This is a genomic window from Neobacillus sp. K501 (assembly GCF_053749995.1).
In genome coordinates this window covers 401,319-458,989 of the sequence record NZ_JBSLYA010000002.1, presented here as the reverse complement: position 1 = coordinate 458,989, position 57,671 = coordinate 401,319, and the positions used below count along the sequence as shown (strand labels likewise).

The following is a 57,671-nucleotide window of genomic DNA, read 5'->3' as shown; positions in this document are numbered from 1 at the left end:
TTTCCACTATTTCATTACATCCCATCAATATTATCAATACAAATAGGAAATTAGTAATAATAAATGTTGGAAAGAATGATAAAAATTTTGTAAGTTAATCCAATTAATATAGAAAACTAGCAAAAATGTACTTTCGACAAATAAAATTAGTAAGAAAATCATTTAATATTTCTTTTGTCATCTTTCAAATTACCTAGGTTTATTATACAATAATTTTAAAGTCGAAAATGGGGTTTTTCCATCGAAAAATATCAATTGTTGTAAAATTTTGAAAGAATAGAGTTAATAAGGTAATTTTTCTGTAAAAGAACCATTTAAATTGAGGTGAAGAAATGCAGAGTTTCCTTTGGGCAATTGGGTCTCTCCTCATCCTGGTCCCGATTATTTATTTTTTACCTCTTGGTATAACCCTGCGAGGGAAGTGGCTTGTCATCATTATTTCGTTTATTTTAGGTTTGACGGGGTTACTAGCAAAGACTATTTTCCCATTATGGAAGACCATCCTCATGCTGTTACTGCTGATGGGAATTGTTGTTTATTTCATTGAAAAGAAATTGGGAACGGTATTGTTTCTTTCTGAAACTCATATTCCTGGAAATGAAAAAGAATTCGATTCTTATGAGGAAGAAATAGAGGATTGGGAAATTAGCGAAAAACAGGTTGAGAAATCTTCAACAAAAGAGGAATTAGAAGTTTTACCAGAAAATGATTTGGAAATTGACAAAGATGAATCTTTTATTGAACCAATTTTTGAACCTGCTTTACCAGTTGCCTCAACTTCCGTAGAAAAAGAAAATGAACAATTGGTTGATTGGGATGAGGATATTTCCTTTATCCAAGATAGAAATCAACTTTTGGAGGATCAAGTTAATTCTTTCGAAGAAATTGATTTAACGCCGAAAGAAGATTCGGAAATGGCAGAGTTTGAGGAACTAATGGAGCAACCTCTAGTAATTGTGAGCGAGGATGAACCTGATGGTGATCAAACAGATACAGATGTTGAATCGATTTCTGAATACTTTAACAGTTTAGTTGAAGAAGATAATCTTGATAAAGAAAATTTAGCTGAAACTGAGTTGGATAAAGTATTTATAAATCTAAAGAAAGAAAGTTTCGAGACAGTAGTTGCTGAGAATGAATCAGCAAATGAATTGGAAGAACAGCTGGCAGAGGAAAACTTTGATCTCAATAGCTCAGCTGAACCCAACTTTAAGAAAACTTCTGTTGAGACCCAAGTCAATCAAGAATCGTCAGCATCTGAGATAAGCATGGAAGTTGATGATGAAGAGTTATTGCTAGAGGAACTTTTAGAAGGTATGTCAACCGCTCCGGCTGTTATCAATAAAGTTGAAGAGAAAGAAGACGTAGTTATTAATCAAGTATCATTCGACGAAGAGCCTTTCATGCTTGATTTTGAAAGCGAAACGGAAGAAGTAGCATTGGAAGAAACTTCAGAATTAGGTATAAGTGTTCCTGAAGTACAAAAAGATACTAATAAGAATATTGAACAAGCTATCATCCGCAAGGAACTGCTAAATACGATGGTTTCACAATTGGAACTAATCAGTAAAAAAGTAGATTCCCTGGAATATGAAGAGTTAATTAAAGAGCATATGCATGAACAACTTCCTGTTCACGACTACTATACTTTTGCGAGTCTTTTAATTAGCCATTATATCAGGATGAAAAAGTTCAAGGAACTTGAAATTTTTATATCGTCAATCTGTAATAAGGTAAAGGGATATGCAATCTTAGAACAAGAATTAGAATATATTTACAATCGTTATTGTGAAAAAAACTGATAAATTAATCAGATGGATTCAAACAATTAGATTGTCACAAATGATTAGGTGTGGTGAATGGAATGAAAAAAAGTACACAAATTAGCGGTTTACCAATTATTAATATTTCAGAGGGAAATCAAGTAGGTAAAGTAAAATCACTTGTTATTAATCCTGATAAGGGTTCAGTTGATTTTTTAACGATTGAGCATGAAGACTGGCAAGTTAGTGTCAAGGCGATCCCATTTAAAAAGGTTGTCGGGATTGGCGAATACGCAGTGACGATTGAAAGTGAAAATGCGATTATTGATTTAAATGAAATTCCTATTGCCAATCAATTGGTTAATAAAAAAATTAAAATAACCAATACAAAAATCATGACGCGTAAAGGCGAATTAATTGGCGAGGTACAAGAATACTTTGTGGATCAAGATTCAGGACATATTCTTGGCATGCAGCTAAATGCTGGAAATAACCAAGTAGCTCTTTCTTCAGATTCCGTTGTAACCTTTGGAAAAGATATTATTATCGTTAAAGAAGATGCAGCGTCAAACTTCCTTGACAACGTGGAGCAATTAGAAGCGAGTGACGACGTCATTGAAGTTGCTCATCTCGATCAAGATGTTACGCCTGTCTTTGAAGAAGTGAAGCACGAAGCAACCGAAGACTTAGAAATGCAAGACTTAAAACAAAAACAGATTGAACTTTTAAATGGAAAAAAACTAGTTAATGATGTTTTCGATAAAAATGGAGATGTCCTTTTTCCTGCAGGGACGATTCTAAATCAAGAGGATGTAGAAAAAGCTCAAGAAAAGGGGCCAGGAATTGTCATTGATTTATCAATGAATGTTGAAGTTTAAGAATAGGGAGTTGAATCTATGTGAGAAATATGCATCACAGCATAAAATTGTTCCTTGTCCTTATTCTAAGTTCTACCTTTGTGTTTAGTTTCTCACAATTGGGTGTAAAGGCTGTTGATCTATTTGGTTCAAAAAATAGCCAATTCTCATCCGGTACTTCGATTGCAGCCGTGAATATAAGTGGAAAAAGTGAGAATGAGGCCTACGAGCTTTTAAATACGAAGATTTCTGAGTGGTTAAAAAGCACAACGATTACCCTTCAATTGGCTGAAAACACGGCTCAACTTGATTTGAGTCAGCTTCAATTTAAACTTGAAGAAACCATCAAGCAGGCAGGCAATGGTCAAAATCAGTTAATAGTTACACTTGATCAAAAAGCATTAGAAGCAGCTTTACTGTCGATTAATCCCACGATGACCATTGAGGATGAAGTGATCCAAGCACTGGTAAGTGAGATAACAACGATAGCATCGTCCTTAAAAACAGGGGAATATATCCTAAAGCTTGAAGATTATTTGTTTGCTACAGATTCGAATGAACATGTTGTTTTAAGTGAAGCGACGATTAAGCTACAAAGCGCACCAGAAGATTTACAACAGGCTATATACAAAATAAGTACAATTCAAATTGCTGCGAATGCAAATTTTTCAGTCCTTGATTATCTTGAAAAACAAGGATTAAAAACGATTTCTTCATCAGCGAAGAGCATCATTGCTTCGGGAATCTATCAAGCAATTCTGCCAACTAATTTTATCATTATTGAGAAAAACACAAGCCGGGAACTTCCTGTTAACATTCCATTAGGATATGAAGCAAACATTGATGTTGATAAAAACATTGATTTTGTTTTCAATAATCCAAATGGTAATAACTATACGATGAATATCGTTTGGGAAGCTAATTCGGTGAAGGTAACTTTAACAGGTAATAAGTTGCCCAACAGTTATAAAATCAAAGCAGATGAAATTGAGTATTTCTCACCTAAAACCATTAAACAATATAGCCCATTATTGAAAACGGGTGAGAAAAAAGTTGACCAGGCAGGGAAAAAGGGTGTATTGATCAAGGTTTATCGTGAAGAGTATGCCAATAATCAATTGGTACGTAAGGAGCTTATTTCCGAAGACTTTTATCCTCCACAACATAAAGTCGAAATACATCCTTTAGCCGAAGGAACAACAACGGAACAAATCACGGTTCCTAATGGTACTTTGGTTCCTAGTGACCCAAATACTCAAATTGATCCAACCAGTCCAAGTAATCCTGCCCAAGACACAGAAAATGCAAATAATGGGAATCAAGCAAACCAAGATGAAAGTGATCTCTTTGGGAAACCAGATGAAACCTCAAAATAGATTCACAACAAAGGGGTGCTTAATATGAAACAACCCCGTAAGAGACTAGGGGACTTACTTGTAGAAGCTGATCTTATTACAGAAGATCAGCTTCAATCTACATTAGCCGAAAAAAAACAAACTCAAAAACTTGGCGAAGCCTTAATTCAAAGAGGACATATTACCGAGCAGCAATTAATCGAAGTGCTCGAGTACCAGCTTGGGATACCACATATTAGCTTATTTCACTATCCATTTGATACAAAGCTTTTTACCCTTATACCCAAGGATCAGGCTAGAAGGAATTTAATTATTCCTCTAAAAAAAGATGGAAACAAGCTTTATGTAGCAATGGCAAATCCTATGGATTTTATTGTAATTGATGATCTTCGTCTTGCTACAGGATTCCAAATTGAAACGGCCATAGCGACGAAGGATGAAATCCTACGTGCGATTAATAACTACTATAATGCTGATGAGGGCTTAGAAGAATTATTCGATGAACGTCCGCAAAATGAAAAAGGGCGGTCTGATGATGCAACAGATCTTGATTCACCAATTGTGCGGTTAGTAAATCAGCTCCTGACGAATGCAGTGATTCAAAAAGCAAGTGACATCCATATAGATCCACAAGAATCAAAGGTCATTATTCGCTATCGGGTTGATGGAGTATTGCGAGTAGAACGTGTATTACCTCGCCATATGCAGGGGGTTTTGACGGCAAGAATCAAAATTATGTCCAATCTAGATATTACAGAACACAGGGTACCGCAGGATGGTCGGATTAAATTGAATTTAGAATTCCATCCTGTCGATTTGCGTGTCTCTACATTGCCGACTGTATATGGTGAAAAAATTGTTATGCGTCTCCTCGATATGGGGTCGAATTTGAATGACATCCATAAACTTGGATTTAACTCCCTGAATTTGAAACGTTTTAATGAGTTAATAGATAAACCGACAGGCATTGTTCTAATTACAGGACCTACTGGGTCAGGGAAATCTTCCACCCTTTATGCAGCTCTCAATAAATTAAATAGTGAGCAAGTAAATATTATTACGATTGAAGACCCAGTTGAATACCAATTAGAAGGAATTAATCAAATTCAGGTGAATCAAAATGTCGGGATGACCTTTGCAGCAGGACTACGCTCAATCCTACGGCAAGATCCCAACATCATCATGGTTGGGGAAATTCGTGATAAGGAAACGGCCGAGATTGCTATTCGAGCTTCATTAACCGGGCATTTGGTCCTAAGTACGCTGCACACCAATGATTCGTTAAGTACGGTAACAAGGTTGATTGACATGGGCGTTGAACCTTTTCTAATTGCTTCATCCTTAAGTGGAGTGGTGTCTCAGCGCCTTGTTCGTAAGGTTTGCCGTGATTGTACCGTAACAGAAGAAGCATCGAAACGGGAAATCGAAATTTTTGCCCGTCGCGGCATGAAAATTGAAAAAGTCTCACGCGGTAAAGGCTGTCCATCCTGTAATATGACGGGATACAAAGGGAGAATTGCGGTTCATGAAGTGCTCGTGATCAATGATGATATGCGCCGAGTCATTATGAATGATGATTCCTTTTCGAAAATGAAGGAACATGCAATAAGAAATAAAACAATCTTTTTAATAGATGATGGTTTACTGAAAGTAAAACAAGGCTTAACGACAACCGAAGAAGTGCTACGAGTAGCTGTTTTAGAGTAGGGGTAGTGGTAATGAAAGAGAAAATTGATAATATACTGCGAGCATCAGTTGAAGTTAAGGCATCCGATATCCATCTCACTGTGGGTGTTCCCCCAGTGATGCGGATTAATGGTGAATTAAAAAGGTATGGTCAAGAGCCTTTAAAGCCGGTAGATACAGAAGAAATGGCGAAGGCGATAATCCCCGAAAATATGTGGGAGCAATTTAGTGAAAAGGGTGAACTCGATTTTTCTTATGGGGTAGCGGGCAGCTCGCGTTTCCGTGTTAATACATATTATCAACGGAAAAGTGTGGCAATGGCGCTCCGGGTCATTTCCTCCAAAGTCCCAACCATCGATGAATTGAGTTTACCTGCAATTATTCCGCAGCTAGTTGAAAAACCACACGGACTAATCTTAGTCACTGGACCTACTGGTAGCGGGAAATCGACAACACTTGCATCAATGATCAATTATATGAATCAGACAATGCGCAAGCACATCATTACCTTAGAGGATCCGATTGAATACCTTCATAGGCATGGGAATTCGATTATTGACCAGCGTGAGGTAGGCTTTGATACTTTAAATTATGCCAATGGTCTTAGAGCAGCACTTCGTCAAGATCCTGATGTTATCTTAGTCGGTGAGATGCGTGACCTTGAAACGATTTCAACAGCGATAACGGCGGCAGAAACTGGACATCTTGTGTTCGCAACACTTCATACCTCAAGTGCTCCAGCAACGATCAACAGAATCATTGATGTCTTTCCTTCGGCACAACAGGCACAAATACGAATCCAATTAGCTACTGTGCTTGTAGGTATCATTTCACAAAGGCTGTTCCCAACCGTGGATAAAAAAGGCCGAAGAGCGGCAACAGAAATATTGGTAAATAATCCGGCTATAGCTAATTTAATTCGTAATGAAAAAATCCATCAGATTCCAAGTGTTATGCAAACTTCACGTGCCCAGGGAATGCATACACTTGAGATGAGTATCAAAGACTTAATAGACAGGGGCCAGATTCAAAAGGACTCAGCTCAGAAATATTTGCAGGAGAAGATGATGAGTAATGGCTAGATATAAATATACAGGCCGCGATAGGCGCGGAAAACGGCAGGGCACCGTATATGCTGCATCAAAACGGGAAGCCATGACAAAACTAAAGGAAGACGAAATTCGCATCATTGAGTTAACTGAAATTCCTGAAACGTTATTAACAAAAGATATAACGATTGGAAACCCAGTTAAGCTTCAGCATTTCGTCATCTATTTACGTCAATTTGCCACGCTTTTAAAGGCGGGAGTAACGGTTGTTGATGCAACGGGGATCCTAGCCTATCAAACCGAAAGTAAAGCGTTAAAGAAGGCATTGTTTCATGTTGAACAGGAATTGCGTGAAGGGAATCCCTTGTCAGAGGCAGTTGGAAAGCATCCTAAAATTTTCACACCAATGTTTATTAATATGGTGAGAGCAGGGGAAGTCAGCGGTAATCTCGATGAAACGCTTGAGCGATTAGCTGAACATTTTGAAAAACAGCATTACACCAGACAGAAAATTGTTGGTGCTTTAACTTATCCAGCTGTTATTGGCGTGGTCGCAATAGCTGTAGTTATTTTCCTTTTAGTTAGTGTGGTTCCTACATTTGTTACGATGTTTGCCGACATGGGTGGAGAACTTCCAGCTATTACCAGATTTGTTTTGTCTGCTAGTGAATTTATGAAATCATTTTGGTGGCTAATAGCACTGATTGTAATCATGATAATAGTTCTAATTACCTATATTAGAAAAAACAAGGAAACAAAATATTATTTGGATTTGTTACTATTACGAATGCCTTTAATTGGAAAAATGTTACAAAAGGCTGTTCTTGCACGAATGATGCGGACCCTTAGTTCCTTGTTTACAAGCTCGGTTCCAATCCTTCAAGCAATGCAAATTGTTGAAAAAGTAGTTGAAAACGAAGTGATCGCAAAAGTAATTAGGGAGTCTCGTTCCTCGCTAGAAAAAGGTCGGTCAATGACTGAACCGATGAAAGCTCACTGGGCTTTTCCACCACTAGTGACACAAATGATTTCGATTGGGGAAAGCAGTGGGGCACTTGATTCGATGTTGACGAAAATTGCCGAATTTTATGAAAAGGAAGTTGAAACAGTCACCGATCAATTGAAATCATTGATTGAGCCATTAATGATTGTTGTTCTAGCTGGACTTGTTGGTACAATTGTACTGGCGATTATGGTGCCTATGTTTGAGATGTTTAATCAATTTTAGTAGATGTAATAATATTACAAAAAATACAATAATGTACAAAAAAACAAGTAAAATTCCAAATTACCCCTCTTTTCAACAGCATTTTTATTAAGTATAATACAAGAGACCTAGTTGATAGGTTAATAGAACTATTTAAGGAGAGAATTAAATGAGACAACTATTAAAAAATAAATTAAAAGAACAAAAAGGTTTAACACTAATTGAATTACTAGCAGTAATCGTTATTTTAGGGATTATTGCAGCAATTGCTATACCAAGTATTAACAATGTCATAAATAATTCTAAAGAGAAAGCAAAAATAGCTGAAGCAATCCAAGTAATTGATGCAGCTAGATTAGCATATACTGATAACAATTCAATCACTTCATGGGTATATAATCCAAGTGCTGCAACTGGTGTAGATAAAGAACCTCTTTCTAAATATATTTCAAAGTTAAAGGATAAAGAATTTAGAGTAGATTATAATACCACCGATAATACATTTACAATTACTGGTCATGATGCTGCAACAACTGCAAAGATTAGTAAAAATGCTACAACTGCTGTAACAGAAGATGAATTAGCAACAGCCTCTAGATAAAATGTTGTTTATACTATTATTAGTATATGGCCTTGTTTTTGGTTCATTCTACAATGTAGTTGGCCTTAGGGTCCCTTTGAAAAAATCAATAGTAGCCCCACGTTCAGCGTGTCCAACCTGCGGGCATCAATTAAAAGCCTATGAACTAATTCCAATACTATCTTATATGATCCAAAAGGGGAAATGCCGCGGCTGTCAGTCGCGGATTTCTCCTATTTATCCATTTATGGAATTACTTACAGGGATTTTGTTTGTGACCGCCCCTTACTTTATTGGCTGGTCTGGAGAGCTTGTAGTTGCTTTGACAATAATTTCAATGTTTATCATCATCATTGTTTCAGATATTAACTATATGCTCATCCCTGATAAAATTTTACTTTGGTTTGCAGGGATTTTTTTAATGGAGCGCATTATTTTGCCTTTAACTCCTTGGTGGGACAGCCTTCTTGGTGCTTTAGTTGGATTTGTACTTCTTCTCATTATCGCTCTTGTCAGCAAAGGCGGAATGGGTGGAGGCGATATTAAGCTCTATGCCTTACTCGGATTTGTCTTAGGAACAAAACTAGTGCTTTTGTCCTTCTTTTTATCAACATTGTTTGGTGCCGTTATTGGCGGTGTTGCACTTTTGTTGAAAATTGTAAAAAGAAAGCAGCCAATACCTTTTGGTCCATTTATTGCAGCCGGAACATTGACCGCCTATTATTGGGGATCAGAACTAATCGATCTTTACTTGAATTTTTTATATAACGGATTATAAATTAAGGGGTATATTCAAATGGCATTTTCCCTCTTTACAGCTAAAAACCGAATGATTAACCTAGTATTAAATGACCACTCCATTCGCTATGTCGAATTAAAACAAGCCAATCCTCCGACAGCTCATAAATGGAATGAACGTTTCCTCCCCCCTGGGATTATTAGTAACGGGAAGATTATAGATATCGAATCCCTTTCAAGTATTCTCGAAGAATGCATCGAAGAATGGAAAATTCAGCGGCGGCAGGTTCGCTTCATCGTCCCAGATCCACTCGTGATTATTCGAAAAATTACTGTTCCTGGAGATATTAAAGAGGACGAAATGAAGGGATATCTATATTTGGAGCTTGGCTCAAGTATTCATTTACCGTTTGAAGAACCAGTATTTGATTATCATCAAATTGCTGACAACGACAAGACAAAGGACCTCCTCTTATTTGCCGCTCCAGAGGAGTATGTCATGCAATATTCTGAGTTATTTTCCAAACTTAAGCTAAATCCAGTGGCGGCAGATATTTCGCCACTTTCGTTGTATCGTTTATATTATCATCTGGACCAAACAAGTCCAAATGAGGTCTTGTTTACCGTTCAGTTTGATGTAACAAGTACAACACTTAGCATTATTGAAGAAGGTGTACCGCTCGTCATGCGCCATTTTCCTATTCCCTTTGATATCAGCCAATGGGATATTAAATATGGCTTCCAAGAATCGATGGATATTAATTATACTGGCGACCGTGAAGAATTGGCACTTCAGTTGGATGATATTATTAAAGAAATTAGTATGCTATTGGATTTCTACCGCTATTCATTAAGGAATAATAAAAGGGATGTAACTAAATTCATGTTAACGGGGGATCATCCAAGTTTAGATGGGATTTATCAAGAATTGAAAGAACGATACGATGCACCAGTGGAACTTCTGTCACAGGCAATGAATTTTATCGATAAAACAGCAAGCGTACCAGTTAATCACTTACTGCCATTAGGTCTCGCTTTAAAAGAGGTGAAATAATGCTAGTAGAAATTAACCTGCTACCCCAAAAAGAACGAACAAAAAAAGCCTTTGTCATAGCGCTATCAAGTTTGCTGGGATTACTAATTTTCATTAGTGGTGCATACATATGGCAGATCTCTACCATTAAAAGTGATTTGAAAGCCATTGACAACCAGTTAACGCTGCTAGAAAAAGCGACTGAACTTGCTGGACAAAATAGTGCACAAGCACCAGTATCTTCTGAATCCGTTAGCCTGCTAAAAAATGCAGTTGAATGGGCTGATAGTTACCCCTTACAGACTGTCCCTGTTATGCAGCATTTAACGTCCTTATTGCCTGAACGTGGCTTCATTCAGACATTTGGCTATACTGAGTCTGGAGCTATCACGCTTACGGTTCAATTTGATAGTGCCCGTGAAGCCGCCTACTTTTTAGATAGCTTAAATGCCTCAGAATGGTTAGAAGAGGCAAGTATGACTTCTTTAAATGCAGAAGAAAAGGAAACAGAAGATAAACAAACTAGTTCAACCCCAGCAACAGAAAATACAGTACAAAATGAGTATCTTCCAAGATATGTCGGCCAATTTGAGGTTAAATTTGATGTAGTAACGATCAAGAAATTAATGACAGCAGCCGATGATAATGAGGAAGGAGCGAAGAGTTCATGAAGCTTCACTTCTCAAAAAAAGAAAAAATGATCTTATTACTTGTCTCACTATTGTTAGTGCTTGCTGTTGCCTTTGCTCAACTTGTAATGCTTTTTCCATTACAATCCGATCTTGAGCAGAAGGAACAACGTGTGGCAACTCAACAAAAACTTTTAGATGCTTTGAATAATAAAAAATCTGCTAATGCAGAGACCGTTACGGCAGAAGAAACAAGAGAAATCCAGAAAAAGGTTCCTGTCAAACCAATGCAAGAGCAATTTATTTTAGATTTAGAAAAGGCAGAAACCATTTCTGATAGTAAGATTGTCTCGATGACTTTTTCTGCTGCTGGTGATACGACAACCGAGGCGGGTACCGATCAGACTCCAACTACAGAAGCTACGCCCGAAGCTGGAACAGACACAGCAACAGAAGATGGCTCAGAGCAACAAACTGCTGAAAATCCAGCTGCTAATGCCTTGAAAAAACTCACTGTCAATTTAAGTGTGGAATCTCCAAGTTATAAAGAACTGGAAAAGTTTATTCAATCACTAGAATCGTTAAAGCGAATTGTTATTGTTGAAGCCATTAACTATTCGAGTGCTGAAGAAATCACAACGGTTGACCAGCAAATGGATCCGTTAACCTATACATTAACCATTTCAGCTTACTATTTACCAGAGTTAGATGATCTAATTGCGGAGTTGCCAAAAATCGATGCTCCACCACCAGCAAATAAAGATAACCCATTAAGTTCTTTTTCTGATACGACAAAAGCGAATTAACACCCTCGCAAACATATAAATAATTTGGCGAAAGCATTCGATAACAAGACGACAAAAGTCTTGTTATTTTTTTTTGTCTATATGTTAGGATGGTAGAAATTAGCTGTCGGAAAAGAGAGGAGTACAAGTATTGGACAAGCCTAATCGTGAGCAAACGGTCAAAATAAAAATAAATGGTGAAAATCAGGAGTTTAAAGAGGAATTAACAGAAAAAGAAAAAAACACGTATACAAAAGTGATTCAAATTGACCCAGATTATATTGATCAAGATTATATCGATCATGATAGTTTAATGGAGACTGCCGCTGCTCAGGAATCTGCTGAAGAAAGCTTTGACTGGATCATTCCCGAATCATCGGAAAATGAGGTGGTAGAATATAAAATAGCCAATCAAAAAAAGACAAAAGGTAATTCGAAGAAAAAACAATCTTCGTTTTCTGCGATTTCACTGAAGCGGAATGGTGGAGTATTCAAATCGATTATTATTACCGTGGCTTTTGCGATTCTAATTGGAATTAGCTTAGGAGTTCTCATGCTTAAACTATTCATTACCGATGGCAGTAAACCGGTTGTAAATGATCCGGTTGTGGAAGATAAGGGTGCGGGAAACACTTCAGGAGATAAGACCAACGGACAAACCACATCAGCTGTTATAGCAGCACAGACTATGTTTGTAGTACAAGGCGGAGTATTTTCTTCTGAGGATGCCGCGAAGGATGGTACCAATCAAGCAAAGGCTGAGGGAGTTCCTGCACAAACGGTAGAAATAAGCAACAAGGATTATCTTTTTTTAGGTGTAACGGATTCAATTGAAACGGCGAAACAGCTTAGCAACCATTATAAAGCGAATGGTGTTGCTGATGCTTTTGCCAAACAAATCCCGATTGGGGAGAAGTCAGTATCTGATATCAGTGAAGCGGATAAAAGCTTCTTGGAAGCTGCGATAACTGTTTTTCCGGAACTCTCCAAAGTGACAACCAATACGATGGTGACATCCAATATTTCAGAGGAATCGCTTAAATCCATTTCAGCAATAGAAGAAAAAATTAACCAAAAGGTTGAAAATGAAAAGGTAAAGAACCTACAGGGAGAATTAACTAGTGCGGTTGAAAAGGCGAAATTGAAAGATAAGAAAAGTCTTGTAGAAGCCCAGCAGCATTTATTAAATTTCCTATCCGTCTACTATTCTTTGTAATCGACATTTCTTGATATTTTCCGGGAAATCATTTCCCGAAAAAAGTCTGTTCCTTGTGGGGCAGGCTTTTTTCCTTGTACCTAGGCTTTCATAGAGTAGCTAGAATTAGTCCTCTTGCATAATTTGACATGTTTTTTGAAACTTTAAGCATATAAAAATTGTTTGCTTCAACAAATTCTGATACGATTAACATGTATCTCCCTAATTGATGCAAAAAGGTAAGGTGATTAAATGCAGAACCTCATTTTAGCCTCTTCTTCTCCACGGCGAAAAGAACTTCTAGAAAACCTCCGAATAACGTTCACAATCTCAAGCAGTGAAGTAGATGAAAGCTTTGATCCACAGCTTTCTCCAGAGGATGTTGTGATGGATCTTGCCGAGCGAAAGGCACAGGCAATTTTTCAAGAAAATCCTAATGCTTTTGTTCTTGGCTCTGACACGATTGTTGTTGTTGATGGGCAAGTATTAGGAAAACCAACCGGTGCAACAGAAGCAGTCAGCATGTTAAAGATGCTTTCAGGCAGACAGCATGATGTATACACAGGAGTAGCAATCATATCCGCACATGGTTCAACACGTTTCTACGAAAAAACAGAAGTATGGTTTTGGGAGTTAACGGACGAAGAGATCCACTCATATGTGCAAACTGGTGAACCGCTTGATAAAGCAGGGGCATATGGTATTCAAGGTCATGGAAGTATGCTTGTACAAAAAATAAATGGAGACTATTATGCGGTCGTAGGCCTGCCAGTTGCAAGAACGTACCGTGAATTAAAAAGGTTAGGTTTCCAGTTGCCGTAACTGACAACATGTTTCATTAACTCCCGAATATAAGGGAGGAAACTTAAGTGAGTTCAAATTCATTAATGATTCGTGATTTCCCGCAAGATGAAAGACCGAGAGAACGGTTTATCAAAAATGGCCCGCAAAGCTTATCCAATCATGAATTACTGGCAATATTACTGCGAACAGGGACAAAGGATGAATCTGTTCTTCAATTATCCAATCGCTTACTGACAAATTTTGAAGGGCTGAGGCTTTTAAAAGCAGCGACTTTAGAAGAAATTACCGAGATTAAAGGTATTGGTCAAGCGAAGGCGATTCAAATTCTCGCTGCCGTTGAAATCGGGAGAAGGATAGCCAACTTAAACTATACTGAGCGCTATGTGATTCGTTCCCCGGAAGACGGAGCAAATTATGTTATGAATGACATGCGTTTTCTCTCACAGGAGCACTTCGTTTGTTTGTACCTCAACACGAAAAATCAAGTTCTCCACAAGCAGACCATTTTTATCGGAAGCCTAAACGCCTCGATCGTACATCCGCGCGAGGTGTTTCGTGAAGCTTTAAAACGGTCTGCCGCTTCCATAATTTGCCTCCATAACCATCCTTCCGGAGACCCCGCTCCAAGCCGTGAAGATATCGAGGTAACCAAGAGGCTTGTAGAGTGCGGGAAAATGCTTGGCATCGAGCTCCTTGACCATTTGATCATCGGCGAAAATAAATTTGTCAGTCTGAAAGAAAAAGGATACGTATGATACTATGATTTTAATTGACGTTAGGATATAATAATGGTTATGATTTTTTAGGACTTCTTTCATTTAAAAATAAAAATCACTAGAAAATTGACAATATATAAGGTAAAAAGACTTACCTTTAGGAATTTTCGTATCAGAAAGGGAGATACATATGTTTGGAATTGGGACAAGAGACCTTGGGATTGACTTGGGAACAGCAAATACCCTGGTCTTTGTAAAGGGTAAAGGAATCGTTTTAAGAGAGCCATCAGTAGTGGCAATACAGACTGACACAAAGAGTATTGTTGCGGTTGGTAATGATGCAAAGAACATGATAGGCCGTACGCCAGGAAATGTAGTTGCAACAAGACCGATGAAGGACGGGGTAATCGCTGATTTTGAAACTACAGCAGCGATGATGAAGTATCATATCCGCCAAGCTCAGAAAACAAAGAATATTTTTTCAGGAAAGCCGTATGTCATGGTTTGTGTGCCGTCTGGAATTACAGCAGTAGAAGAAAGAGCTGTTATTGATGCAACGCGTCAGGCGGGAGCGAAGGATGCGTATACGATTGAAGAACCGTTCGCTGCTGCGATTGGTGCAAATCTGCCAGTTTGGGAGCCAACGGGCAGCATGGTCGTTGATATTGGCGGTGGTACTACTGAGGTGGCGATTATTTCCTTAGGTGGTATTGTAACGAGCCAATCGATTCGTGTGGCTGGGGATGAAATGGATGAGTCGATTATTTCTTTTATCCGTAAAAACTATAATTTAATGATCGGTGATCGTACGGCAGAAACGATTAAGATGGAAATAGGCTCTGCTGGCGATCATGAAGGAATTGAAAATATGGAAATTCGCGGTCGCGACCTTTTGACGGGTCTTCCTAAAACGATTGAGATTACTCCGAAGGAAATTGCGGTTGCTTTAAAAGATACCGTTTATGCGATTGTAGAAGCTGTAAAGAATACATTGGAAAAAACACCTCCTGAGCTGGCAGCGGATATTATGGACCGCGGGATCGTTTTAACTGGCGGAGGTGCATTGCTTCGTAACCTGGACAAGGTAATTAGCGAAGAAACCAATATGCCCGTCCTCATTGCTGAAAATCCACTTGATTGTGTGGCAATCGGTACAGGTAAAGCATTAGATCATATTCAATTATTTAAAAACAAAGCGAAGGATTCTCGCTAAGTAAACAACAGAAGTGCCTAAAATAAGGCACACATTATAGATAGAGGTGTATAATCATGCCACAGTTCTTCTTGAATAAACGTCTGATCATTTTGCTAGTCAGCATTATTGTTCTCGTGGCATTGATTGGGTTTTCGATAAGGGAGAGAGAGAAATTAACTTGGCCGGAGCAATTCATTAAGGATACTTCGGGCTGGGTTCAATCCCTGGTTTCAAAGCCTGCACATTTCGTAGCAGGATTCTTTGAAAATCTTCAGGACTTGCAAAATACTTATGATGAGAATAAAGAATTAAAATCGCGGATGGAAAAACTCGTCAGCCTTGAAGCACAGGTGCAAGAGCTGGAAAAGGACAATAAAGAGCTGCGTGATATTCTCGGAGAAGAAGAGACCTTGAGAGATTTTGAACCTTTACAAGCAACTGTAATTGGTAGAAACCCTGATCGCTGGCATGAAATGATTATTATTAATAAAGGGAAAAAACATGGAATTAAAAAGAATATGGCGGTTGCCACAGCGCATGGACTCATTGGTAAAGTAAAAACCGTCAATCAATTTAGCTCAACCGTTCAATTATTGAGCGCGATGGACCCGAAAAATCGAATCTCTGCCATTATTCAAGGTGACACGAATATTTTCGGCTTTGTTCAAGGATATGATGAAGAGAAAAAGGCATTACTGATCAAATCGATTCCAGCAGGAGTGGAAATTAAAAAAGACCAAAATGTCATTACTTCTGGCATGGGCGGTGTCTTTCCTCAAGGGTTACCAATCGGTAAAGTGATTGAAGTAATGCCCGACCAGTATGGCTTAAATCAAACGGCACTCGTAAAACCAGGTGCGGACTTTTATGATTTAGAAAATATTATCGTGATTAAGAGGCAGATGACACAACCAAATGGTGATGAAATGGTAGATGGGGAGGAGGAAGATCTGTGAGAAAGTTCCTTCTTCCTCTTTTGTTCCTATTTCTATTTCTCCTAGAAAGCATTTTTGCTCAATATCTACCTCCAAGTACGTTTGGAAAAAATAACATTTTGGTCCCACATTTTCTATTTACAGGCATTTTATTTTTAACGATCTATGCTGGGAGAAAGTATGGGATTATTTATGCGGCCATTTTTGGTCTCTTATTTGATATTGTTTGGATCGAAATCATCGGAATTTACTTTTTTCTGTTTCCTTTTATTGCTTATTTGGTATCGAAAATTATGCATGTATTGCAAACGAATATTATCGTTTCCTTTTTCGTTTCTCTTATTGGCATAACCTTACTGGAAATCGGCGTATATGAAATGGATTTTTTGATTCATAAAACCAATTTAGAATTTATGAAATTTATTGAATTACGTTTGTATCCCTCCCTCATTTTAAATGGAGTCTTTTTAATTATTGCAGCCTATCCATTAAAACGTCATTTTGAAAAGTTTGCGGAAAGTTTAAGGGATGAATGACAGGTTTTTAACCAAATTTGCCGGAAGCCGCTGGGTTTGCAAATTGAATTGATTAATTTAAATTCTATTGATAGAAAAAAGGAGAATAGACAAAGCGTGTCGAATTGTATATAAAAAGTATGCTTTGGGGCTAGGAGTATGTCTATTTCCATAGTCCTATGTGTTTCCTATTATTTTGAGGTGAGTTTTCTTCATGAAAAAACGACAAAATGTAACGATAAAAGGGACGAAGGATGGTATTGTCCTTTTACTTGATGATAACTGTTCCTATCAGGAACTGATAAAAGAGCTCGATGAAAAACTATCAGCAAATCAAAGAACTCAAGATGAACGTCATGTTATTCCGGTAAAGGTTGAAATCGGCAACAGATATTTAACGGATGAGCAGCGTGAAGAAATAAAAGAATTGATCCGCCAAAAAAAGAATTTAGTTGTCGATGAAATTGAATCAAGAGTCGTCACAAAGGAAGAAGCAGAACGACTAAAGGCAGAAAATGAAGTGGTTACAGTTGCCCGGATTATCCGCTCCGGCCAAGTGTTAGAAGTCCCAGGAGATCTTCTGCTCGTTGGCGATGTGAATCCTGGCGGTACGGTAATGGCTGGAGGCAATATACATATCATGGGTGCTTTAAAGGGCATTGCTCATGCTGGTATTTCTGGTAATGAACAAGCTGTGATTACGGCATCCAGTATGCAGCCGCAGCAATTAAGGATCAGTGAATTTATTAATCGGGCACCTGATCAAGCCCCAACAAAAGAAAAACGTGAAATGGAATGTGCTTACATCGATGAAAACCAGCAAATCATTGTAGATAGATTGCAAGTTTTAATCCAATTAAGGCCTAATTTAACGAGATTAGAAGGGGGACATTAATGTGGGAGAAGCAATAGTAATAACATCCGGTAAGGGTGGCGTAGGTAAAACAACAACTTCTGCTAATATTGGAACAGCATTGGCCCTTCAAGGCAAAAAAGTATGCTTAGTGGATACAGATATTGGTCTTCGGAATTTAGATGTCGTCATGGGGCTGGAAAATCGAATCATTTATGATCTAGTTGACGTAGTCGAAGGACGATGCAAAATTCACCAAGCCCTCGTTAAAGACAAACGATTCGATGACTTATTATACTTACTGCCAGCGGCGCAAACAGTAGATAAATCTGCTGTAACGCCAGAACAAATGCACAAGCTTATCAATGAATTAAAACAAGACTATGATTATATAATTATTGATTGTCCTGCAGGAATTGAACAAGGCTATAAGAACGCGATTGCTGGAGCTGACCGGGCAATTGTCGTGACAACTCCTGAAGTATCCGCTGTTCGTGATGCGGATCGAATCATTGGCTTATTAGAAAAAGAAAAAAACATTGAATCACCGAAATTGGTGATTAACCGGATTCGCAATCATATGATGAAAAGCGGCGACATGCTCGACGTCGATGAAATTACCACACATTTATCGATTGAGTTAATTGGAATCGTCGGCGATGATGATGAAGTGATTCGTGCTTCTAATCACGGTGAGCCGATTGCTCTTAACCCTAACAATAAAGCATCGATTGCCTATCGCAATATCGCAAGACGGATTCTCGGAGAATCCATTCCTTTGCAGCCACTAGAAGATGCTGATAAAGGTATGTTTTCTAAACTTAAGAAGTTCTTTGGCGTTCGCTAATGAAAAAAACCTGTTCACTTAAAATGTGGACAGGTTTTTTAATTACTAGACATAATAAAATGGACCTATTTTTAAAATATTTATAATTATCCTACTTTAAATTTGTAGTAGTAAACAAGTGTATCTGCGATAATAATTACAGTTATTTATTGTCGGGAAGAAAATAGTATTGTACTCGGTCTGGAAAGAGATGCGACCGAGAAAAGCAACTTATACAACAAAAATAATTACAAAGGAAGGGTGAAAATGTTCAATCTCGGAACATTAATGCTCGAAAAGGTTGGAATCATCGTGATTGTAGCGTTTTTACTTTCGCAGATGAGATCATTTCGCCATATTATTCAAACGGAGCAAAAAAGAAATGAGAAAATAATGCTAATTTTCTTATTTGGCTGCTTCGGTATTATTAGTAATTACACCGGAATAGAAGTTCACAATAATACGATTGGAAGACCGGAGTGGTTATCCGATTTAGACCAAGAAAGTGCACTGGCAAATACAAGAGTTATGGGAATTGTGATTGGTGGTTTATTGGGAGGACCGGTGGTGGGTATCGGAGCTGGCCTGGTTGCAGGTGTTCACCGTCTTACTCTTGGTGGATTCACGGCCGTGTCTTGTGGAATTTCTACTATTCTAGCAGGAATCATTGCGGGATACGTTGGGAAAAAACGTAAACAAAACGGTAAACAAATCACCCCGCTATTTGCGGTTCTAATGGGGATGTTGCTTGAAGCGTTACAGATGGTTATCATTCTTGTGGCAGCAAAGCCTTTTGACCTGGCGTGGAATCTTGTAGAACTCATCAGTTTTCCTATGATACTAGGAAATGGGTTGGGAACACTGCTGTTTATGTTTATTATTAGAGCCATTAAACGGGATCATGAAATGACCCGTGCAAATCAAACAAATCAAGCATTACTGATTGCTGGTCAAACCCTTCCCCATTTTCGCCAAGGCTTAACGATTTATTCATGTAAGGAAGTTGCAGAAATCATGCTTAAATTGACCGATGCTGATGCCGTTTCTGTAACGGACAACCTTCAGGTGCTTGCTCATGTCGGCGCAGCTTCAGACCACCATCTGCCAAAAGGGAATCTTATTACGGGTTTAACAAGAATGGTGCTAGAAAACGGCCAAATATCAGTTGCAAGATCAAAAGAGGAAATATACTGTGTGCATCATGACTGTCCTTTACAGGCCGCGATTGTTCTGCCTTTAAAAGTGAAAACCAATATTGTTGGCACTTTAAAAATGTATTATACAAGGCCAGAAAAGCTCGATAAAGTCCAGCAGGAATTAGCGGAGGGACTGGCTAATCTTTTTTCTACACAGCTCGAGCTTGCAGAAGCAGAGATGCAAACAAAGCTTTTGAAGGATGCAGAGATCAAAGCTTTACAGGTACAAATCCACCCGCATTTTTTATTTAATAGTATCAATACCATTTCAGCACTTTGCCGAACGGATGCCAACAAGGCCAGGAAATTACTTTTGGAACTAAGCTCATTTTTTAGAGGAAATCTACAAGGTGCGAGGCAAATGCTGATTCCTTTGGAGAAAGAATTAGAAAATGTTAAAGTCTACCTATCATTAGAGCAAGCCCGCTTCCCAGGTAAATTTGATATCGATTTTCAAATTCAATCTGGTCTAGAAAAGATTAATATTCCGCCATTTATTCTACAGCCTTTAGTAGAAAATGCGATAAACTACGGCTTCCCCAAAAGTAAATCAAAGGGGAATATTACCATCCGGATTTTTACAAAAATGAATCAATTACACTTTATTATCGCAGATAATGGAAAAGGGATTTCGGAGGACCGGTTAAACATACTTGGTAAGCAAACGGTTAATTCAATAAAAGGAAATGGAACAGCCATTTTTAATATTAGCGAGCGCCTAAAAGGCATTTATAGTGGTGAAGCTCACTTTTCTATAACAAGTGACGTGAATGATGGAACAACCATTATGATCACTATACCGCTAGCGTCGAGAGGAGTGTATGAACAAAATGCTGAAAGCCTACATAGTGGATGATGAGCCATTAGCCAGAGATGAATTAAAATACTTGCTTATACGAAGTAAGCAAGTAATGGTATTAGGTGAATCGGATTGCTTTGATAAAGCGATTGAAGAAATATCTTTAATGAAACCGGATATCGTGTTTTTAGATATTGAACTATCTGAAGAAAATGGATTGAAATTAGCTGGACAATTAGCAAGCCTTGAATCACCGCCCGTCATCATTTTTGCAACAGCATATGACGAATATGCTTTGCAGGCTTTTGAGCTAAACGCATTTGACTATATTTTAAAACCCTATGATGAAGAACGAATTCAAAAAACACTGGAAAAAATAAATAGGATGCAGAAAATCGGTGGAAAGGTTTTTTCTGTTAAACCCTCCTTATCAAACGATAGTAATGGTAAATTTGCGATTCTAGTTGATGAAAGAATCATTCTGTTAACTTTTGATGAAATTGTTTATATGGAATCTAGTGAGGGTAAGTGTACGATTGGAACGCTGGCACAAAAATACACCGTTTCTGAGGCTCTTGTTGTTTTGGAGAAAAAATTAAATCCAACCAAATTTCTTCGGGTTCATCGCAGCTTTATTGTGAATGTGGACCATATCATAGAAATAGAGCCATGGTTTAACTCAACCTATAATTTATACATGAAAAATGGCTCTAAGATTCCGGTAAGCCGGACGTATATAAAAGACCTAAAATTAATGATCGGTATCTGAATATTTTGTATTTCATCTTCCTGCTTTTGCGGTTCATCTCTCCATTTTTGTAAGATATTTTGAAAATGAAAATTTAGCGTTTTCATTTTGTAAAATGATGATAGAAAATATGAAGCGCGGAGGGTGAATAGAAAAATGAATGCGATTACAATTGTTATTGGATCCATATGTATACTCCTAATTGCTTACAGATTATATGGAACCTTTATGGCAGCGAAGATTTTAAAGTTGGATGATACAAAGGAGACACCTGCTAAGAAGCTTGAGGATGGACAGGATTATGTCCCTACGAATAAATGGGTGGTGTTTGGTCACCATTTTGCAGCGATTGCCGCTGCAGGGCCGTTAGTTGGACCAATCTTGGCTGCGCAATTTGGTTATCTACCAGGATTGTTATGGCTCTTAATTGGAGCTGTCATTGGCGGCGCTGTTCATGATATGGTAGTTCTTTTTGCATCGATGCGCCGGGATGGAAAATCGCTATCAGAAGTTGCCAAAGAAGAGCTTGGTCCAGTGGCGGGATTCTGTGCTGGTTTAGCGATGCTATTCATTATTACCATTACAATGGCAGGTCTTTCCATGGTGGTGTTAGGTGCATTGGAGCGAAACCCGTGGGGAACATTTGCAGTAGGCATTACAATTCCAATCGCTATGGCAGTCGGAATCTATCATAAAAGGACAGGTAATTTAAAGCTGGCTACGACGGTTGGTTTTCTCTTAATCATGTTAGCGATTGTATTAGGTCCAAACATCCAAGGCACATGGTTAGGCGATTTATTAACTTTAGAGAAAAGCACTCTAGCACTTATTCTTCCAATCTATGCATTTTTTGCTGCGGCATTACCAGTCTGGTTATTGCTGGCACCACGTGATTACTTAAGTACGTTTATGAAAATTGGGGTTTTTGCTGCTTTAATTGTAGGTGTCTTTATTGTAAACCCAGATGTTCATTTCCCGGCATTTACGGAATTTATTAACGGTGGCGGCCCAGTTATTGCAGGTCCAGTTTGGCCGTTTATCTCCATAACCATCGCTTGTGGAGCGATTTCTGGCTTCCACGCATTTGTTGGTTCCGGTACGACTCCGAAAATGGTTAATCGTTGGAAGGATATTAAAGGTGTTGCTTTCGGAGCGATGTTAGTAGAATGTTTAGTAGCGATTATGGCGTTAATTGCCGCAGTTTCACTACAGCCAGGCGATTATTTTGCCATTAACTCAACACCTGAGAAATTTGCAACTTTAGGAATGGAAACTGTTCATTTAGCTGAATTAAGTAAAGAAGTTGGGATGGATCTTGAAGGAAGAACTGGTGGAGCTGTTACTCTTGCAGTTGGGATGACGTACATATTTACCGCTGTTCCTATTTTTGCAAAACTAGCCTCCTACTTCTATCAATTTGTCATTCTATTTGAGGCCGTTTTTATTTTAACCGCGATTGATTCTGGAACCAGGGTTGCCCGTTACCTCATTCAAGATTTCTTTGGCAGCTTCATTAAACCTTTAAAACGGATGGATTCACTTGGAGCAAATATTTTTGCCAGTGCATTGGCCTGCTTTGTCTGGGGTTATCTTCTTTACTCCGGGGACATTAGCTCCGTTTGGGCATTATTTGGGGTATCCAATCAGCTAATGGCTTCGATTGGGCTCATTGTTGGGGCGACAGTGATTCTCAAGATAGCTGATAAACGTTGGTACATGCTGACATGTTTGGTCCCGCTTGCCTACCTTTATGTAACCGTAAACACAGCCGGTTACTGGATGGTTAAAAATGTATATTTCAATGCGGATAACCCTGGATTTAATGTATTAAATGGTGTTCTTTCGATTATCATGTTAGTGCTCGGTCTCGTCATTCTGATCACGTCTATTAACAAATGGATGCAGCTTTGGAAGATTCCTCAACATCTATTAGTGGAACAGTCAAATAAGGAAGTTGCTTAAAAAAATGCCTGTCCAGGTTGTTCTGGACAGGCATTTATCATGAATTCATACTTGGTTTTTCAACATTTCCTACAGAAAGCGCCTTGTATTTCCATAAAATTTTGTTAACCATTTCGATTTTGTCTCTTGTACATTCAATAATCACAGTAACCTCACATTTATTTTTCCTTCGCTTGGAGTGTGCCATTAGTTTTTTTACTAAAAAGTAGCTGCCTATTCCGACAAAAAATCCACTAAATGCCCCGATAAGTCCCCAGAGGATCGGTCCCAAGGTTAGTACAAACCCAGCACTCGCTCCAATGACTGCTGCTCCAGTCCCAACAGAAATCCCAATTTCAAATGCATGGGGACTATGTTCTCCGTATATGTTAGCGTTCTCGTCTTTATCCATAAAAACCACAAGGATATTTTCCTTTTTTAAGATTTTCTCTAACTCAGCAAGTGCTTGCTCTAATTCAATTGATTGTTCAAATATACTTATAATCAACATTTTGAAGCACCTGCTTAGGGGAAAATTTGAAGTTTTGGGTTTTTGTATCGATTCTTCAGCTGCTGTCGCTGTTGTGTCCGGAACAAGTGGTTGTGTTCAACCGTGGTTCGATAGGCATGATAGACTGATCCACCCATAACGGATGGCATAAATAGCAGCCAATGGGGATGAAGAATGGAAATCGAGTGATAAAGGTTTCCATGTAATAACATTAGGAATGATTCATGCATTCTTGATAATGTGAGGTAAATCCACCACCAAAATATCGCATAAAATGCTAATCCGAATCGGTGATTATACATTTGCCCTAAGCCAGGAAAGAAAAACGAGTATACCGAGCCAATAATCGGACTTTTCTTTTCGAGATACTGTATTTCAGAAGTAGAATTTTTGAGAGAGGGCATCTGCTCATCCTCTAAAACTGATAAATGATGCAGTTTATTTTGATAGATGGCGGATCGAAAACAATCCCCAATCGCAACTAAATAGATGGCTAAGTAGCCGAAAGCCCATCTAGGCTCGATTACGGATTTAGCGAGTTCAAACTGACCGCAAAAGGAATAAACCATTGCTTCGTTTATATGTGCTAATGTATTAGATATCACTTCAGACAAGGTTAACAAAGTTGCTCTTATGTATTGGTTTAGTAAATAATGGCCGAAACCAGGAAAAACAGCCGACCACCACGCCACCATGTAGGGATTGTGCTGATTTAAATGGGTAATGCCGAACATACTGATTTTTGAAAGTGATCTGTGAAGTGGTTTATCCATAAAAAAACTACCTTTTTAGATTTTTTTTCTCCCCTAGTATGGATTTAATGGGGGTTTTCCATTCATTGTGTCTTTTAAGTATAACGACAAAGTCATACTAGTCATACTCTTAGAGACAACCTCATAAACTTGTACAAAAAGCAGTATAAAGGTTGGTGGGGTAATGCGGAATACACCGGATGAAATACGGCGACGGATCGCGAAGCGGAAAAAGGGAAAAGGTTCGTCAGGAAATGGTCCTGAGCGGCTAATTACTTGGCCTGGTGATGATGAAAAATATGGATTTGATCCAGTTTCGTCATTTGACAGAGGAGATGAAGAAGGAGGGCATCCTTTATTCAAAAAGGAAGTATTCATTTTCAAGATATTAGCCTCGGTACTATTATTCTTAGCGATTGCCATTATTTTTCGGGAAAATATTAAAGTATTATCACCAGTCAGAGATTTTGTTTCAAAAAATATGGAACAAGATTTCCAGTTTGCTATGGTGTCCAAATGGTACGAAGATAATTTTGGTAAACCGTTAGCCATTCTTCCATTTAACAATAACAAATCAAATGATGAGAAAAACGTTGTAGAAAAAGAACATGATATACCGGTCTTTTCCGGCAAGGTTCTTGAAAATTTTGAAAAAAATGGACAGGGTATCATGATAGAAACGGGTGTAGGAGCCTTAGTTGAAGCAATGAATGAAGGCTGGGTTGAATTCGCGGGGGTAAAGGAGGGGTTTGGAAAAACGGTGATTATTCAACACCCTGATCAAACCGAATCCTGGTATGCGAACCTTGACGAAATTAAAGTAAAACTATATGACTTAGTTGAATCGGAAACAGTCGTCGGTACTGCGTCTGAATCAACAGCTGATGACAAAACAAAAGGCAAATATTATTTTGCTATCAAAAAAGGCGATGATTTCATCGACCCCATCCAGGTGATTCGCTTTGAATAGAGTGATTAATTTAATCCAACATGTACACATTCATCCTTTGTTATGGATTATCATTGCGATCTCGATTGCTACAGCACATTTCCTCGAGCTCTGCCTGTTAATTTTGATCATTTTCATCCATGAAATGGGGCATGCTGCTGCGGCTTCTTTTTTTTCCTGGAGAATAAAAAAGATCAGCCTATTGCCATTTGGTGGAGTTGCAGAAATGGAGGAACATGGGAATCGTCCGCTAAAAGAAGAGGCGATTGTCGTCCTCGCAGGTCCTTTGCAGCATGTTTGGATGGTAGGGATCGCGTACTTACTAGCTTCCATGTCACTTATTTCTGATGAGCTGTTTCAATTATTCTTTCAGTACAATTTAATGATCCTAATCTTTAATCTCTTTCCAGTTTGGCCGCTGGATGGAGGGAAGTTGATTTTTATGTTCCTTTCATTAAAAAAGTCGTTCCCGACAGCACACAATCTAACCCTAATGATTTCCTTTGTATTTCTTGGAATATTTTCCCTGTTGACTCTTCTAATGGCTCCAACCAGCTTAAATGTTTGGATTATTATCGGTTTTTTAATCTTCTCGCTTTACCATGAATGGAAACAGCGCCGCTTTATTTTTATGAGATTTTTACTGGAACGCTATTATGGTAAAAAAAGCGACCTGCATATGTTAAAGCCGATTCAGGCAAATGAACAGGACCTGCTTATCCATGTTCTTGAAAAATTTCAACGCGGCTGTAAGCATCCGATTATTGTTGAGAGCAACGGCAGGGAAAAAGGGATGCTGGATGAAAATGAGCTGCTGCACGCTTATTTCTCCGAAAAACGTCTGACGGATAAAATCAGCGACCTTCTTTTTTCTTACTGAAACGGTATAATAAAGGTAAGGACAAAAAAAAGTGAGGAAGCATAGTTTGGAAAAATTAATTATCAATTTCAACGCAACGGAAAAGAGATTTGCCCTCGTAAGAAATAATCGAGTTGAAAAAATTATTTTTGACCGACCAGAGCAGCGATCTTTGGTCGGTAATATTTATTTTGGGACCGTAACCAAGGTCCTGCCAGGGATGAATGCTGCTTTCATTGATATCGGTGAAGAGAAGAATGCTTATTTGCATCGGGACGTACTGCCTTCCTATGTCCTATCAACAGAAATGGGGAAAGAAGATAAAAACGTTTCATCCTTTGTTCATCAAGGTGAGAAACTTTTTGTCCAAGTAGATAAAGATGCAACCGGTCCAAAAGGTCCGAGAGTAACGGGGATTATTGAAGTCGCCGGAGAAAATCTTATTTACATGCCTCATGGGCGTTATGTGGCTGTTTCGAAGAAAATTGCTGATAAAAATACCTCCCTTCGTACACTAGGAAATCGTCTTAAATATGAGGAAGAGGGTTTGATTTTTCGCACCTCCAGCATTTCGGCATCAGAAGCAGAAATACTAGAGGAATTAACAGGCTTACGTAAACAATACGCTGAATGGTCTGTAATGACATCCTCCCTTAAAAAACCGGGATTAATTTTTCAAAAAGATTCTTTTCTTGAAATGATCGTTGAGGCTGTATCCTATATGTCGGATGGCGAAGTAATTGTCGACGATCTGTCAGTAAAGCAGCTCCTTGCGAGAAGTAAAGTTACGGTCACCTACTATAGTGGTAAAGAGAATATTTTCGCGGTTAACCGGATTGAGCATGAAATTGACAAGGCATTAAAGCGAATTGTTTGGTTAGATAAAGGTGCTTATCTTATCTTTGACGAAACTGAGGCATTAACGATTATCGATGTTAATACTGGAAAATTTTCTGGAAAAATCGATTACCAGGAAACCGTGTTAAAAACCAATCAGCTCGCAGCAAAGGAAATTGTCCGCCAGCTGCGCCTTCGTGACATCGGCGGGATTGTCCTGATTGACTTTATTGATATGAAAAACGAAAAGGACAAGCAAGCCATTCTGAAAACGATTGAAACCGAATTAAGTAAGGATGCCAAAAGGACAAAAATGATTGGCTTTACCCCGCTTGGAATCCTTCAGCTGACAAGGAAAAAAACAAAGGTCACCATTTCAGAGGCCCTGCAGGTGAAATGTCCAGTTTGCGATGGTACGGGACGAATTTTAAGTGCGGAAACCGTGGCATTCAGACTCGAACGTGAATTGTTAGAACACCGCTATGCTGAATTTGAGGCTGTACTAATCGAAACGACAAAAGATGTAAAAATGGCCTTGCTGGGTCATATGGAGCTTTTAGAAGAATTCCTTCCTTTTAAAGTATATTTTTTAACAGTAACCGCTTCTCAACATCACTATGTTTTAAAGCAGTTTGGAACAACAGAGGAGATATCCCAAAAAGCTGTCGATTTATATTGACACTTTCGCCTAATACGTGATAATATTTTACTGTTATGTTTGTAGCACCCGTGCTACAACCGCACATTGCAGGTACTAAGATTTTGCTAATTTAGCAAAGCGCCTGTCATTGGCGAGTCTGAGTTTATAAGGAGGTGCAGTTCATGTACGCAATTATCGAAACAGGTGGTAAGCAAATTAAAGTAGAAGCTGGTCAAGCTATTTACATTGAAAAGCTTAACGCTGAAGCAGGCGAAACAGTTACATTTGATAAGGTTCTTTTCGTTGGCGGTGAAAATGTAAAAGTAGGAAGCCCATTAGTTGAAGGTGCTACTGTTACAGCTAAAGTTGAAAAACAAGGCCGTGCCAAGAAAATCATCGTTTTCAAGTACAAAGCGAAGAAAAACAACCGTAAAAAGCAAGGTCATCGTCAACCATACACTAAAGTTGTGATCGAAGCGATCAACGCGTAAGGTGTTGGAATATAGATGATTTCCATTACGATTAATCGTACGGAGTCCGGAACAATTCATTCGTTTACAATAAGTGGCCATGCATTTTTTGCAAATAGGGGCAATGATATTGTCTGTGCAGGCGTTTCAGCTGTCTCTATCGGTGCAATTAACGCAATTCACGAAATTACGGGTGTCACTCCCAAGACCGAGATTGATTATGAAGAAGGCTTGCTCTGCTGTGTCATTCCGGAAAACCTTCCGGCGCCAGAACAAGATAAAATTCAGGTTCTTCTTGAGGGAATGTACTTCTCGTTAAAAACGATTGAAGAAGAATACGGAAAGCACATAAAAATTACCTTCAAAAAGCAGGAGGTGGAATAAATGTTATTAAAATTAGATCTTCAGTTGTTCGCATCTAAAAAGGGAGTAGGTTCTACAAAGAACGGACGTGACTCTATCGCAAAGCGCCTTGGTGCTAAGCGTGCAGATGGTCAATTCGTAACTGGTGGTTCAATCCTTTACCGTCAACGCGGTACAAAGATTTACCCAGGTGAAAACGTAGGCCGTGGCGGAGACGATACTCTATTTGCGAAAATCGACGGCGTTGTTAAATTCGAACGTTTAGGTCGTGACCGTAAAAAAGTGAGCGTTTATCCAGTAGCTCAAGAAGCGTAAGCTTTTGACCTGAAAACTCTAACCTGTTTGGTTAGAGTTTTCTTTTTGAAAAGGAAGTAAAAATTTTCCATTTCATTAATACTCCAGAGGGAACTTCTTAAAAAAAGCCTCTTTTTTTACCCCAATTGGCATTCATTCATTTAAAAATGCTTACTCACGTGAACTTTTTTGATATACTATCAGCAAACAGTTAAGCTAGGAGTGCGTCTATGGAGAAGGATTGGGATATTGTCGAAGTGCTTAGGCACTCACGACATGATTGGCTTAATAGGCTGCAGTTAATAAAAGGAAACTTAGATTTAAATAGGATTGACCGGGCAAAAGCATACATAAATGAAATTGTTATTGAAGCACAGCATGAGACGAAGCTTTGCAATTTATCGATGCCATTATTTGCTTCATTGCTTTTAAAAACGAACTGGGAAAGTAATTCTTTCTTGCTTGAATATGAGGTTCTTAGCGACTCAGAATCTGTAAAAATTAATGATACAGTAATAGCAAATTGGACATCATCCTTTTTTTTCTGCTTGAATCAAGCCATTGAGCCGTTCCAGGAGAACCATTTATCAATAACAATAGAGCCGCAGGCAGACGGTGTTCGTTTCTTTTTTGATTTTAGCGGAATAATAAATAACAATAAACGGATTGAACAATTCCTTTCAGCATCAGAAATCAAAGTGGATGTGAAGGAATTCATAGAAAACGAACTCGCATTAGAAGTTTTTCTCCCTAAGCAATAAAAGGCCGGGGAAGCGGGTTTCGTCGTAGGAGGAATCACAATGTTTGTCGATCAAACGAAGATTTATGTAAAAGGCGGAGATGGCGGTAATGGAATGGTTGCATTCCGCCGTGAAAAATATGTACCGAAAGGCGGTCCTGCTGGTGGGGACGGCGGTAAAGGTGCAGATGTAGTTTTTGAAGTGAATGAAGGGCTGCGGACATTAATGGATTTCCGTTACCAGCGTCATTTCAAAGCTCCACGCGGTGAGCATGGCATGTCTAAAAACCAGCATGGGAAAAACTCAAAGGATATGATTGTTAAGGTGCCACCGGGAACGGTTGTGATTGATGACGAAACAAAGGAAGTCATTGCCGACCTTGTTGAGCACGGACAAAGAGCGGTTATTGCCAAAGGCGGACGCGGCGGCCGAGGAAATTCTCGATTTGCCACACCAGCCAATCCTGCTCCAGAGCTTGCAGAGAATGGTGAGCCAGGTCAAGAGCGCGATGTAATCTTAGAATTAAAATTACTTGCTGATGTTGGACTTGTTGGTTTTCCAAGCGTAGGTAAATCCACGCTGTTGTCGGTTGTTTCTTCAGCCAAGCCAAAAATTGCTGAATATCACTTTACCACGATTGTACCGAATTTAGGGATGGTTGAAACCGAGGATAACAGAAGCTTTGTTATGGCTGACCTTCCTGGATTGATTGAAGGCGCCTCTGAAGGTGTCGGCTTAGGGCATCAATTTTTAAGGCATATTGAACGGACACGAGTCATTGTTCATGTCATTGATATGGCAGCGATGGAGGGCAGGGATCCCTATGAGGATTACCTGACCATCAATAAAGAACTGGAAGAGTATAATCTTCGCTTGACAGAGCGCCCACAAATTATTGTTGCCAATAAAATGGACATGCCAGATGCCGCTGAAAATTTAGAAAAGTTTAAGGAACAGCTGAAAGAGGATTATCCAATTTTCCCGATATCTGCTGTGACTCGCAAAGGTTTACGTGAGCTATTATTTGCGATTGCTGATAAAATAGAGGAAACACCAGAATTCCCGCTTGACCATGAAGAAGAAGATACTGGCGTACATCGGGTTCTTTACAAGCATGAAGCAGACCCAGATGCATTCTATATCACGAGGGAATCAGACGGAACATTTGTTTTATCAGGGGAAAAGCTTGAAAAGTTATTTAAAATGACCAATTTCCAAACGGAAGAATCGATCCGCCGTTTTGCAAGACAGCTGCGTGGTCTTGGGGTTGATGAGGCTTTAAGACAAAAAGGAGCAAAAGACGGGGATATTGTGAAGCTGTTTGAATTTGAATTTGAATTTGTTGATTAGTATTTTTCAGGGGTAGAGAGATGAAAAATGAAAAGTTTGATAAGAAATTTTACTTAGTACGTGAAGATGTTTTGCCTGAGGCGATGAAGAAGACCCTTGATGTCAAGGAGATGCTTGAGCGAGGAAAGGCTGAATCGATTTGGGATGCGGTTCAAGCGGTTGATTTAAGTAGAAGTGCTTATTACAAGTATCGAGATACGGTATTTCCTTTCTCGACTGTAGTAAAAGAACGGATCATATCACTCTTTTTTCATCTCGAGGACCGTTCAGGCACACTTTCTAAGCTGCTTAGTGTTGTCGCATCTGCTGGCTGCAATGTTTTAACTATCCACCAGACGATTCCCTTGCAGGGAAGAGCGAACGTAACACTTTCACTGAACACCACAGAGATCTCCATTGACTTGGACGAACTGCTGACAGAATTGCAGAAGCTTGAATTTGTAGAAAAAGTAGAAGTGCTTGGAACAGGCGCATAGTTACTAACTTTGCGCCTTTCTGCTATAAAGAGAGATCTTTGTTAGGGAGTGTGAGCAAACATGAAAGTTGGGTTTTTAGGACCAAAAGCAACATTCACTGAACTGGCGGTGAAGAAGGTTTTTCCTGGATTTGAACTTGAGCCGTATCGAACGATTCCTGAAAGCATGGACGCTGTTGTCGCTGAAAAAGTTGACCTAGCGGTAGTTCCAGTTGAAAATGCCCTTGAAGGTTCCGTTAATATTACTTTAGATTATTTAACGCATGTTGTTCAGCTGCCGATTGTTGGGGAAATCACGATTCCTATTAAGCAGCATTTGATGGTTCATCCTGCAAATGCAGAGAATTGGCGGGGAGTAACGAAGATATTCAGTCATTCTCATGCGATCGCCCAATGCCATAAGTTTTTACATAATCAATTTAAGGATATCCCCTTTGAAAGTGTCAACTCGACGGCAGCCGCAGCAAAAATGGTCATGGACCAGCCGGAACTAAACGCAGCGGCGATTGCCAATGAACTGGCTGCAAAGGAATATGGCCTGGCGATTGTTCAGCGGAATATTCATGATTTTGATTACAACCACACGAGGTTCGTAGTCCTTTCTGAACGAGCGCTCGATTTTGAGGCGATTAGCGGGTCTTCGCACTACAAAACAACCTTGATGGTCACCCTGCCAACGGATAAGGCGGGAACCCTTCACATGGTTTTGTCAGCCTTTGCTTGGCGAAAAATTAACTTGTCGAAAATTGAATCAAGACCAATGAAAACAGGAATCGGCAATTATTTTTTCATTATCGATTTAGAAATGAAGCTTGATGAAGTACTAATCCCTGGCGCCATGGCAGAACTCGAAGCCTTGGGCTGCGGGGTCACATTATTAGGCAGCTACCCATCGATTATGGTCGATTTAAACTAAAAGTACCTTTTTTGTGGGTGCTTTTTTTTGTTTGGTAGCTGTTTTGCAATTTTGAAAGGTACTTTAACAAAAAAGTGGTTTGCTTTTACAAATTCCAAGTGAACTTTTACAATTCCGTGGACACCTTTTACAATACCGTGGACACCTTTTACAATTCCGTGATCACCTTTTACAATTCCGTGATCACCTTTTACAATACCGTGGACACCTTTTACAATTCCGTGGACACCTTTTACAATTCCGTGATCACCTTTTACAATTCCGTGATCACCTTTTACAATTCCGTGGACACCTTTTATAATTCCATGAACCACTTTTACAAAATCTTAATCAGCTTTTACAAAGTCCACAAATGCGTCACATGTAGTCCAATCAAACCACATAAAAAAACCCGGTCCACCTAACCGAGTCCTCTCATTCAATTAAAAATCCTTCAGCCTTGAGAGCGGCTTCTGCTTTATCTAGTACTTGGGTGCTGGATGCGGAGATGGTGTGAATATGGATTCCACCTGTTAACTCTGACAACAACGAGGCCTTTGTCTCCTTAATATTTTCTAAGAACTGCTTAACCTCTTGGCGATTGGAAACCATGATGGAAGCCGTTAAATCACCATAAACCGCATGCTCGATTTTTACATCCTTCACTAAAACCCCATGATCAACGAGCAAATTAAGCTCTTTTTCTGTGTCATCAGGTTTATGTCTGCAGGCGATGGTCCGTTCGAAAGAAGTATTGGCATTACTTTGATTTAAGTATAAATAGCCTTGACTCGTTGCGATGATCGGTTCATTTTTTGCTTTCAATAGCGTAATATCCCCAACGATTACTTGCCTGCTAACATTCGTCTGCGCAGCCAGCTCGCTCCCAGTCAGTGGTGTAAGGCTGTCCTTCAGCTTTTGTAAAATCAAAGCTCTCCTTTCCTCGCCTAATATTTTTTTTTGCTCAGCCATAGATTGCCTGCCTCCTCAAATTTCTATTAATCCATTTTATCATAATATCCCCTGATTAAACTCGTTCACGATTATATTAATCGTTTGCCCAAGCTGAACCACATCCTCCGTAGTCGTCGATTGGCCAAAGGAAATGCGGATAAATTCTTTCGCTGCTTTTCCCTCCAATCCTAATGCCTGCATCACCTTTGCAGGAGATTGCATACCGATATGACAGGCGCTACCGGTGGAAATAGCAAAACCTAGGCGGTTGCATTCCAGCATCATCCATTGACCCTCGATTCCCTTAACCCTAAGACCAATAATGGAAGGGAGCTGTGAGCCAAATTCTCCTTGATAAATTTGAACCAAATGCTTAATCGGTTCAAGCGACTCCATAAACACTTTGCGTAACGACCAAAACCTTTCATGATTTTCAGCAAGTCGATCTGTCAATTTTTGTGCAGCCATCGTCATAGCGGCAATCGCTGGAACATTCAATGTCCCTGGCCTGAAGCCATTTTCATGTGAACCTCCTGGAAAAAATGGTCTCCAAGTAATGTTTGGATTCATATAGACGCCCCCGACCCCTTTTGGACCATAAATTTTATGGCCAGAAAAGGAAAAGCTGCTTACAAGGGGAGCAAGATGTTTCAAATCGATTTTTCCAAAGGATTGGACAAAATCACTATGGAAATGAATATGATTCGCTTGGCATATACCTGCAATCTGCTCTAGTGGTTGGATAGTACCAATTTCCGAATTTACATGTTGGATGGTGATTAACACGGTTTCAGGAGTAATCGAAGCCGTTAACAAATCAAGATCGATTATTCCCGATGGATCTAAAGGTAAATAGGTAATCGTGTAATCAGTCAATCGATTGAGAACCCCATGGATGGATGAATGTTCAGCGATACCAGCAATAATATGATTGCCTTGACGTTTAGGCGCAGATAAGAGTGCTTCAATCGCCAAAAAATTTCCTTCTGACCCGCCGCTTGTTAAGAACAAACCTTTTTTATCCACGTTTAACAGGTTTGCCAGTTCTTCCCGGCAATTTTCAAGTAACCCGGCAGCTTGGCCGCCGATATCATGCAGGCTGCTGGAGTTTCCAAAGAATTCAGTTGCTGCTTGAATATATACTTCAGCCGCTTCAGAATCTAGCGGTGTTGTCGCTGCATAATCAAAATAGATCATTAGGATTCTCCAATCTATTATTTTTAAAAACTACTTGTAAATAGTTTAATTCTATGTAAATATAGATGTCAAGACACCTGTTTACTCAGGAGGTTATAGGAATGCCAAATAATGATGTTGTAATAATTGGAAGTGGGATAGCAGCGTTACAGTTAGCTACCCTGTTAAATAAGGATTTAAATGTGAGGATAATCACAAAGGACAAAATCAGAACTGCTAATTCCTACCTAGCGCAGGGGGGGATAGCTGCTGCCATTGGTGCACATGACCATCCAGCAAAACATATTGCTGACACGCTTGTTGCAGGAAGTTTTCATAATAACCAAGAAGCGGTGGAACAAATGGTTGGAGCGGCACCTGAACTGATTAAGCGTATTTCTGAACAAAGTGCTGTTTTTGACCAAGATGCGAATGGTCAGTTGCAACTTGGTATGGAAGGTGCACATAGTGAAAAACGGATTGTGCATGGCGGCGGTGATGCTACCGGTAAAAATGTTATCGAATTTTTGATAGGTAATCTGGGTGAAAATGTCACCATTGAAGAGCATGTTTATGCCTTTGAATTAATGCTAAATGCTGAGAACCAATGTATCGGGGTGAAAGCAAAAGCAGAGGATGGAACGACACGCCACTACTTTGGCAGGCAGACTATCATTTCTACCGGTGGCTGCGGTCAGCTTTTCACCTATACAACGAATGCCCAAACCGTCAGCGGTGATGGCATCGCGATGGCCTATTTGGCTGGTGCTGAGATTGTTGATATGGAATTTATTCAGTTTCATCCAACGCTTTTATACCTTAATGGTGATACAAAGGGGTTAATCTCTGAAGCGGTACGTGGTGAAGGTGCGATTCTCGTTACTGCTGATGGCACACCGATTATGGAAGGTATCCATCCGCTGAAAGACCTTGGACCAAGACATATTGTTTCGCAAAGAATCTATGAATATTTGAAAAAAGGTAAGAATGTATATTTGGATATAAGTAAAATACAAAATTTTGAACAGCGATTTCCGACGATCACTACCATTTGTAAGGAAAATGGAGTTCTATTATCCGAAGGGAAAATCCCAGTAGCGCCAGGCAGTCATTTCTTGATGGGTGGGATTAAAACCGATTTAATTGGACGGACTTCGATTGAGGGATTATTTGCAATTGGCGAAGCTGCCTGTACAGGACTGCATGGTGCGAACCGATTGGCGAGCAATTCTTTATTGGAAGGATTATATCAAGGTAATGAGCTGGCAAATTGGATAAATAAATCAAGGAAAAGTCCACTTAATATCGAGCCGGTACATCGAACTAACCATCTACAGAAAGTGATTTTACCGGATAGACATAAAATACAGGATTCTATGATGGAGCGGGTTGGAATTGTTCGAAATGAAGTCAATCTTAAAAAGCAAAAAGCATGGTTAAGCCAGTATAAATCCGTTGAAATGACGGAATTAGAAGCATATTCATGGGAAGATCTGACGAAGATTTTTATGCTGATTACCGCGAATTTGATTACAGAGGCTGCTTTGAAACGAACCGAAAGCCGCGGGGGGCACTTTAGAAGTGATTATCCGCATGAAGTCGATGATCATTGGTTAAAAGTATCTATCATTCATAAAATCAATCGGGGAATGGAGAAGGATCATGAACAAAATAAAGCTGCGCTCGCTACTTGAGCAATTTTTTATAGAAGATATAGGGGAACAGGATATCACAACCGATTTAATTTTTTCTGATCATACAAATGGAGAAATTGTGTTTCTCTCAAAGGATAACGGGATCTTTTGTGGTGAGGAAATCATTAAAACTGGATTTCAGATATTAAATGAAGAAATTTCAACGCAGGTGTATGTGAAAGACGGTCAATCGATTGGAATTGGTCAAAAACTTGCAACTGCTTCAGGAAAAATTTCTGATTTATTAAAAGGGGAAAGGGTCATTCTTAATCTTATTCAGCGTATGAGTGGAATTGCAACGCAAGCGAAGAAGGCTGTCGAGACGCTTAACAGCAGTCATACGAAAATTTGTGATACCCGGAAAACAACACCAGGACTGCGAATGCTTGAAAAATATTCTGTCCGATGTGGAGGTGCTTTCAATCACCGCTTTGGATTATATGATGGTGTGATGATTAAAGATAATCATATTTCCTTCGCAGGATCTATCAGTAATGCGGTGGAAGCCGTTCGAAGAAATGCCGGGCACATGGTGAAAATAGAAGTGGAAACGGAGACAAAGGAACAGGTAATCGAAGCAGTAAAAGCTGGTGCTGATGTCATTATGTTCGATAATCGTACTCCAGAAGAAATCAAGGAGCTTATTACGTTAGTACCGGAAGGAATTATTACGGAAGCTTCTGGGGGTATTCAATTGAGTAATCTTGCTGACTACCGTGATACAGGAGTTGATTATATTTCCCTTGGCTTCTTAACGCATTCCTATAAAGCGCTTGATATCAGTGTCAAAGTTTTATGGTCTAAAGAGGAGGAATAATAATGAGCATTTTAGCTGCGATGCAAAAAACGAAGATGATTCCTGAAAAATATAAGCAAATGTCGAGGGAAGAGCTAGAGGCCAGAGTAATTGAAGTGAAAAAAGAATTGGGTTCACGCTTATATATCCCTGGTCATCATTATCAAAAGGATGAAGTGGTCCAATTTGCTGATGCCACCGGAGATTCTTTAAAACTTGCACAATTATCAGCGGAAAATAAGGAAGCCGAATTCATTGTTTTTTGTGGTGTCCATTTTATGGCTGAGACTGCTGATATCCTAACAAGTGAAAATCAAAAAGTTATTTTGCCGGATATGCGGGCTGGCTGTTCGATGGCTGATATGGCCGATATTCAGCAGACGGAAAAAGCGTGGGATATGCTTCAGGAGGTTTTTGGAGAGACTATTCTCCCCCTAACCTATGTTAATTCTACTGCAGCTATTAAAGCTTTTGTCGGTGCAAATGGCGGGGCAACAGTCACTTCTTCAAATGCACATACAATGGTTAAGTGGGCCTTTGAGCAAAAAGAGCGTATTCTTTTCTTGCCAGATCAGCACTTAGGTCGCAATACTGCCGTTGATTTAGGCATTGGGTTAGAGGAAATGGCCATTTGGAATCCAATCACTCATACACTTGAATATGAGGGAGACGTATCTCAAATAAAAGTAATACTTTGGAAAGGCCATTGTTCGGTCCATGAAAATTTCACTGTACAAAATATTGCAGACATCCGCAAACAGTATCCGAACATGAAAATCATTGTTCATCCCGAATGCCGCAGGGAGGTCGTGGAAATATCTGATTTGGCTGGCTCTACAAGTTATATCATCAATGCAATAGAAAAGGCAGAGCCGGGTTCTGAATGGGCAATTGGAACTGAGATGAATCTCGTTAATCGTCTAATAAATGATCATCGGGATAAAAAGATTCTTTCTCTGAATCCACATATGTGTCCATGTTTGACGATGAATAGAATTGACCTGCCACATCTAGTTTGGAGTCTAGATACATTAGAAGAAACGACAAATGTGATTAAAGTGAATCCTGAGATTGCGGAAAATGCAAAATTAGCGTTGGATCGAATGCTTTTACATTCATAAAAAATAGAGAAGGGTGCAGATCAATTGGTTTGCATCCTTTTTATATATAACCTTTCCAATAGTATTTCGTCGCCCTTATCATATTTTTATGAGAATAAGCATAAGTTTTTCTGAAGAATGTTAGCACTTTGCCTATCATCACATACAATATATGGACTTATGCATAGGAGGGAAATTAGAGTGAAGATCCATATCGTACAGAAAGGGGATACTCTTTGGAAGATCGCCAAGAAGTACGGCGTGAATTTTGAAGAGCTGAAAAAGATGAATTCACAGCTCAGCAACCCTGATATGATTATGCCCGGTATGAAAATAAAAGTCCCAACCACAGGTGGATCGATTAAAAAAGAAGCACCGATGGGATCAAAACCGGGGGCAATAATCAATTTAGGCACGAAAAAGGAAAAGCCGATTGCTGAGCAACCGTTAGTCAAAGAGAAACCAAAAGAAATGCCAATGAAGGAAGCCCCTAAAAAAGAGCTTCCTATAAAAGAAGCACCAAAAGCACCAGCCAAAGAAGCACCAAAAGCTCCAGTAAAAGAAATACCAAAAGCCCCAATCAAAGAAGCGCCAATCAAAGAAATGCCTAAAAAGGAAGCACCAATTAAAGAAGTACCGAAAACACCATACACTCCAAAAATGCCTCTACAAATTGTCCCTGAAATTGATATCAATAACTACTATTTGACGAATATGACCAAAATGGAGGTTAAACAGCCGCAACTACCTCCTAAACCAGCGAATATACTCCCTGAAATGAAAGAACCTAAAATGCCTGTTTTACCTGTGCAGGAATCTCCAAAAATGCCAGTTATGCCTGTGCAGGAATCTCCAAAAATGCCAGTTATGCCTGTGCAAGAATCTCCAAAAATGCCAGTTATGCCTATGGTAGAATCTCCGAATGAGCTGCCGCATCCTCCAATGGAGCAGCCGGTAGCCCAAGACTATTGTGTACCAGTTACACCAGTATTGCCGGGAACAGGATTTTTCCCACCACCGCCAATGTGGTGTCCGCCGCCTCCTTGTCCTCCGGGTGGATTTGTGCCGTATCCACAAGTTCAAGGAGTAGGAATGCAAATGCCGATGGCGCCAGGTTTGATGCACCAACCAGCGGGAGGACCAGCCCCAGGAGTTGCAGGATCATCATTTATGCCTTATGGACATGACGATGAATCATCATCGTTTATGCCGCAATTGCCAACAGGCAGCCAGATGCCGTTTGGTGGTCAAAATCCGGCTATGCAACCGATGCAGGCGCCATTAATGGAGTCTCAAGCCCCTGGTCAAATGCCAATGGGAGGTCAGATGCCAGGCGGATTCGGTCAAATGCCAATGGGAGGCCAGATGTCAGGCGGATTCGGTCAAATGCCAATGGGAGGTCAGATGCCAGGCGGATTCGGTCAAATGCCAATGGGAGGCCAGATGCCAGGCGGATTCGGTCAAATGCCAATGGGAGGTCAGATGCCAGGCGGATTCGGTCAAATGCCAATGGGTAGGCAGATGCCAGGAGAATTTGGTCAAATGCCGATGGGAGGTCAGATGCCGGGCGGATTCGGTCAAATGTCAATGGGAGGCCAGATGCCAGGTGGTTTTGATCAAATGCCAATGAGCGGCCAGATGCCAGGAGGTTTTGGTCAAATGCCAATGGGAGGCCAGATGCCAGGAGGTTTTGGTCAAATGCCGATGGGAGGCCAGATGCCAGGTGGCTTTGGTCAAATGCCGATGGGAGGCCAGATGCCAGGTGGCTTTGGTCAAATGCCGATGGGAGGCCAGATGCCAGGTGAATTTGGCCAAATGCCTGATTTTGATGAAAGTCCAACTGATTTACCGGCAGGCTCGCCAGCAGCGACTAGCCAAGGTTGGTTTGATCCACAAATGGGAGGCAATCCAGGGATGGGCGGGCCAATGGGCTTCGGCAATCAAGGGATGGCTGCACCAACGGGGATGGGATTACCATATGGCCAAATGCCATACGGCTATCCGCAAATGGGGGCACCTGGATCGCAATTTATGGGAACACAGGATTTTGGAACCCCAGATATGGGAATGAATCCGGCAGGCGGTCAAATGCCGTTTATGCAGCAGCCATTTCCTTCTCAAGGAGGATTGCCAGTTGGAACGGGAGCATTAGGTGATTGTGGTTGCGGTGGGCCTGCACCAGCTGCTTTACCGCAAAACTTTATCCCGCCAACACCTCCAATTTATAGCGCACCATATACAGGTCCAGTCAATATGGCTCAACCACCATTTATGAATCCATATGGTATGGGACCACGATATGATGATGAAAGCAATGACTATGACTTTTAACAAAAATGGAGACGATGATTATTTCTATCGTCTCCTCTCTTATTTTCGCCAGCAGTTTCATGAAAATATTATCGATATGGTGCCCTATCGAAAAAGTGTCATCTTGCTAAAAACCAATCAAAACACTTACATGCTTAAAGGTTACAAAAGAAATAATCGACTTAAACTACAAGAAGTTTTTACCACAACACTTCGAAATGAAGGATTTTCCAAAACCTATCTTTTTGTCCATCCTGAAATAAAGGAACCCCTTTGTTTTGAAGGTACTTATTTTGGTTGTATGGAATACATCCCTCCTAACAAATCGCCTTTCACGTACAAAACCAAAAAAAATCGCCTCGAGGGGCTTGAACTATTGACGCAATTTCATCAAGTAACCGGCACGTTTGAATCCCGTTATCGGACGCTTATCCCGAGAAGTAATATCCTTGAAAAATGGAAGGAACGAGCTGAGCTTTTTTCCAAAAATCTATCTTTTATTAAGTATTTTCTAAATGAAGCTTATCTAACCGAGATGCTGAATTGGGCAAACTGGTCATTAGATGGGATGGATAACCATTGTTCATTTTTTGATCAGGAACCGCCTGTTATTCTTCATGGGGATGTAGCTCATCACAATTTTATCAGGGATACGAATGGCCGTTTAAATCTCATTGACTTTGATTTAATTAGTATTGGTCCTCCCTCATTCGATTATTTACAGTATGCAAATCGAATCCTGCCTTATCAGGATTGGTCTTTTGAGAGTCTTGCATATTTTTCAATATTTGAAAGACTATTAGAAGAAAAAGCTGTATTATATGCGTTAGCTTTTCCAGCTGATATTTTTCGTGAATGGAACAGACTTACTCGTGATAAGTCATACACCAATCATAAAAAATTGAATCAAGTAATGAGCCTGACCGTCGATCAGTTTTACTTACGAAAGAACTTTATCGAAACGTTAATCAAGAGGATTAATTAAAATCTCTGGTCTATAATGGCAGAATGAAATCCCCTTAATGCACACAAGCTATTCGTGAGCATAGCATGCGATGCTCACTAGCCTTGCAAGGGGGTTTTTCGTTTGAACAAAAAAAAGTGGATGATTCCTTTGTCAGCCTTGCTTGCATTGGGGCTGTCAGGCTGTGCAAAAGACGATCAAGCGGAATCGGATAAAAAAAATCAAAATTATGCTCAGCCGATTGGATATTATTCAAATGAAAATCATCCAGAAGGCCGTAATGGGATGCTTTCGGATAACGATGGTCCATTACCTGAAGCGATGGATCATACGATTGGCGATGAAGACAGAGAGATTAATGATGCGAGAAAAAGGGATCTTCGAGATAAAGATGAAAATGGAAATCCTAAGAACCCAACAAAACCGTTGGCAAATCATGACCATAATTTTTTTCAACGCGATAACCAGTTTAGTACGAGCGATGCCAATTATCATGGTCATATGAATCAAAGAATGGGGACAACTGGTACAACCACAAATCCTGAATTTCAGGATAAAGCAAAAGGGACAATTAAAAATAAAGTAGCTGCAATTGATAATGTCCGTCAAGTTCGGTCAGTCGTATTTGGTAATTCTGTGATCGTCTCAGTCGATTTAGTTGACAATAAACATTCGGATGAAACAAAAAGAGCGATTCAAAACGCTGTAAAACCGTATGTTGGCGGAAGACAGGTTCAAGTCATTACGGATGATGGAGCGTTGGGACGTGATCGCAATCGAAACAACGATATCCAGCGTCCAGAACATAAACCAGTTCATTAATTTTGGGGGCAAAGCTTTAAGCTTTGTCCTTTTTGATTTTTCTCTTGAGGATAAAAAGGGAAAATAAGGCTAAACTAGTAATGAATTAGATTTTGATTAAATAAGAGGTGATTATGCATGAGGTTCAATTGGGTAGCGAAGAATCGGCATTGGTTGGTCGTGGTCGCTTTTGTTCTTTTCATGTTTATCGGAGGGGCGCCAGGGATGCTTTTGACTAGTTCCGCCGAAGAATTGGAAAACCATTACGAGACGGAACCTCAGCAATTAACAATAATATTGGAAAGAATCTATCTTGATGGGGAGATCAGCGAGGAAGTTATCTTGGATTCTTATTGGTCCATTGAAAATTTTTGGGCGAAGTATGACCAATGGCAGTTACAGGATGTAGATAAAAGTAAAATGGTTTTTAGGAAAAAAGTAGATGACATTTCACCGTTGTTAAAAACCAATGGTTATTTCGGAATTACTGAAGATGGTGTATTGACTATATTTAACGGTCGTCCAGACAGATCAAGAATTATTCAATCTTTTTTTCAAATAGATGTGAAAAAGCTCGAGAGTAAGAAACAAGAAGAGCTAATTCAAGGAATTCCGATTAAAACAAAGGATCGATATGTAGAGGTTTTAGAAACTTTTAAACCCTATTCCATAAAAGAATAACCGAAACAGACTGAAATTTTTCAGCCTGTTTTTTTGTTTGAATTTGGAGTAATCGAAACGGGGGTATTTGGGTAATGATGGTGGCCTGCAGTTACCCAAAATCAAAAAAGGCAAGAAGTTGGGTAACAGCAAGTGGCCTGCAGTTACCGAAAATCGAAAAAGTCAAGAAGTTGGGTAACAGCAAGTGTTCTGCTGTGACCCAAAATCAAAAAAGGCAAGAAGTTGGGTAACAGCAAGTGGCCTGCAGTTACCGAAAATCAAAAAAGTCAAGAAGTTGGGTAACAGCAAGTGGACTGCTGTTACCCAAAATCAAAAAAGTCAAGAAGGTGGGTAACAGCAAGTGGTCTGCTGTTACCGAAAATCGAAAAGTCAAGAAGTTCGGTAACAGCAGTCAGACAGGAGTGTCGGAATATCAAAAATACAAGGGTTCATGTCACCTATTTCCAACTTGGTGAGGTTCAGATAATATACTGTTTTAAATATATTGAGAATAATGATTTTTTCCGATGACTTGATAGTTTTCTTTTAAAATTCTTCTAATTTGTTTTTTTGATTCCAAAACCTTACACCACTCATAAACAACCTGAGTTGTAATCTTCATTTCAGGACAAAGCAATTTTAGTTCCTCCACAGTCCTTACTACCGCATCATCAATCTTTTCCACACACCCGCATGTCTCACAAACGATATACTTCCCTCCAACCGTAATCAAAAATGAATGACATAAAGAACATGTCATGCCATTACGTAATTCTCCATAGTTATAAGAATGAATCTGGTTGTAAGGGGATTCAATAATGTGGTCAGCAACCAATTGTTGGGCAAGCTTCATATGCCTCTCATATATTTTTCCAGGGAGCATATTAAATTTCTTCATGAGATGGGGGATCTGTGTCGGAAAAGTAATGGTATCGTTTAAAGGGGCTTGATAAAAGGTAAACTCAGGATTAACGTAAACCAGGTATGGTTCAATTGGGAATGAATATCCGATTTTTTGGAGATATTGCCGAGGCAAGGATTCACTGCGTTCCACTTGCTTAAGAGGATCTTTAATCTCAAGACCGTTTTTAATGTGGAGTTGACCAGATTTATATTCATAATCTCCTTCAATTTTTAACTTCGCAAGTGTAAAGCTTTTTTGGCGAAATGATTACACTATCGAGTTGGAATATTGTGTTGTTAACCGAAAGCAAAAGATCGTTCAAGATCAGGAGGCCGCTTTCAAGTTTTTCTGTCATTAAATCAAACTTTACCTCTCCTTCGTACCCCTTTTCCTGACTTAAATAGTAACGCTTTTCTTCAGGGTCTAACTCTTTTCTAGTGTTTAAACTTCTCAAAATCTTTAATTTTTTTTGGTTCAGTGCGGTTTTTAAAAGCCATATTCCACTTCCTTTCTAACAGTAATTTTATTTTACATAAAAGATCGAAGGAACTGTATGAATATTACGTTAACATTACCATTGTTTTCTCAAAAATCTCATCCAAAAGTTGTAGGTAAAGTTCAAGCTTTTTTCTGAGGGAATTACTTCCAGAAACCTTTAAGCTAAAGACATAAAGGAAAAGGGAGAGATTGAAATGGAAAAGAAAAAAGTGGTTATGATAACGGGTGCTTCAAAGGGGTTGGGCAGGGCGTTGACGTTAGCATTTGCAAAGGAAGGGGTACGGTTGGCTATCTGCTCCAGGTCCGAACATGCGCTTAAAGAGGTAAAAGCAGAAGCCGAAGCGAATGGTGCCGAGGTGCTTGCGGTTACCGCTGATATTTCAAAAACAAGAGATGTTGAAAGGTTCGTAGCATTGACGGAGGAAGCCTATGGCCAAATAGATGTCCTCATTAATAATGCCTCCATTTTAGGGCCGAGTCCAATGCCGCTCCTGCTCGATTATCCGGAAGAGGATTTTGCTGAGGTGTTACGGGTAAATTCCATTTCGCCATTTCTGGTGACAAGAAGAGTGATCCCTGGAATGCTCCAGAGAAATCAGGGCTCGGTAATAAATGTGACATCTGAAGCAGGCCATGTTGGGTATGCAGGCTGGGGAGCTTATGGCATTTCGAAATTTGCCGTCGAGGGACTTACCGAAACCTGGGCAGATGAATTAAGTTCAACCAATGTTCGTGTTAATATGGTCGACCCGGGAGAAATGGATACGGAAATGCACCGACTAGCCGTTCCAGACTGCGACTATTCATTAGCTAAACCAGAGGAAGTCATCGAGGTTTTCTTATATTTGGCATCGGAAAGGTCATCCGGGATCAATGGTCAGAGATTTGAAGCCCAAGAGTTTTCCGAGGAGGGACAATGATGGGAGCAACGGCATTTGATTTCTATCTACCTTCTGACTTAAATGCTTCACATCCTCCGGAAAGACGCGGTGTAAGGAGAGATCATGTTAAGTTGATGGTTCTCGACCGGCAGTCTGGGAATGTCAGGCATGACCAATTTTACCGACTATCGGATTATCTTCGGCCGGGAGATATGCTTGTCTTAAACAACAGCCGAACAGTGCCAGCAATTCTCCAAGCAAGCTGGATGAGGGGCGAAAAGTTAATTCAACAAAGAGTCGAAATCCGCCTAGCAAGACGTCATGATGAAGCGGTTTGGGATGTGTTAATTGTTGCCGACGAAGTGAACTTGGGGGATCTTCTGCAATTTTCCTCCGACCTTTCAGCTCAAGTAATTGACCAGAAAAAGGGGTCACCGCTAAAGACCATTCGTTTTTCTAAAAAAGGAACAGAGTTGTTTAATCGAATTTATGCGCTTGGGGAACCGATACGCTATGAATACATTCAGGAAGAATGGGCGCTGGATTATTATCAGACTGTGTTTGCCAGTCACCCAGGGTCAGTGGAAATGCCTTCTGCAGGAAGAGCATTTAGCTGGGAAATGTTATTTAACCTCCAGCGTAAGGGGATACAGCTTGAATTTATTCAACTTCATACCGGACTAAGCTATATGCTGGAGGATAAACTGGAATCGTCACCGGAGGATAATTATGAAGAATATCAACTATCTGAGAGTACAATTGAGAAAATAAATAAAACAAAAGCATCCGGAGCAAGGGTAATTGCTGTCGGAACAACGGTTGTTCGGGCATTGGAAAGCGCAGCGATAACCGGAAGATTATCTGGAATTACAAACCTTTATATTAATGAAAATTTCCCACTTAAGCTGGTTAATGGGATTATTACCGGGTTTCATGAGCCCAAGGCAAGCCATCTCGATATGCTGACTGCGTTTGTGCCCCAAGACATCTTATGGAATGCTTATGATTCTGCCATCAAAAACCGATACTTATGGCATGAGTTCGGTGACATGAATTTAATATTATAAGGATGAGATAAAAGCTGACTAAATACGTCAGTTTTTTCTTGCCTTTAGAATGAGAGTACGACTATGATTTAAGCAAATAACGTTGACAATTCGGTCGGATTCAGGGGGAAAGGGATGTCTAAGGAGTCGAGATACGAAGAAATTGAAATATTAAAAGAAATTGCTGAGCTGTTGAATGAAGGGACGGATTCGAAAACCGTTTTACCTGTCGTTTTAAAACAACTCCTGCATTTAACAGGGCTGAAAGCAGGATGGATTTTTTTAATCGATGAAAAAGGAAAGCACGGGCTGGCGGCAAAAGAGTCACTTCCGCAGGCATTAGCGCTTCACAATAATCAAAGAATGTGTGAGGGAGATTGCTGGTGTGTCAATCGCTACAATAATGGGAAGCTCAACAAAGCGACGAATATTATCGAATGCCAACGCATAGAAAACGCTATCCTTGAAAAAGCGGGAGATACAGCTGGGCTTACCCATCATGCGACCGTTCCTTTACGAGCAGGAAACGAAAGATTTGGCATCTTGAATGTAGGCTCTCCCTACAAAACACATTTTCAAAAAGATGAACTTGCCTTACTTGAAGCTGTTGCCTTTCAAATCGGTACGGCTTTAAAAAGGATGAAATTAACCCAAAGTGAGCAAGAAACGGCACTTGTTTCTGAAAGAAATCGACTTGCAAGGGACCTTCATGATTCTGTCAATCAATTGTTATTTTCACTTAATCTAACAGCGAGAGCTGGTAAGGAAATGACAGAAGTGGAGGAAGTACAACAAACCTTTTCCTATATTCAAGATCTTGCTCAGGAAGCGCTTGGAGAAATGCGGGCATTAATTTGGCAGTTAAAACCTCATGGACTTGAGAACGGAATTGTAAGTGCTTTAAACGGCTATGCGGAATTGCTTGGACTGACTATCGAAACAAAAGTGACTGGCATTTCAAGCTTGCCAGGAAGGGTCGAAGAAGCTTTGTGGAGAATCGGACAGGAAGCACTAGGCAATTGCAAAAAGCACTCGCAAACAAACCGAGTAGCGTTAAGGATAACAATGAATAATGACTCGGTAGAAATGATGATTGAAGATCAGGGCTGCGGCTTTTTTTATGATGAACAGGTTGAGATTCCATCTTTGGGATTAAAAAACATGAAAGCACGGACGGAAGGTTTAAACGGGACATTTCAGTTAACTAGTTCACCAGGAACGGGTACGAAAATACAAATTAATATACCAATTTAGGGGGAGAAATTTTGGGGATTCGAATATTAATCGTCGATGATCATCATGTAGTAAGGCGGGGGCTAAGCTTTTTCTTAAGGACACAAAAAGAGATTGAAATTATTGGGGAAGCCGGGAATGGTAAGGAAGCAGTCCAACTCGCGAAGGAACTGAAACCTGATCTGATACTAATGGACCTTATCATGCCTATTATGGATGGCATCGAAGCAACGAAATTGATTAAAACGGACATGCCGGAAATCAAAATCATGATGCTGACAAGTTTTTCGGATCAGGACCATGTCATTCCGGCATTAGAAGCAGGTGCTTCTGGCTTTCAATTGAAGGATATCGAGCCAGATGAGTTAATTAGCTGTATCAAAAAAATTGTCGCGGGTGAAAACCAGCTTCATCCGAAGGCTACCTCCCACTTACTTGCCAATCTATCAAATAAAGGGTCAGAGGAAAGAAATCTTCTTGCCGAATTAACGAAAAGAGAAATAGAGGTACTGAAGGAAATCGCCAAAGGAAAAAGTAATAAAGAAATTGCCGCTTCACTGGTTATCACTGAGAAAACCGTGAAAACCCACGTGTCTAACCTTTTGTCCAAACTGGAATTAGCAGATCGGACCCAGGCCGCTCTCTACGCTGTAAAGAATCACTTAGTAGAGTAAAACGGACCAATCCCCTAGGCAGTTACATCCACGATAGGATATAATAGTTGTTTAGGTCGATAGAGATTTGTTCTAATCGAATAATGTTATATGATAAAATGAAATACATGTAACTCATGGGGAGAGAACATCATTGTACGAATTTATAAAAGGAACCGTTGAGTTTGTAGGTCCGGAATATATTGTGATCGAGAATAATGGAATCGGTTATCAAATTTCAACACCAAATCCATTTATCTATTCAGGAAAAATGGGGACTATGGTTACCGCTTATACTTATCATTATGTTCGTGAGGATATAATGGCCTTATACGGTTTTGAGACACGAGAGGAAAAAAAGCTGTTTACAAAGTTACTTAATGTTTCAGGAATTGGTCCTAAAGGGGCACTTGCGATTCTTGCTTCTGGTGAAGTACAGCAGGTCGTTTCAGCGGTTGAAAATGAGGACGAAAGCTTTCTGATTAAATTCCCTGGCGTGGGTAAGAAGACAGCAAGACAAATGATTCTTGATTTAAAAGGAAAACTTCAGGATATTGTTCCTGACTATTTTCCTAATCTATTTAACGCAGATCAATTCTCAGAGCAAACACAACCGAGCAACCATCCACTTGAGGAGGCAATTCTTGCCTTGAAAGCCCTTGGTTATTCAGAAAAAGAAATTAAAAAAATTACACCAGATTTGAAGAAAGAACAACTTTCTACAGATCAATATATTAAAAAAGCCCTGCAGCGGCTTTTAAAATAAGGTGATGATTCATGGAAGATAGAATAATTTCTAGTGAAGCAAACGATAACGAAATCACGTTTGAACAAAGCCTAAGGCCACAGAACCTAAGGCAATACATTGGCCAGGACCAGGTGAAAAAGAGCTTAGAGATTTTTATCCAGGCAGCAAAGCTTCGCAAGGAAACTCTTGACCATGTCTTGCTTTACGGACCGCCGGGGTTAGGAAAAACCACGCTTGCGGTCATTATTGCCAATGAGATGGGTGTCAATATTCGAACAACCTCGGGTCCGGCGATTGAAAGACCAGGTGATTTAGCGGCCATATTAACAGCCCTTGAGCCCGGGGATGTATTATTTATTGACGAAATTCACAGGCTGCCTCGAACCATTGAAGAAGTCCTATATCCTGCGATGGAGGACTTTTGCTTGGATATTGTGATTGGGAAAGGTCCTAGTGCTCGTTCGGTAAGACTTGACCTCCCGCCATTCACACTCGTCGGGGCTACGACAAGGGCTGGATCTTTATCGGCGCCGTTACGAGATCGATTTGGAGTTTTGAGCCGCCTCGAGTATTATAAAGAAGAACAATTAAAAAATATTGTGCTAAGAACAGCAGATTTGTTTGAGACGAAAATAGACGACCAATCCGCTGCTGAGATTGCAAGACGTGCGCGGGGAACCCCGAGGATTGCTAACCGCCTTTTACGGAGAGTCCGAGATTTTGCGCAAGTAAGAGGAAACGGTGAAATCGATTTAGCCTTGGCAAGAGAGTCGTTAGAATTATTACAGGTAGACCGGCTTGGGCTTGATCATATTGACCACAAATTACTTAAAGGAATTATTGAAAAATTCCGCGGCGGACCTGTTGGACTTGATACGATTGCAGCCTCGATTGGAGAAGAATCAGAAACGATTGAAGACGTCTACGAACCATATTTATTGCAGATTGGGTTTCTACAACGGACTCCAAGGGGAAGAATGGTAACGAATCAAGTGTATCATCATTTTGGTATGGAATTGCCAAGCTCTTGATTTATTTTTTGATAAGTAGGGATGTATTTTATGAAAGTAGATTTATTTGATTTTCATTTACCAGAGGAATTAATTGCGCAGGTCCCTTTACTAAACCGGACTGATAGCAGATTAATGGTTTTAAATAAACAAACAGGCGAAATAAAACACGAAGCTTTTAAGCATATTACCGAATATTTGCGTGAAGGGGATTGTCTTGTACTGAATGATACAAGAGTACTTCCTGCACGCCTTTTTGGCGTTAAAAAAGATACGGGTGCTAAAATTGAGGTATTGCTATTAAAGCAGCTTGAAGGTGACCAGTGGGAAACACTTGTGAAACCGGCAAAACGTGTAAAAGAAGGAACAGAAATTGATTTTGGTGACGGCCTGCTGACAGCTGTTTGCACGGGAACTTCAGAACATGGTGGGAGAATACTGGATTTTCAATACGATGGAATTTTTTACGAGGTGCTTGATCAGCTTGGAGAAATGCCATTACCGCCCTATATAAAAGAACAGCTTGATGATCGTGAGCGGTATCAAACCGTTTTTGCACGCGAACCTGGCTCAGCTGCTGCTCCAACAGCAGGTCTTCATTTTACAGAAGAACTGCTCGAAGAGGTACGAGCAAAAGGTGTTCATGTCGCCTTCATCACGCTGCATGTCGGCTTAGGCACTTTCCGGCCAGTGAGTGTCGACGATGTATTAGAGCATGATATGCATTCCGAATACTATATGGTGACGGAAGGTACGGCCCGCCTATTAAACGAAGTTCGTGAAAATGGCGGTCGAATTATTACTGTTGGGACAACCTCCACAAGAACATTAGAAACGATTGCCACCGCCAATGATGGGATTTTTGTTGAAGGTAGCGGCTGGACTAATATTTTTATTTATCCAGGGTATCCATTTAAAGCAATCGATGGTATGATAACCAATTTCCATTTACCAAAATCTACATTGATTATGCTTGTAAGTGCATTAGCCGGCAGAGAACATGTATTGCATGCCTATAATACGGCTGTAGAGGAGCGTTATCGCTTCTTCAGTTTTGGGGATGCAATGCTCATCATCTAGGTTTTAACGGAAGGAAGGAGAAAAAGGCAATGACCGCAATTCGTTATGAATTTATTAAAACATGTAAACAAACGGGTGCCCGTTTAGGAAGAGTACATACCCCTCATGGTTCATTTGATACCCCTGCATTTATGCCAGTTGGAACGCTTGCTACAGTAAAAACGATGTCGCCTGAGGATTTAAAAGAAATGGGTGCAGGAATTATTCTGAGTAATACCTATCACCTTTGGCTGCGTCCTGGCCATGAAATTATTCGAGAAGCAGGCGGACTTCATAAATTTATGAACTGGGATCGTGCAATATTAACCGATTCCGGCGGTTTTCAGGTATTTAGCTTAAGTGAATTCCGGAAGATCGAAGAAGAAGGTGTTCATTTCCGCAATCATATGAGCGGTGAAAAATTATTTTTATCGCCAGAAAAAGCGATGGAAATTCAAAATGCGCTTGGCTCGGATATTATGATGGCGTTCGATGAGTGCCCGCCGTTCCCGGCTACATTTGAATATATGAAAGCATCGGTAGAAAGAACTTCACGTTGGGCTGAGCGCTGTTTAAATGCGCATCAGCGTCCACAAGACCAAGGCTTGTTTGGTATTGTTCAAGGCGGAGAATTTGAGGAGCTTCGAAAGCAAAGTGCGAAAGACCTTGTTTCCCTTGATTTTCCTGGTTATGCCGTCGGTGGACTTTCGGTTGGTGAGCCCAAAGACGTAATGAATCGAGTACTAGAGTTCACCACACCTCTTTTACCAACAAATAAACCACGTTACCTGATGGGGGTAGGCTCGCCTGATTCCTTGATTGATGGAGCGATTCGCGGGATTGATATGTTTGACTGTGTCTTGCCAACCCGAATTGCCAGAAATGGCACCTTGATGACAAGTGAAGGTCGTTTGGTTGTTAAAAATGCTAAATTTGCTAAGGATTTTGGACCGTTAGATCCTGAGTGTGATTGCTACACATGCAGAAATTATAGCCGTGCTTACATTCGTCACCTTATTAAATGTGACGAAACATTCGGAATAAGATTAACTAGTTACCATAATCTCTATTTTCTGTTAAGATTAATGGAGAAGGTCAGACAAGCCATCCGTGAGGACCGGCTTGGTGATTTCCGAGAAGAGTTTTTTGAACGTTATGGTTTCAATAAGCCAAACGCGAAAAATTTCTAATAGATGCTACTTCGAAAGGAGGGAAAGAGATGCAAGGATTAGGTTCAATCATTCCATTAATACTAATGTTTGTCTTATTTTATTTCCTATTAATTCGTCCTCAGCAAAAACGCCAAAAGGCAGTTACGCAAATGCAGAACGAGTTAAAGAAAGGTGATAAAATTGTCACGATTGGCGGCTTGCACGGTTTTATCGATTCTATTGATGAAAATAAAATCGTGATTAAATGTGGAGATGGCACTCGTCTTACATACGACCGCAATGCCATTCGCGAAGTGACAGAATCAGCTAAAACTTCAACTGCAGAAGTTTCATTAGAAAAATAAGAGCTTAGATGACTAAAAAGGAAGCCTTCACTACATGGAGGCTTCCTTTTTCATTAAGCTGTACGCGAATTATTGCTTGAAATATTAACCCCAAGGATGCCTCCCATCATCGCAATTAAGATATAGCAGACATGATAGATGACCTGTTCAAAATCGAAGAGGCGGTCATACCCTAAAAATTGAGCTAGAAAGACAATGAAACTGTAGATGATTCCTGTCAATCCACCGATTAACCAGCCCTTTTGTTTCCGTTTTCCCCCTGACAAAAACCCGCCTCCAAACAGCGCAATAAACGATACAGCCGTTACAACATATTGAAGTGAGCCTTCCCGAACGGATGTAAATTTTAAAATAATGGAAAAGATAACGCTGCTGACGATGGCAAATAAGAAGATGAAAATCAACCCATACAAAATGGCTGTAGCAAAGCTTTTTGATTCTATTTTACTCTCCCCCTTCAGTGCCTTATCCTAGCGTCTAGACCCTAAGATAAACAGTATCTTACCTAGTACAAGCATATTCTTGATTTTAAAAAATAGAATAAAATTTTTTTAGAAATTAGCAAAGGGGTTGGAAAATAATTCCGTAAATGATTACCTATAGTTTGCAAACAATAGTGATGAATGTAAAAAAGGGGCGACAATCGTGGAAGATTATTTAATTATTCTAGCGCGGACGATATTGTATTACGTGGTCATACTCATCATTTTCCGTCTAATGGGTAAACGGGAAATTGGAGAATTAAGTATCCTTGATTTAGTAGTATTCGTCATGATCGGTGAGATGGCGGTTGTCGGTATCGCAGATACGGAAAAGTCTTTACTTCTTACGATTGTTCCAATGATTTTATTAATGATCATTCAAATCATCATGGCAATCGTTTCGTTAAAGAGTAAGAGATTTCGTGATCTTATCGATGGTAAACCGACAGTTATTATTAACAGGGGCAAGATCGATGAGGATGCGATGAGAAAACAGCGCTACAATTTTGATGATTTAATGACACAATTAAGAGAAAAGGACATTCGCAGTATTGCCGATGTTGAATTTGCGATTTTAGAATCATCGGGAAGTTTGTCAGTCATTGAAAAATTACAAGATAGTAAGGAGGGTGATATCACAATTCCTTTAATTGTCGATGGTATGATTGAAGAAGAAAATCTTTCCCGAATTAATAAAACCAACCTCTGGCTCCGCCAAGAATTGAAAAAAAAGGGATATCGCGATCTCAAAAAGATTTCCTTTTGTAGCTATGAAAATGGGAAGTTCTTCGTCGATATCATGGATGAAGAATAAAAGACACGCATGGGCGTGTCTTTTCATATTAATGGGCAAATAAGTTCCTAATAAATGGGATTCGGTTAAGATCATCTTTTTTAATCAGGCCGGCTAAGATAAGCAACAGGATATAAATCACCGACATCCCCGAGGCAGTGGTTAAAACTCGTACAACTAAATGCTCACCTAAAAGGATATGTTGGAATAACCAGTAGCCAAGCCAGGCAGCGACGCCCATGATGACGATCCCCTTTAGATAATCCCGAATATAAAGGGAAAAAGAAATTTTCTTAAGGACTGTCGCAAAATGAAGGATCGTGACTAAAACAAAACCGACCATAATTCCCAACGCTACTCCTGTGATTCCAAAGGCCGGCTGTGAGGCAAGTAAAAAAATGATCGCTGTTTTAACAATGGCGCCAATTAAACTGTTGATCATCGCCGCTCTAGCTAAATTTAAGGCTTGGAGAACTGCTTGCAGTGGTCCTTGATAGTAATAGAATAAAAAGAAGGGTGCCATCAAGCGGATAAAATCTGAACCTTTTGTTGAGCCATACATTAACTCCATCAGAGGATCTGCTAATACATAAAGGACGATGACGGACAAACCGCCTGTTAGAAAGGCGAAGCGTAAAGCTTGCTGTAAACGGTGTTCGATTAATCTTTGATTATTTTGGGAATTGGCCTCACTAATGGCTGGGACTAAGGATGTTGCTAAAGAATAAGTAACAAATGACGGCAGCATTAAAAGCGGCATCGCAAAACCGGTTAAAGCTCCGTATTGTTTCGTAGCTGCAGCAAAGGTAACTCCAGCAATGGCTAAGCTGTGAGCGACAACGATTGGTTCGAAAAACCAGGAAATCGATCCAATCATTCGGCTTCCCATCGTTGGCAGGGCAATTTCCATTAATTCATGATAGGTTTTCTTGCCAGACTGGACAAATTTGAAAAAGTTCTTTCTTAGCTTGAATTTTTTCTTTAATTTAAAGGTCGTCACTAAATAAACTAATGATACGAGCTCTCCGACGATTGCTGCAACCATCGCTGCTGCCGCGGCGTATTCAATTCCATATGGAAGAAAGGCCTTTGTCATCACTGCAATTAATGCAATTCGTACAAGCTGTTCTAATATTTGTGAGATCGCTGGCGGCCGCATGTTTTGTCTGCCTTGGAAATAGCCTCTTAACACGGATGAAATCGCGATAACAGGAATAACAGGTGCGATCGCAACGAGCGGATAATAGGTTCGTGGATCCGTGAAAAGGGTGGTAGATAGAATCGGTGCCAGTAAGATTAGTGCAGGTGTAAAAATGAGTGACAGCGAAATGGTAATGGCCAGTGAAACAACAAGAATTTTTTTGATTTCCGCATAATTTCCTTTTGCTTCTGCTTCGGCAATATTCTTCGAAATGGCAACAGGCAAACCCATTTGCGTTAACGTTACCACAAGGATGAACGTGGGATAGGCCATCATATATAAGCCAACGCCTTCTTCCCCAATACTCCTAGCAATGACAATTCTAACGATAAATCCAAGAACTCTAGTAATTAATCCGGCTATTAATAGGATAAAGGTCCCTTTTAAAAACTTTGACATGCCGTTACCCACCTTCTCAAAAAAGAGGAATTCATATACAATTAACTATATGCAACAGGGTGGACAAAGCATGACAAGGTGTTTGTTTTTTTAGAGATAACGGACCAAATGTCCAGGGAGGCAATACGATGGAGAAGAGCCACGCATACAATCATTTTCGCACCCAGGTAGAACCAGCAATGACAAGTAAATTAGAGGAATTTCTTTTGCTCGGATATGATTCGATTTCAGAAGACGGGCTGTGGGAATTCCTCATGAAAAAAAAGTGGAAGAAGGTAAAGGAAGAAATAAGAATTTATGAGATTATTGATGATATCCTTTCAATAAAGGTTAGTGATTTCATTAGCTATACAACGATCGAGACATACAAAAATAATGACTTTGATATTGAAAATGAAAATGAATGGAAAGAGCTATTAAAATAAATTTCTTTTAATTTCTTATTAAATTGACAGCCTTTCCATGATATTTCATAATGAAATCAATGAATTTTTTATTACTTATTTATATGGCTTTACGCAGCAGTGCTTTGTTGTAGCCCTAAGGAGGAGCAATACATAATGGTTAAGCGCAGTAGAATCATCGCTTTCCTGCTAGTAGTCATACTAATAGGAAGTGCAATGGGTGTTACCACAGAAGGTATCTTAAAAAACATTAAACTTGGCTTAGATCTTCAAGGTGGTTTTGAGGTATTGTATGAGGTAAAACCAGCCAAAAAAGGTCAGAAAATTGACAAGGAAACATTGGCAAGTACGGCCGAGGCGTTGGATAAACGAATAAACGTCCTTGGTGTAAGTGAACCGAATATACAAATTGAGGGAGAAAATCGTATTCGAGTTCAGTTAGCTGGAGTTACGGATCAAACGGAAGCAAGGGAAATCCTGTCAACCCAGGCAAATCTTACTTTCCGTGATGCGGATGACCAGATAATGATGGATGGTTCAGATTTGGCAGAAAATGGCGCCAAGCAAACCTTTGACGAAAATGGTGCACCGAGTGTCTCACTGAAATTAAAAAGCGCAGACAAGTTTAAAAAGGTAACGGAACAAATTGTTGGAAATGCACCAAATAATGTATTGGTTATCTGGCTTGATTTTGAGGAAGGTAAAGATTCTTTTAAATCGGAAGTCGCAAAAGAGAATCCTAAGTTTTTATCAGCACCTACGGTAAATCAAGTTTTTAATCAGGACAGTGTTTCCATTGTTGGAAACTTTACGGCAGAAGAAGCACAACAATTGTCTTCACTTTTAAATGCTGGAGCCCTTCCAGTGAAGTTGACTGAGGTTTACTCCACTTCTGTTGGAGCAAAATTTGGTGAACAGGCACTGAATGAAACGATTTTCGCAGGGATCATTGGGATTGCGCTTATATACATCTTTATGCTTGTTTATTACCGTTTTCCTGGCTTTATCGCAGCCGTTACCATGTCCATCTACATCTATTTGGTATTATTGATATTTGACTGGATGAATGGTGTATTAACCCTTCCAGGTATTGCAGCGTTAATTCTTGGGGTGGGTATGGCAGTGGATGCCAACATTATTACCTACGAACGAATCCGTGAAGAAATTAAGGTGGGTAAATCGATAAAATCTGCCTTCCAAGCCGGAAGTAAAGGTTCCTTTACCTCCATTCTTGATGCTAATTTGACAACCATCTTAACGGCTGCTGTTCTATTCTTTTATGGTACAAGCTCTGTTAAAGGCTTTGCTACAATGTTATTGGTAAGTATTTTGTTAAGTTTTATCACTGCTGTTTTTGGCACACGTCTATTCCTTGGTATGTGGGTCAGCAGCGGTTTCTTGAATAAAAGAGCTAGTTGGTTTGGTGTCAAAAAATCTGCAATTAAAGATATCGCCGAAAATTATGATACGCTTGATCTTCCAACGAGATGGGATCGCTTTGATTTTGTTAAGGTTAGAAAATTATTCTTTATCATTTCAGGGATGCTAATCACAATTGGTTTAGTGCTGCTCCTAGTTTTCCGTCTGAATCTATCGATTGATTTTTCAAGTGGTACTAGGGTTGAGGTTTTATCCGATAAACCTTTGACGACAGAACAGGTTGATAAGGCATTTGAAAAGTTAGATATTGAAACCGATGATATTGTTATTTCTGGTGAAGACAAAGAAATTGCCTCAGCCCGACTAAAAGGTGTATTATCCAAGGATGAAATAGCGGAGTTAAAATCAACCTTCCATGATGAATTTGGAGCGGATCCTAGTGTAAGTACGGTTTCGCCAACGGTCGGTA

60 protein-coding genes and 1 other annotated feature (1 of these 61 only partly in view) are annotated in these 57,671 nt (G+C 39.8%); of the genes, 51 read left to right on the top strand and 9 right to left on the bottom strand.

What is annotated here, in order from left to right; translation table 11 throughout:
• The first annotated feature begins 332 nt into the window (after window positions 1-332).
• From ACWM35_RS06850 to ACWM35_RS06745, 22 genes are all read left to right on the top strand, one after another.
• Window positions 333-1,802, top strand: coding sequence for a hypothetical protein (locus tag ACWM35_RS06850; protein ID WP_454816724.1), 1,470 nt, complete (start codon window positions 333-335; stop codon window positions 1,800-1,802).
• A 62-nt stretch (window positions 1,803-1,864) separates the two neighbouring features.
• On the top strand, window positions 1,865-2,641 hold the full coding sequence (locus ACWM35_RS06845; protein WP_454816722.1) for a PRC-barrel domain-containing protein: 777 nt from the start codon (window positions 1,865-1,867) through the stop codon (window positions 2,639-2,641).
• A gap of 29 nt (window positions 2,642-2,670) precedes the next feature.
• Window positions 2,671-3,996: a G5 domain-containing protein gene (locus ACWM35_RS06840; protein ID WP_454817109.1), complete on the top strand. Its 1,326-nt coding sequence runs from the start codon at window positions 2,671-2,673 to the stop codon at window positions 3,994-3,996.
• Between the two features lie 24 nt (window positions 3,997-4,020).
• The gene (locus ACWM35_RS06835; RefSeq protein WP_454816720.1) at window positions 4,021-5,682 is read left to right on the top strand and encodes a GspE/PulE family protein; all 1,662 of its coding nucleotides are present in this window, start codon (window positions 4,021-4,023) and stop codon (window positions 5,680-5,682) included.
• 11 nt (window positions 5,683-5,693) lie between these two features.
• Window positions 5,694-6,743, top strand: coding sequence for a type IV pilus twitching motility protein PilT (locus ACWM35_RS06830; RefSeq protein ID WP_454816718.1), 1,050 nt, complete (start codon window positions 5,694-5,696; stop codon window positions 6,741-6,743).
• Window positions 6,736-7,938, top strand: coding sequence for a type II secretion system F family protein (locus ACWM35_RS06825; protein ID WP_454816716.1), 1,203 nt, complete (start codon window positions 6,736-6,738; stop codon window positions 7,936-7,938). The genes ACWM35_RS06830 and ACWM35_RS06825 overlap by 8 nt, the downstream gene beginning before the upstream one ends.
• 148 nt (window positions 7,939-8,086) lie before the next feature.
• Window positions 8,087-8,518 (top strand): prepilin-type N-terminal cleavage/methylation domain-containing protein, encoded by a 432-nt coding sequence (locus tag ACWM35_RS06820; RefSeq protein WP_454816714.1) that lies wholly within the window; start codon window positions 8,087-8,089, stop codon window positions 8,516-8,518.
• Window position 8,519: 1 nt separating this feature from the next.
• Window positions 8,520-9,275: a prepilin peptidase gene (locus ACWM35_RS06815; RefSeq protein WP_454816712.1), complete on the top strand. Its 756-nt coding sequence runs from the start codon at window positions 8,520-8,522 to the stop codon at window positions 9,273-9,275.
• Window positions 9,276-9,293: 18 nt separating this feature from the next.
• Window positions 9,294-10,289, top strand: coding sequence for a type IV pilus biogenesis protein PilM (pilM, locus tag ACWM35_RS06810; RefSeq protein ID WP_454816710.1), 996 nt, complete (start codon window positions 9,294-9,296; stop codon window positions 10,287-10,289).
• The gene (locus ACWM35_RS06805; RefSeq protein ID WP_454816709.1) at window positions 10,289-10,939 is read left to right on the top strand and encodes a PilN domain-containing protein; all 651 of its coding nucleotides are present in this window, start codon (window positions 10,289-10,291) and stop codon (window positions 10,937-10,939) included. The genes pilM and ACWM35_RS06805 overlap by 1 nt, the downstream gene beginning before the upstream one ends.
• Window positions 10,936-11,703, top strand: a complete 768-nt coding sequence (locus ACWM35_RS06800) for a pilus assembly protein PilO (protein ID WP_454816707.1) — start codon at window positions 10,936-10,938, stop codon at window positions 11,701-11,703. The genes ACWM35_RS06805 and ACWM35_RS06800 overlap by 4 nt, the downstream gene beginning before the upstream one ends.
• 130 nt (window positions 11,704-11,833) lie before the next feature.
• Entirely contained in the window at window positions 11,834-12,898 is a 1,065-nt protein-coding gene (locus ACWM35_RS06795) for a hypothetical protein (RefSeq protein WP_454816705.1), read from the top strand.
• A gap of 231 nt (window positions 12,899-13,129) precedes the next feature.
• Window positions 13,130-13,699, top strand: a complete 570-nt coding sequence (locus ACWM35_RS06790; protein ID WP_454816703.1) for a Maf family protein — start codon at window positions 13,130-13,132, stop codon at window positions 13,697-13,699.
• 65 nt (window positions 13,700-13,764) lie between these two features.
• Window positions 13,765-14,436 carry a RadC family protein gene (radC, locus tag ACWM35_RS06785; protein ID WP_454817107.1) on the top strand — a complete coding sequence of 224 codons (672 nt, stop codon included), beginning with the start codon at window positions 13,765-13,767 and terminating at the stop codon, window positions 14,434-14,436.
• A gap of 151 nt (window positions 14,437-14,587) precedes the next feature.
• Window positions 14,588-15,610, top strand: a complete 1,023-nt coding sequence (locus ACWM35_RS06780) for a rod shape-determining protein (protein ID WP_454816701.1) — start codon at window positions 14,588-14,590, stop codon at window positions 15,608-15,610.
• A 56-nt stretch (window positions 15,611-15,666) separates the two neighbouring features.
• Window positions 15,667-16,548 carry a rod shape-determining protein MreC gene (gene mreC / locus ACWM35_RS06775; protein ID WP_454816699.1) on the top strand — a complete coding sequence of 294 codons (882 nt, stop codon included), beginning with the start codon at window positions 15,667-15,669 and terminating at the stop codon, window positions 16,546-16,548.
• Window positions 16,545-17,063: a rod shape-determining protein MreD gene (gene mreD, locus ACWM35_RS06770; RefSeq protein ID WP_454816697.1), complete on the top strand. Its 519-nt coding sequence runs from the start codon at window positions 16,545-16,547 to the stop codon at window positions 17,061-17,063. Before mreC ends, mreD begins: the two co-directional genes overlap by 4 nt.
• A gap of 193 nt (window positions 17,064-17,256) precedes the next feature.
• Window positions 17,257-17,937, top strand: a complete 681-nt coding sequence (gene minC, locus ACWM35_RS06765) for a septum site-determining protein MinC (RefSeq protein ID WP_454816695.1) — start codon at window positions 17,257-17,259, stop codon at window positions 17,935-17,937.
• 1 nt (window position 17,938) lies between these two features.
• Window positions 17,939-18,742, top strand: a complete 804-nt coding sequence (gene minD, locus ACWM35_RS06760) for a septum site-determining protein MinD (protein ID WP_454816693.1) — start codon at window positions 17,939-17,941, stop codon at window positions 18,740-18,742.
• 246 nt (window positions 18,743-18,988) lie between these two features.
• Entirely contained in the window at window positions 18,989-20,773 is a 1,785-nt protein-coding gene (locus tag ACWM35_RS06755; RefSeq protein WP_454816691.1) for a LytS/YhcK type 5TM receptor domain-containing protein, read from the top strand.
• A complete protein-coding gene (locus ACWM35_RS06750; RefSeq protein WP_454817105.1) occupies window positions 20,748-21,485 on the top strand; it encodes a LytR/AlgR family response regulator transcription factor in 738 nt (245 codons plus the stop codon). The genes ACWM35_RS06755 and ACWM35_RS06750 overlap by 26 nt, the downstream gene beginning before the upstream one ends.
• A 135-nt stretch (window positions 21,486-21,620) precedes the next feature.
• Window positions 21,621-23,426 carry a carbon starvation CstA family protein gene (locus tag ACWM35_RS06745; protein ID WP_454816689.1) on the top strand — a complete coding sequence of 602 codons (1,806 nt, stop codon included), beginning with the start codon at window positions 21,621-21,623 and terminating at the stop codon, window positions 23,424-23,426.
• Window positions 23,427-23,463: 37 nt separating this feature from the next.
• On the opposite strand, the gene ACWM35_RS06740 is transcribed toward ACWM35_RS06745, so the two are convergent.
• Complete coding sequence (locus ACWM35_RS06740; RefSeq protein ID WP_454816687.1) at window positions 23,464-23,916, bottom strand: hypothetical protein; 453 nt, start codon at window positions 23,914-23,916, stop codon at window positions 23,464-23,466.
• A 14-nt stretch (window positions 23,917-23,930) separates the two neighbouring features.
• Complete coding sequence (locus ACWM35_RS06735; RefSeq protein WP_454816685.1) at window positions 23,931-24,689, bottom strand: hypothetical protein; 759 nt, start codon at window positions 24,687-24,689, stop codon at window positions 23,931-23,933.
• A gap of 163 nt (window positions 24,690-24,852) precedes the next feature.
• Between ACWM35_RS06735 and ACWM35_RS06730 the strand changes: the two genes are divergently transcribed.
• The 10 genes from ACWM35_RS06730 (at window position 24,853) to pheA (ending at window position 32,561) form a co-directional block, all read left to right on the top strand.
• Window positions 24,853-25,638, top strand: a complete 786-nt coding sequence (locus ACWM35_RS06730; protein WP_454816684.1) for a peptidoglycan DD-metalloendopeptidase family protein — start codon at window positions 24,853-24,855, stop codon at window positions 25,636-25,638.
• Window positions 25,631-26,497: a M50 family metallopeptidase gene (locus ACWM35_RS06725; RefSeq protein ID WP_454816682.1), complete on the top strand. Its 867-nt coding sequence runs from the start codon at window positions 25,631-25,633 to the stop codon at window positions 26,495-26,497. The genes ACWM35_RS06730 and ACWM35_RS06725 overlap by 8 nt, the downstream gene beginning before the upstream one ends.
• Window positions 26,498-26,543: 46 nt before the next feature.
• On the top strand, window positions 26,544-27,992 hold the full coding sequence (locus tag ACWM35_RS06720; RefSeq protein ID WP_454816680.1) for an Rne/Rng family ribonuclease: 1,449 nt from the start codon (window positions 26,544-26,546) through the stop codon (window positions 27,990-27,992).
• A gap of 47 nt (window positions 27,993-28,039) precedes the next feature.
• Window positions 28,040-28,122: a sequence feature (ribosomal protein L21 leader region), on the top strand.
• Window positions 28,123-28,135: 13 nt separating this feature from the next.
• On the top strand, window positions 28,136-28,444 hold the full coding sequence (rplU, locus tag ACWM35_RS06715; RefSeq protein WP_454816678.1) for a 50S ribosomal protein L21: 309 nt from the start codon (window positions 28,136-28,138) through the stop codon (window positions 28,442-28,444).
• Window positions 28,445-28,459: 15 nt separating this feature from the next.
• On the top strand, window positions 28,460-28,807 hold the full coding sequence (locus ACWM35_RS06710) for a ribosomal-processing cysteine protease Prp (RefSeq protein ID WP_454816676.1): 348 nt from the start codon (window positions 28,460-28,462) through the stop codon (window positions 28,805-28,807).
• A complete protein-coding gene (gene rpmA / locus ACWM35_RS06705; protein ID WP_026572313.1) occupies window positions 28,808-29,101 on the top strand; it encodes a 50S ribosomal protein L27 in 294 nt (97 codons plus the stop codon).
• A gap of 209 nt (window positions 29,102-29,310) precedes the next feature.
• Complete coding sequence (locus ACWM35_RS06700) at window positions 29,311-29,841, top strand: Spo0B C-terminal domain-containing protein (protein WP_454816674.1); 531 nt, start codon at window positions 29,311-29,313, stop codon at window positions 29,839-29,841.
• A 39-nt stretch (window positions 29,842-29,880) separates the two neighbouring features.
• The gene (gene obgE / locus ACWM35_RS06695; RefSeq protein ID WP_454816672.1) at window positions 29,881-31,170 is read left to right on the top strand and encodes a GTPase ObgE; all 1,290 of its coding nucleotides are present in this window, start codon (window positions 29,881-29,883) and stop codon (window positions 31,168-31,170) included.
• Window positions 31,171-31,190: 20 nt separating this feature from the next.
• On the top strand, window positions 31,191-31,646 hold the full coding sequence (locus ACWM35_RS06690; protein ID WP_454816670.1) for an ACT domain-containing protein: 456 nt from the start codon (window positions 31,191-31,193) through the stop codon (window positions 31,644-31,646).
• A gap of 60 nt (window positions 31,647-31,706) precedes the next feature.
• Window positions 31,707-32,561 (top strand): prephenate dehydratase, encoded by an 855-nt coding sequence (gene pheA / locus ACWM35_RS06685; RefSeq protein ID WP_454816668.1) that lies wholly within the window; start codon window positions 31,707-31,709, stop codon window positions 32,559-32,561.
• On the opposite strand, the gene ACWM35_RS06680 is transcribed toward pheA, so the two are convergent.
• The 3 genes from ACWM35_RS06680 to ACWM35_RS06670 form a co-directional block, all read right to left on the bottom strand.
• Window positions 32,558-32,875: a hypothetical protein gene (locus ACWM35_RS06680; protein ID WP_454816666.1), complete on the bottom strand. Its 318-nt coding sequence runs from the start codon at window positions 32,873-32,875 to the stop codon at window positions 32,558-32,560. The genes pheA and ACWM35_RS06680 overlap by 4 nt on opposite strands.
• A 100-nt stretch (window positions 32,876-32,975) precedes the next feature.
• Window positions 32,976-33,512, bottom strand: a complete 537-nt coding sequence (locus ACWM35_RS06675) for a 3H domain-containing protein (RefSeq protein ID WP_454816664.1) — start codon at window positions 33,510-33,512, stop codon at window positions 32,976-32,978.
• A 39-nt stretch (window positions 33,513-33,551) separates the two neighbouring features.
• A complete protein-coding gene (locus ACWM35_RS06670) occupies window positions 33,552-34,691 on the bottom strand; it encodes an IscS subfamily cysteine desulfurase (protein WP_454816662.1) in 1,140 nt (379 codons plus the stop codon).
• A 101-nt stretch (window positions 34,692-34,792) separates the two neighbouring features.
• Here ACWM35_RS06670 and nadB point away from each other — a divergent pair, with 101 nt between their 5' ends.
• The 7 genes from nadB to ACWM35_RS06635 all read left to right on the top strand — a co-directional run bounded on the left by nadB (window position 34,793) and on the right by ACWM35_RS06635 (window position 43,016).
• Complete coding sequence (gene nadB / locus ACWM35_RS06665) at window positions 34,793-36,364, top strand: L-aspartate oxidase (protein WP_454816661.1); 1,572 nt, start codon at window positions 34,793-34,795, stop codon at window positions 36,362-36,364.
• A complete protein-coding gene (gene nadC, locus ACWM35_RS06660) occupies window positions 36,333-37,181 on the top strand; it encodes a carboxylating nicotinate-nucleotide diphosphorylase (protein ID WP_454816659.1) in 849 nt (282 codons plus the stop codon). The genes nadB and nadC overlap by 32 nt, the downstream gene beginning before the upstream one ends.
• Window positions 37,182-37,183: 2 nt before the next feature.
• A complete protein-coding gene (gene nadA / locus ACWM35_RS06655; RefSeq protein ID WP_454816657.1) occupies window positions 37,184-38,281 on the top strand; it encodes a quinolinate synthase NadA in 1,098 nt (365 codons plus the stop codon).
• Between the two features lie 180 nt (window positions 38,282-38,461).
• Entirely contained in the window at window positions 38,462-40,591 is a 2,130-nt protein-coding gene (safA, locus tag ACWM35_RS06650; RefSeq protein ID WP_454816655.1) for a SafA/ExsA family spore coat assembly protein, read from the top strand.
• On the top strand, window positions 40,560-41,555 hold the full coding sequence (locus ACWM35_RS06645; protein ID WP_454816653.1) for a phosphotransferase: 996 nt from the start codon (window positions 40,560-40,562) through the stop codon (window positions 41,553-41,555). The genes safA and ACWM35_RS06645 overlap by 32 nt, the downstream gene beginning before the upstream one ends.
• 102 nt (window positions 41,556-41,657) lie before the next feature.
• A complete protein-coding gene (locus ACWM35_RS06640) occupies window positions 41,658-42,356 on the top strand; it encodes a YhcN/YlaJ family sporulation lipoprotein (protein WP_454816651.1) in 699 nt (232 codons plus the stop codon).
• 117 nt (window positions 42,357-42,473) lie between these two features.
• Window positions 42,474-43,016 carry a BofC C-terminal domain-containing protein gene (locus tag ACWM35_RS06635; protein ID WP_454816649.1) on the top strand — a complete coding sequence of 181 codons (543 nt, stop codon included), beginning with the start codon at window positions 42,474-42,476 and terminating at the stop codon, window positions 43,014-43,016.
• A 475-nt stretch (window positions 43,017-43,491) separates the two neighbouring features.
• Here ACWM35_RS06635 and ACWM35_RS06630 read toward each other — a convergent pair whose 3' ends face one another.
• Both ACWM35_RS06630 and ACWM35_RS06625 read right to left on the bottom strand, forming a co-directional pair.
• Entirely contained in the window at window positions 43,492-43,848 is a 357-nt protein-coding gene (locus tag ACWM35_RS06630; protein ID WP_454816648.1) for a hypothetical protein, read from the bottom strand.
• A 274-nt stretch (window positions 43,849-44,122) separates the two neighbouring features.
• Entirely contained in the window at window positions 44,123-44,353 is a 231-nt protein-coding gene (locus ACWM35_RS06625; protein ID WP_454816646.1) for a nuclease-related domain-containing protein, read from the bottom strand.
• 238 nt (window positions 44,354-44,591) lie between these two features.
• Here ACWM35_RS06625 and ACWM35_RS06620 point away from each other — a divergent pair, with 238 nt between their 5' ends.
• From ACWM35_RS06620 to yajC, 9 genes are all read left to right on the top strand, one after another.
• On the top strand, window positions 44,592-45,317 hold the full coding sequence (locus ACWM35_RS06620) for an SDR family NAD(P)-dependent oxidoreductase (protein WP_454816644.1): 726 nt from the start codon (window positions 44,592-44,594) through the stop codon (window positions 45,315-45,317).
• Complete coding sequence (locus tag ACWM35_RS06615; RefSeq protein ID WP_454816642.1) at window positions 45,317-46,345, top strand: S-adenosylmethionine:tRNA ribosyltransferase-isomerase; 1,029 nt, start codon at window positions 45,317-45,319, stop codon at window positions 46,343-46,345. The genes ACWM35_RS06620 and ACWM35_RS06615 overlap by 1 nt, the downstream gene beginning before the upstream one ends.
• A gap of 114 nt (window positions 46,346-46,459) precedes the next feature.
• The gene (locus ACWM35_RS06610) at window positions 46,460-47,578 is read left to right on the top strand and encodes a GAF domain-containing sensor histidine kinase (RefSeq protein WP_454816640.1); all 1,119 of its coding nucleotides are present in this window, start codon (window positions 46,460-46,462) and stop codon (window positions 47,576-47,578) included.
• 11 nt (window positions 47,579-47,589) lie between these two features.
• On the top strand, window positions 47,590-48,231 hold the full coding sequence (locus tag ACWM35_RS06605; protein WP_454816638.1) for a response regulator: 642 nt from the start codon (window positions 47,590-47,592) through the stop codon (window positions 48,229-48,231).
• Between the two features lie 133 nt (window positions 48,232-48,364).
• On the top strand, window positions 48,365-48,976 hold the full coding sequence (ruvA, locus tag ACWM35_RS06600) for a Holliday junction branch migration protein RuvA (RefSeq protein WP_454816636.1): 612 nt from the start codon (window positions 48,365-48,367) through the stop codon (window positions 48,974-48,976).
• A gap of 11 nt (window positions 48,977-48,987) precedes the next feature.
• Window positions 48,988-49,989: a Holliday junction branch migration DNA helicase RuvB gene (gene ruvB, locus ACWM35_RS06595; RefSeq protein WP_454816634.1), complete on the top strand. Its 1,002-nt coding sequence runs from the start codon at window positions 48,988-48,990 to the stop codon at window positions 49,987-49,989.
• A 30-nt stretch (window positions 49,990-50,019) separates the two neighbouring features.
• Window positions 50,020-51,048: a tRNA preQ1(34) S-adenosylmethionine ribosyltransferase-isomerase QueA gene (gene queA, locus ACWM35_RS06590; protein ID WP_454816632.1), complete on the top strand. Its 1,029-nt coding sequence runs from the start codon at window positions 50,020-50,022 to the stop codon at window positions 51,046-51,048.
• A gap of 29 nt (window positions 51,049-51,077) precedes the next feature.
• Window positions 51,078-52,217: a tRNA guanosine(34) transglycosylase Tgt gene (tgt, locus tag ACWM35_RS06585; protein ID WP_454816630.1), complete on the top strand. Its 1,140-nt coding sequence runs from the start codon at window positions 51,078-51,080 to the stop codon at window positions 52,215-52,217.
• Window positions 52,218-52,246: 29 nt separating this feature from the next.
• The gene (gene yajC / locus ACWM35_RS06580; RefSeq protein WP_454816628.1) at window positions 52,247-52,543 is read left to right on the top strand and encodes a preprotein translocase subunit YajC; all 297 of its coding nucleotides are present in this window, start codon (window positions 52,247-52,249) and stop codon (window positions 52,541-52,543) included.
• 53 nt (window positions 52,544-52,596) lie between these two features.
• On the opposite strand, the gene ACWM35_RS06575 is transcribed toward yajC, so the two are convergent.
• Window positions 52,597-52,956, bottom strand: coding sequence for a TIGR04086 family membrane protein (locus tag ACWM35_RS06575; protein WP_454816626.1), 360 nt, complete (start codon window positions 52,954-52,956; stop codon window positions 52,597-52,599).
• A 232-nt stretch (window positions 52,957-53,188) separates the two neighbouring features.
• On the opposite strand from ACWM35_RS06575, the gene ACWM35_RS06570 reads away from it, so the two are divergent.
• The gene (locus ACWM35_RS06570) at window positions 53,189-53,839 is read left to right on the top strand and encodes a DUF421 domain-containing protein (protein ID WP_454816625.1); all 651 of its coding nucleotides are present in this window, start codon (window positions 53,189-53,191) and stop codon (window positions 53,837-53,839) included.
• A 28-nt stretch (window positions 53,840-53,867) separates the two neighbouring features.
• On the opposite strand, the gene spoVB is transcribed toward ACWM35_RS06570, so the two are convergent.
• Complete coding sequence (gene spoVB, locus ACWM35_RS06565; RefSeq protein WP_454816623.1) at window positions 53,868-55,418, bottom strand: stage V sporulation protein B; 1,551 nt, start codon at window positions 55,416-55,418, stop codon at window positions 53,868-53,870.
• A gap of 128 nt (window positions 55,419-55,546) precedes the next feature.
• Here spoVB and ACWM35_RS06560 point away from each other — a divergent pair, with 128 nt between their 5' ends.
• Window positions 55,547-55,843 (top strand): post-transcriptional regulator, encoded by a 297-nt coding sequence (locus ACWM35_RS06560; RefSeq protein ID WP_454816621.1) that lies wholly within the window; start codon window positions 55,547-55,549, stop codon window positions 55,841-55,843.
• A 135-nt stretch (window positions 55,844-55,978) separates the two neighbouring features.
• A protein-coding gene (gene secDF, locus ACWM35_RS06555; protein WP_454816619.1) for a protein translocase subunit SecDF crosses the window boundary here: on the top strand, window positions 55,979-57,671 show its 5' portion. Its footprint extends 572 nt past the window's final position; 1,693 of the gene's 2,265 nt are visible here — the first part of the coding sequence; it begins with the start codon at window positions 55,979-55,981; the stop codon falls past the right edge of the window.

Coding starts and splice junctions, on each gene's coding strand:
- ACWM35_RS06835 (WP_454816720.1), top strand. CDS start 4,021: ATGAAACAACCCCGTAAGAGACTAGGGGACTTACTTGTAGAAGCTGAT.
- ACWM35_RS06815 (WP_454816712.1), top strand. CDS start 8,520: ATGTTGTTTATACTATTATTAGTATATGGCCTTGTTTTTGGTTCATTC.
- queA (WP_454816632.1), top strand. CDS start 50,020: ATGAAAGTAGATTTATTTGATTTTCATTTACCAGAGGAATTAATTGCG.
- ACWM35_RS06750 (WP_454817105.1), top strand. CDS start 20,748: ATGCTGAAAGCCTACATAGTGGATGATGAGCCATTAGCCAGAGATGAA.
- ACWM35_RS06620 (WP_454816644.1), top strand. CDS start 44,592: ATGGAAAAGAAAAAAGTGGTTATGATAACGGGTGCTTCAAAGGGGTTG.
- ACWM35_RS06840 (WP_454817109.1), top strand. CDS start 2,671: ATGCATCACAGCATAAAATTGTTCCTTGTCCTTATTCTAAGTTCTACC.
- ACWM35_RS06610 (WP_454816640.1), top strand. CDS start 46,460: ATGTCTAAGGAGTCGAGATACGAAGAAATTGAAATATTAAAAGAAATT.
- pheA (WP_454816668.1), top strand. CDS start 31,707: ATGAAAGTTGGGTTTTTAGGACCAAAAGCAACATTCACTGAACTGGCG.
- ACWM35_RS06615 (WP_454816642.1), top strand. CDS start 45,317: ATGGGAGCAACGGCATTTGATTTCTATCTACCTTCTGACTTAAATGCT.
- ACWM35_RS06755 (WP_454816691.1), top strand. CDS start 18,989: ATGTTCAATCTCGGAACATTAATGCTCGAAAAGGTTGGAATCATCGTG.
- ACWM35_RS06630 (WP_454816648.1), bottom strand. CDS start 43,848: ATGAAGCTTGCCCAACAATTGGTTGCTGACCACATTATTGAATCCCCT.
- nadA (WP_454816657.1), top strand. CDS start 37,184: ATGAGCATTTTAGCTGCGATGCAAAAAACGAAGATGATTCCTGAAAAA.
- ruvB (WP_454816634.1), top strand. CDS start 48,988: ATGGAAGATAGAATAATTTCTAGTGAAGCAAACGATAACGAAATCACG.
- nadC (WP_454816659.1), top strand. CDS start 36,333: ATGAACAAAATAAAGCTGCGCTCGCTACTTGAGCAATTTTTTATAGAA.
- nadB (WP_454816661.1), top strand. CDS start 34,793: ATGCCAAATAATGATGTTGTAATAATTGGAAGTGGGATAGCAGCGTTA.
- ACWM35_RS06845 (WP_454816722.1), top strand. CDS start 1,865: ATGAAAAAAAGTACACAAATTAGCGGTTTACCAATTATTAATATTTCA.
- ACWM35_RS06560 (WP_454816621.1), top strand. CDS start 55,547: ATGGAGAAGAGCCACGCATACAATCATTTTCGCACCCAGGTAGAACCA.
- ACWM35_RS06820 (WP_454816714.1), top strand. CDS start 8,087: ATGAGACAACTATTAAAAAATAAATTAAAAGAACAAAAAGGTTTAACA.
- ACWM35_RS06740 (WP_454816687.1), bottom strand. CDS start 23,916: ATGTTGATTATAAGTATATTTGAACAATCAATTGAATTAGAGCAAGCA.
- ACWM35_RS06670 (WP_454816662.1), bottom strand. CDS start 34,691: ATGATCTATTTTGATTATGCAGCGACAACACCGCTAGATTCTGAAGCG.
- ACWM35_RS06850 (WP_454816724.1), top strand. CDS start 333: ATGCAGAGTTTCCTTTGGGCAATTGGGTCTCTCCTCATCCTGGTCCCG.
- ACWM35_RS06780 (WP_454816701.1), top strand. CDS start 14,588: ATGTTTGGAATTGGGACAAGAGACCTTGGGATTGACTTGGGAACAGCA.
- ACWM35_RS06730 (WP_454816684.1), top strand. CDS start 24,853: ATGCGGAATACACCGGATGAAATACGGCGACGGATCGCGAAGCGGAAA.
- minC (WP_454816695.1), top strand. CDS start 17,257: ATGAAAAAACGACAAAATGTAACGATAAAAGGGACGAAGGATGGTATT.
- ACWM35_RS06805 (WP_454816709.1), top strand. CDS start 10,289: ATGCTAGTAGAAATTAACCTGCTACCCCAAAAAGAACGAACAAAAAAA.
- ACWM35_RS06735 (WP_454816685.1), bottom strand. CDS start 24,689: ATGGATAAACCACTTCACAGATCACTTTCAAAAATCAGTATGTTCGGC.
- radC (WP_454817107.1), top strand. CDS start 13,765: ATGATTCGTGATTTCCCGCAAGATGAAAGACCGAGAGAACGGTTTATC.
- rplU (WP_454816678.1), top strand. CDS start 28,136: ATGTACGCAATTATCGAAACAGGTGGTAAGCAAATTAAAGTAGAAGCT.
- tgt (WP_454816630.1), top strand. CDS start 51,078: ATGACCGCAATTCGTTATGAATTTATTAAAACATGTAAACAAACGGGT.
- rpmA (WP_026572313.1), top strand. CDS start 28,808: ATGTTATTAAAATTAGATCTTCAGTTGTTCGCATCTAAAAAGGGAGTA.
- ACWM35_RS06745 (WP_454816689.1), top strand. CDS start 21,621: ATGAATGCGATTACAATTGTTATTGGATCCATATGTATACTCCTAATT.
- ACWM35_RS06800 (WP_454816707.1), top strand. CDS start 10,936: ATGAAGCTTCACTTCTCAAAAAAAGAAAAAATGATCTTATTACTTGTC.
- spoVB (WP_454816623.1), bottom strand. CDS start 55,418: ATGTCAAAGTTTTTAAAAGGGACCTTTATCCTATTAATAGCCGGATTA.
- ACWM35_RS06635 (WP_454816649.1), top strand. CDS start 42,474: ATGAGGTTCAATTGGGTAGCGAAGAATCGGCATTGGTTGGTCGTGGTC.
- yajC (WP_454816628.1), top strand. CDS start 52,247: ATGCAAGGATTAGGTTCAATCATTCCATTAATACTAATGTTTGTCTTA.
- pilM (WP_454816710.1), top strand. CDS start 9,294: ATGGCATTTTCCCTCTTTACAGCTAAAAACCGAATGATTAACCTAGTA.
- mreC (WP_454816699.1), top strand. CDS start 15,667: ATGCCACAGTTCTTCTTGAATAAACGTCTGATCATTTTGCTAGTCAGC.
- ACWM35_RS06690 (WP_454816670.1), top strand. CDS start 31,191: ATGAAAAATGAAAAGTTTGATAAGAAATTTTACTTAGTACGTGAAGAT.
- ACWM35_RS06710 (WP_454816676.1), top strand. CDS start 28,460: ATGATTTCCATTACGATTAATCGTACGGAGTCCGGAACAATTCATTCG.
- ACWM35_RS06700 (WP_454816674.1), top strand. CDS start 29,311: ATGGAGAAGGATTGGGATATTGTCGAAGTGCTTAGGCACTCACGACAT.
- ACWM35_RS06825 (WP_454816716.1), top strand. CDS start 6,736: ATGGCTAGATATAAATATACAGGCCGCGATAGGCGCGGAAAACGGCAG.
- ACWM35_RS06830 (WP_454816718.1), top strand. CDS start 5,694: ATGAAAGAGAAAATTGATAATATACTGCGAGCATCAGTTGAAGTTAAG.
- ACWM35_RS06645 (WP_454816653.1), top strand. CDS start 40,560: ATGATGATGAAAGCAATGACTATGACTTTTAACAAAAATGGAGACGAT.
- ACWM35_RS06790 (WP_454816703.1), top strand. CDS start 13,130: ATGCAGAACCTCATTTTAGCCTCTTCTTCTCCACGGCGAAAAGAACTT.
- obgE (WP_454816672.1), top strand. CDS start 29,881: ATGTTTGTCGATCAAACGAAGATTTATGTAAAAGGCGGAGATGGCGGT.
- ACWM35_RS06675 (WP_454816664.1), bottom strand. CDS start 33,512: ATGGCTGAGCAAAAAAAAATATTAGGCGAGGAAAGGAGAGCTTTGATT.